At 61.2% G+C, this 57671-nt stretch carries 48 protein-coding genes (1 of these 48 cut by a window edge); 27 read left to right on the plus strand and 21 right to left on the minus strand.

Translation table 11 applies throughout. The features are described from left to right. The first annotated feature begins 90 nt into the window (after positions 1-90). Entirely contained in the window at positions 91-1896 is a 1806-nt protein-coding gene (locus AB4N80_RS01690; RefSeq protein ID WP_460090560.1) for a DEAD/DEAH box helicase, read from the plus strand. Between the two features lie 334 nt (positions 1897-2230). Beyond that, positions 2231-4609 carry an SIR2 family protein gene (locus tag AB4N80_RS01695; RefSeq protein ID WP_460080397.1) on the plus strand — a complete coding sequence of 793 codons (2379 nt, stop codon included), beginning with the start codon at positions 2231-2233 and terminating at the stop codon, positions 4607-4609. A 252-nt stretch (positions 4610-4861) separates the two neighbouring features. Here the strand turns inward: AB4N80_RS01695 and AB4N80_RS01700 are convergent, their stop codons facing one another. Further along, a complete protein-coding gene (locus AB4N80_RS01700) occupies positions 4862-5614 on the minus strand; it encodes a hypothetical protein (protein ID WP_460080400.1) in 753 nt (250 codons plus the stop codon). A 599-nt stretch (positions 5615-6213) separates the two neighbouring features. On the opposite strand from AB4N80_RS01700, the gene AB4N80_RS01705 reads away from it, so the two are divergent. Both AB4N80_RS01705 and AB4N80_RS01710 read left to right on the plus strand, forming a co-directional pair. After that, complete coding sequence (locus tag AB4N80_RS01705; RefSeq protein ID WP_460080402.1) at positions 6214-6663, plus strand: antitoxin Xre/MbcA/ParS toxin-binding domain-containing protein; 450 nt, start codon at positions 6214-6216, stop codon at positions 6661-6663. A gap of 74 nt (positions 6664-6737) precedes the next feature. Then, positions 6738-6917: a hypothetical protein gene (locus AB4N80_RS01710; RefSeq protein ID WP_460080405.1), complete on the plus strand. Its 180-nt coding sequence runs from the start codon at positions 6738-6740 to the stop codon at positions 6915-6917. 431 nt (positions 6918-7348) lie between these two features. On the opposite strand, the gene AB4N80_RS01715 is transcribed toward AB4N80_RS01710, so the two are convergent. Beyond that, positions 7349-8278 (minus strand): LysR family transcriptional regulator, encoded by a 930-nt coding sequence (locus AB4N80_RS01715; protein ID WP_305482546.1) that lies wholly within the window; start codon positions 8276-8278, stop codon positions 7349-7351. A 114-nt stretch (positions 8279-8392) separates the two neighbouring features. On the opposite strand from AB4N80_RS01715, the gene AB4N80_RS01720 reads away from it, so the two are divergent. Together AB4N80_RS01720 and AB4N80_RS01725 are read left to right on the plus strand one after the other, a co-directional pair. Next, on the plus strand, positions 8393-9406 hold the full coding sequence (locus tag AB4N80_RS01720) for a zinc-binding alcohol dehydrogenase family protein (protein ID WP_122567212.1): 1014 nt from the start codon (positions 8393-8395) through the stop codon (positions 9404-9406). Positions 9407-9649: 243 nt separating this feature from the next. After that, the gene (locus AB4N80_RS01725) at positions 9650-9820 is read left to right on the plus strand and encodes a hypothetical protein (protein ID WP_163006800.1); all 171 of its coding nucleotides are present in this window, start codon (positions 9650-9652) and stop codon (positions 9818-9820) included. A gap of 1 nt (position 9821) precedes the next feature. On the opposite strand, the gene AB4N80_RS01730 is transcribed toward AB4N80_RS01725, so the two are convergent. Both AB4N80_RS01730 and AB4N80_RS01735 read right to left on the minus strand, forming a co-directional pair. Beyond that, the gene (locus tag AB4N80_RS01730) at positions 9822-11024 is read right to left on the minus strand and encodes a multidrug effflux MFS transporter (RefSeq protein WP_122567213.1); all 1203 of its coding nucleotides are present in this window, start codon (positions 11022-11024) and stop codon (positions 9822-9824) included. A gap of 95 nt (positions 11025-11119) precedes the next feature. Further along, the gene (locus AB4N80_RS01735; RefSeq protein WP_122567214.1) at positions 11120-11317 is read right to left on the minus strand and encodes a heavy-metal-associated domain-containing protein; all 198 of its coding nucleotides are present in this window, start codon (positions 11315-11317) and stop codon (positions 11120-11122) included. Positions 11318-11465: 148 nt separating this feature from the next. Between AB4N80_RS01735 and AB4N80_RS01740 the strand changes: the two genes are divergently transcribed. The 3 genes from AB4N80_RS01740 to cueR all read left to right on the plus strand — a co-directional run bounded on the left by AB4N80_RS01740 (position 11466) and on the right by cueR (position 14867). Continuing rightward, positions 11466-11849: a hypothetical protein gene (locus AB4N80_RS01740; protein WP_122567215.1), complete on the plus strand. Its 384-nt coding sequence runs from the start codon at positions 11466-11468 to the stop codon at positions 11847-11849. A 226-nt stretch (positions 11850-12075) separates the two neighbouring features. Beyond that, positions 12076-14469, plus strand: a complete 2394-nt coding sequence (locus tag AB4N80_RS01745) for a heavy metal translocating P-type ATPase (protein ID WP_122567216.1) — start codon at positions 12076-12078, stop codon at positions 14467-14469. Beyond that, a complete protein-coding gene (gene cueR / locus AB4N80_RS01750; protein ID WP_122567217.1) occupies positions 14466-14867 on the plus strand; it encodes a Cu(I)-responsive transcriptional regulator in 402 nt (133 codons plus the stop codon). The genes AB4N80_RS01745 and cueR overlap by 4 nt, the downstream gene beginning before the upstream one ends. Positions 14868-15956: 1089 nt before the next feature. Here the strand turns inward: cueR and AB4N80_RS01755 are convergent. Together AB4N80_RS01755 and AB4N80_RS01760 are read right to left on the minus strand one after the other, a co-directional pair. Beyond that, positions 15957-16850, minus strand: coding sequence for a PA4780 family RIO1-like protein kinase (locus AB4N80_RS01755; RefSeq protein ID WP_014336406.1), 894 nt, complete (start codon positions 16848-16850; stop codon positions 15957-15959). A 239-nt stretch (positions 16851-17089) separates the two neighbouring features. Continuing rightward, positions 17090-17881 carry an AraC family transcriptional regulator gene (locus AB4N80_RS01760; RefSeq protein ID WP_122567218.1) on the minus strand — a complete coding sequence of 264 codons (792 nt, stop codon included), beginning with the start codon at positions 17879-17881 and terminating at the stop codon, positions 17090-17092. A gap of 79 nt (positions 17882-17960) precedes the next feature. On the opposite strand from AB4N80_RS01760, the gene AB4N80_RS01765 reads away from it, so the two are divergent. Beyond that, positions 17961-18989, plus strand: a complete 1029-nt coding sequence (locus AB4N80_RS01765) for a bile acid:sodium symporter family protein (protein WP_122567219.1) — start codon at positions 17961-17963, stop codon at positions 18987-18989. Here AB4N80_RS01765 and AB4N80_RS01770 read toward each other — a convergent pair. Continuing rightward, complete coding sequence (locus tag AB4N80_RS01770) at positions 18976-20253, minus strand: acetyl-CoA C-acetyltransferase (RefSeq protein ID WP_122567220.1); 1278 nt, start codon at positions 20251-20253, stop codon at positions 18976-18978. The genes AB4N80_RS01765 and AB4N80_RS01770 overlap by 14 nt on opposite strands. A 257-nt stretch (positions 20254-20510) precedes the next feature. On the opposite strand from AB4N80_RS01770, the gene AB4N80_RS01775 reads away from it, so the two are divergent. Both AB4N80_RS01775 and AB4N80_RS01780 read left to right on the plus strand, forming a co-directional pair. After that, complete coding sequence (locus tag AB4N80_RS01775; protein ID WP_122567221.1) at positions 20511-21863, plus strand: 3-oxoacyl-ACP reductase; 1353 nt, start codon at positions 20511-20513, stop codon at positions 21861-21863. 2 nt (positions 21864-21865) lie between these two features. Beyond that, the gene (locus AB4N80_RS01780; RefSeq protein WP_122567222.1) at positions 21866-22720 is read left to right on the plus strand and encodes a MaoC family dehydratase; all 855 of its coding nucleotides are present in this window, start codon (positions 21866-21868) and stop codon (positions 22718-22720) included. Between the two features lie 542 nt (positions 22721-23262). Here AB4N80_RS01780 and AB4N80_RS01785 read toward each other — a convergent pair. From AB4N80_RS01785 to AB4N80_RS01800, 4 genes are read right to left on the minus strand one after another with little or no spacing between them, the layout of a single operon-like run. Continuing rightward, complete coding sequence (locus AB4N80_RS01785; protein ID WP_122567223.1) at positions 23263-23817, minus strand: DUF4136 domain-containing protein; 555 nt, start codon at positions 23815-23817, stop codon at positions 23263-23265. Positions 23818-23837: 20 nt separating this feature from the next. Next, the gene (locus AB4N80_RS01790) at positions 23838-24455 is read right to left on the minus strand and encodes a DUF4136 domain-containing protein (protein ID WP_122567224.1); all 618 of its coding nucleotides are present in this window, start codon (positions 24453-24455) and stop codon (positions 23838-23840) included. Positions 24456-24467: 12 nt separating this feature from the next. Then, entirely contained in the window at positions 24468-25217 is a 750-nt protein-coding gene (locus AB4N80_RS01795; protein ID WP_122567225.1) for a methyltransferase, read from the minus strand. Further along, the gene (locus AB4N80_RS01800; RefSeq protein WP_092205098.1) at positions 25214-25519 is read right to left on the minus strand and encodes a MazG-like family protein; all 306 of its coding nucleotides are present in this window, start codon (positions 25517-25519) and stop codon (positions 25214-25216) included. Before AB4N80_RS01800 ends, AB4N80_RS01795 begins: the two co-directional genes overlap by 4 nt. A 164-nt stretch (positions 25520-25683) precedes the next feature. Between AB4N80_RS01800 and AB4N80_RS01805 the strand changes: the two genes are divergently transcribed. Continuing rightward, positions 25684-25977: a hypothetical protein gene (locus AB4N80_RS01805; protein WP_003197447.1), complete on the plus strand. Its 294-nt coding sequence runs from the start codon at positions 25684-25686 to the stop codon at positions 25975-25977. 230 nt (positions 25978-26207) lie between these two features. Then, complete coding sequence (locus AB4N80_RS01810) at positions 26208-27557, plus strand: MATE family efflux transporter (protein WP_122567226.1); 1350 nt, start codon at positions 26208-26210, stop codon at positions 27555-27557. A gap of 3 nt (positions 27558-27560) precedes the next feature. Here AB4N80_RS01810 and AB4N80_RS01815 read toward each other — a convergent pair whose 3' ends face one another. The 6 genes from AB4N80_RS01815 to AB4N80_RS01840 all read right to left on the minus strand — a co-directional run bounded on the left by AB4N80_RS01815 (position 27561) and on the right by AB4N80_RS01840 (position 34357). Then, positions 27561-28355 (minus strand): DUF4123 domain-containing protein, encoded by a 795-nt coding sequence (locus AB4N80_RS01815; protein WP_122567227.1) that lies wholly within the window; start codon positions 28353-28355, stop codon positions 27561-27563. Then, entirely contained in the window at positions 28352-29659 is a 1308-nt protein-coding gene (locus AB4N80_RS01820) for a type VI secretion system Vgr family protein (RefSeq protein ID WP_122567228.1), read from the minus strand. The genes AB4N80_RS01815 and AB4N80_RS01820 overlap by 4 nt, the downstream gene beginning before the upstream one ends. A gap of 403 nt (positions 29660-30062) precedes the next feature. Continuing rightward, positions 30063-31976: an arginine decarboxylase gene (gene speA / locus AB4N80_RS01825; RefSeq protein WP_122567229.1), complete on the minus strand. Its 1914-nt coding sequence runs from the start codon at positions 31974-31976 to the stop codon at positions 30063-30065. A 211-nt stretch (positions 31977-32187) separates the two neighbouring features. Beyond that, positions 32188-32559: a translation initiation factor Sui1 gene (locus AB4N80_RS01830; protein ID WP_058543875.1), complete on the minus strand. Its 372-nt coding sequence runs from the start codon at positions 32557-32559 to the stop codon at positions 32188-32190. A gap of 169 nt (positions 32560-32728) precedes the next feature. After that, the gene (locus AB4N80_RS01835) at positions 32729-33286 is read right to left on the minus strand and encodes an NUDIX hydrolase (RefSeq protein ID WP_122567230.1); all 558 of its coding nucleotides are present in this window, start codon (positions 33284-33286) and stop codon (positions 32729-32731) included. A 3-nt stretch (positions 33287-33289) separates the two neighbouring features. After that, positions 33290-34357 (minus strand): DUF2333 family protein, encoded by a 1068-nt coding sequence (locus AB4N80_RS01840; protein ID WP_460080423.1) that lies wholly within the window; start codon positions 34355-34357, stop codon positions 33290-33292. 284 nt (positions 34358-34641) lie between these two features. Between AB4N80_RS01840 and AB4N80_RS01845 the strand changes: the two genes are divergently transcribed. The 12 genes from AB4N80_RS01845 to AB4N80_RS01900 all read left to right on the plus strand — a co-directional run bounded on the left by AB4N80_RS01845 (position 34642) and on the right by AB4N80_RS01900 (position 51084). Further along, on the plus strand, positions 34642-36312 hold the full coding sequence (locus tag AB4N80_RS01845) for a GGDEF domain-containing response regulator (protein ID WP_192263661.1): 1671 nt from the start codon (positions 34642-34644) through the stop codon (positions 36310-36312). 1105 nt (positions 36313-37417) lie between these two features. After that, positions 37418-38311, plus strand: coding sequence for a methyl-accepting chemotaxis protein (locus tag AB4N80_RS01850; RefSeq protein WP_460083197.1), 894 nt, complete (start codon positions 37418-37420; stop codon positions 38309-38311). 495 nt (positions 38312-38806) lie between these two features. Beyond that, on the plus strand, positions 38807-39259 hold the full coding sequence (gene aroQ, locus AB4N80_RS01855) for a type II 3-dehydroquinate dehydratase (protein ID WP_122567234.1): 453 nt from the start codon (positions 38807-38809) through the stop codon (positions 39257-39259). 48 nt (positions 39260-39307) lie between these two features. Continuing rightward, positions 39308-39772, plus strand: coding sequence for an acetyl-CoA carboxylase biotin carboxyl carrier protein (accB, locus tag AB4N80_RS01860; RefSeq protein ID WP_053118072.1), 465 nt, complete (start codon positions 39308-39310; stop codon positions 39770-39772). 17 nt (positions 39773-39789) lie between these two features. After that, the gene (accC, locus tag AB4N80_RS01865; protein ID WP_122567235.1) at positions 39790-41145 is read left to right on the plus strand and encodes an acetyl-CoA carboxylase biotin carboxylase subunit; all 1356 of its coding nucleotides are present in this window, start codon (positions 39790-39792) and stop codon (positions 41143-41145) included. 294 nt (positions 41146-41439) lie between these two features. Continuing rightward, a complete protein-coding gene (gene prmA, locus AB4N80_RS01870) occupies positions 41440-42318 on the plus strand; it encodes a 50S ribosomal protein L11 methyltransferase (RefSeq protein WP_013692161.1) in 879 nt (292 codons plus the stop codon). A 30-nt stretch (positions 42319-42348) separates the two neighbouring features. Then, complete coding sequence (locus tag AB4N80_RS01875; RefSeq protein WP_354338530.1) at positions 42349-43572, plus strand: DUF3426 domain-containing protein; 1224 nt, start codon at positions 42349-42351, stop codon at positions 43570-43572. A gap of 185 nt (positions 43573-43757) precedes the next feature. Further along, a complete protein-coding gene (dusB, locus tag AB4N80_RS01880; protein ID WP_058544597.1) occupies positions 43758-44765 on the plus strand; it encodes a tRNA dihydrouridine synthase DusB in 1008 nt (335 codons plus the stop codon). Further along, a complete protein-coding gene (fis, locus tag AB4N80_RS01885; protein ID WP_003186237.1) occupies positions 44762-45082 on the plus strand; it encodes a DNA-binding transcriptional regulator Fis in 321 nt (106 codons plus the stop codon). Before dusB ends, fis begins: the two co-directional genes overlap by 4 nt. An 83-nt stretch (positions 45083-45165) precedes the next feature. Then, on the plus strand, positions 45166-46773 hold the full coding sequence (gene purH, locus AB4N80_RS01890; RefSeq protein WP_122567238.1) for a bifunctional phosphoribosylaminoimidazolecarboxamide formyltransferase/IMP cyclohydrolase: 1608 nt from the start codon (positions 45166-45168) through the stop codon (positions 46771-46773). Positions 46774-46911: 138 nt separating this feature from the next. After that, positions 46912-48207 (plus strand): phosphoribosylamine--glycine ligase, encoded by a 1296-nt coding sequence (gene purD, locus AB4N80_RS01895; RefSeq protein ID WP_122567239.1) that lies wholly within the window; start codon positions 46912-46914, stop codon positions 48205-48207. Positions 48208-48306: 99 nt separating this feature from the next. Further along, positions 48307-51084, plus strand: a complete 2778-nt coding sequence (locus AB4N80_RS01900) for a hybrid sensor histidine kinase/response regulator (protein ID WP_460080432.1) — start codon at positions 48307-48309, stop codon at positions 51082-51084. Positions 51085-51111: 27 nt separating this feature from the next. Here AB4N80_RS01900 and AB4N80_RS01905 read toward each other — a convergent pair whose 3' ends face one another. From AB4N80_RS01905 to AB4N80_RS01915, 3 genes are all read right to left on the minus strand, one after another. Further along, on the minus strand, positions 51112-51789 hold the full coding sequence (locus AB4N80_RS01905; protein WP_460080434.1) for a hypothetical protein: 678 nt from the start codon (positions 51787-51789) through the stop codon (positions 51112-51114). Next, positions 51786-52493, minus strand: coding sequence for a hypothetical protein (locus tag AB4N80_RS01910; protein ID WP_122567242.1), 708 nt, complete (start codon positions 52491-52493; stop codon positions 51786-51788). Before AB4N80_RS01910 ends, AB4N80_RS01905 begins: the two co-directional genes overlap by 4 nt. A 64-nt stretch (positions 52494-52557) precedes the next feature. Further along, positions 52558-53367, minus strand: a complete 810-nt coding sequence (locus AB4N80_RS01915) for a hypothetical protein (protein ID WP_122567243.1) — start codon at positions 53365-53367, stop codon at positions 52558-52560. 234 nt (positions 53368-53601) lie between these two features. Here AB4N80_RS01915 and AB4N80_RS01920 point away from each other — a divergent pair, with 234 nt between their 5' ends. After that, complete coding sequence (locus tag AB4N80_RS01920) at positions 53602-54198, plus strand: MarC family protein (RefSeq protein WP_003186248.1); 597 nt, start codon at positions 53602-53604, stop codon at positions 54196-54198. A 12-nt stretch (positions 54199-54210) separates the two neighbouring features. On the opposite strand, the gene AB4N80_RS01925 is transcribed toward AB4N80_RS01920, so the two are convergent. Beyond that, a protein-coding gene (locus AB4N80_RS01925) for a TcdA/TcdB pore-forming domain-containing protein (protein ID WP_460080438.1) crosses the window boundary here: on the minus strand, positions 54211-57671 show its final stretch. It continues 3595 nt past the right edge of the window; 3461 of the gene's 7056 nt are visible here — the last part of the coding sequence; its start codon lies beyond the right edge, outside the window — the gene reads right to left on this strand; its stop codon occupies positions 54211-54213.

Consider the following 57671-nt stretch of genomic DNA (forward strand, 5'->3'; position numbering starts at 1 on the left):
TGGTTCTTGAGAGCGCCATTTTGGGCGTATCTTGTATGATCAGCTCGGTCGTTGTGACATAGCTCTCTCAACCCTAACGGAAGGACGCTTATGACAAACCCATTCCAGGACCGCGAGCCACACATCGAGAACAACGAACGTATCCGCGCCCCCCAGAAGGGTGTTTTCCTCGCCCTGAACGAGGTTTTCGGGGCGGGTGGCGAAGAGCGTGAGTTCGCGGTGATAGTGCCGGTCGGATGTGGCAAGTCCGGGAGCATCACGATATCACCCTTTGCCTTCCGCTCGCGACGGACGCTGGTGGTCGCGCCAGGCGTGGCCATCGCTCAGCAGTTGGCCAATGATTTCGACCCGTCCAATTCCAATATGTTCTACCAGAAGTGTGCGGTGCTCGCCGGCGCGCCCTATCCTGAACCTGTCGAAATCCGAGGAACGACGACCAACCGGGCAGACTTGGACGAGGCGCACGTCGTCATTACTAATATTCAGCAACTCCAGGGCGGCGAATCGAACCGCTGGCTGCGTCAACTGCCAGCCGACTACTTCGACCTGATTCTGGTCGACGAAGGCCATCATGGCGTAGCCGAGAGCTGGCAGGCCCTCAAGGCTCAGTTCCCAGAAGCGCGTATTGTCAACTTCAGCGCGACGCCGATGCGCGCCGATGGCCAGCTTATGGAGGGGCGCGTTATCTACACGTACCCTATCTTCGAAGCGATTCGCCAAGGCTACGTAAAGCGCCTCAAGGCCGTGCAACTGAACCCGCGCACCCTTCGTTACGTGCGCCGTGAGGACGGCCAAGAGATCGAGGTGGGGCTTGCCGAGGTGCGCAGGCTAGGCGAGGAGGACGCCGATTTCCGCCGCAGTATTGTAACTTCCACCGAAACGCTGAACACTATCGTGGACGCTTCTATCCGAGAGCTGCGCCGGCTACGTGAGGAAACCGGCGATGCCCGACTCAAGATCATCGCCTCGGCCCTTAACTACGAGCACTGCCGACAGGTCGTAGAAGCCTACGTCGCGCGGGGACTTCGCGCCGGCTACGTGCATTCGCGAGAAAACGCACCGGCGAACCAGAGAGTGATGCAGCGGCTGGAAAGCCACGAGCTCGACGTAATCGTCCAAGTGCGAAAGCTCGGAGAAGGGTTTGACCATCCGTACCTGTCTGTTGCCGCCGTGCTCAGCGTCTTCAGCAACCTTTCCCCGTTCGTTCAGTTCGTCGGCCGCATCATGCGCGTCATTCGGCAGAACGCTCCCGGCCACGTCCTCAACCAGGGCGTCGTCGTGTTCCATGCTGGCGCGAACATCGCCAATCGCTGGGCTGACTTCCAAGAATTCAGCGAAGCCGACCGCGACTATTTCGACCAATTGTTGCCGGTGGAGGAAGTCGATCCTGATCATGCCCCCGTCGAGCGTGAGGTCGTGCCGGTTCCTCATGATTTGGACGGTCTTGAGGTTCGCGGCCAGTCCGATGTGCACGTCGAGGAAATTCCACTTCTGCTAGACGATGAGGCTCTGGCTGCTCTGCGCGTGCTCAAGGAGCGCGGCTATAGCACGGACGACGTTGCGGCTGCTTACCAGACTCTTCAGCCACTGCCGACAACCCGCGTACGCGAGCGGCAGGCAATGCGTGACGGTCTTCCTATTCGAGTTCGAACGGCAGCTGGACGGATCCTCGGCGAGCGGAACATTAGCCCGAATGGCCACGAGCTTGACACGCGACGTCTCGGTAGAACGAACATGGTCGTGATGATTGCTGCCATCAATAGTCAGGTAAATACCCTCGTCGGTATGGGAGCGAGGCAACGGCACGATTTCACGCGCGAGATGCACGAGCGGATTGACCAAGGATTCGACGGCATCCTCGCGGCAGCAGTAACGGAGGTGTTCGGTGGCAATTAAATCGCTCGTTACCCACGTCGAAATAGACACCGCTGGCAGGGCCCATAACTGTCAAGCCAGTGCCAAGCACCGTATCGAGAAGGGCGATGTGCGCCTGAAGGTCAAAAACGGCAGGAGTTGGGATCACTACTGCGTGGACTGTGCGAAGAAAATAATTGGACGGGACATAGAGAAGCTCAAGGCGATTCAAGATATGCGGCCTCCGGCGTAGCTGTCTAATCATGGCACGTTGGCTGGTTCCGACTGGCAGCCATAGAACTATGGATGACTGAATCCATTCTTGATGGTTTCAGTTGTCCGCTACTTGGCAAACTGTCTCGTAAATGGAGGAATGATGACGCATGATACTGACGTAATTAAAGAGTTCGATCCCGAATCCTCTATTCTGTTCCTGGGCTCCGGGTTCAGCCTCGGCGCTAGCAACATCGCGAATAGTACTCCGCCCAACGGCAGGGGATTGCGGCGCCACTTTATCGATCAACTCAACCTTCCGGCGGATACGGACTACGATCTGCAAGTCCTCAGCGAGGAGTTTGCCGAACATGACTCTGGGAAGCTTCGTGACGAGCTCTATAGGATTTTTCGGCTGACCGAGCTAACGGCTGGACAAACGGCGGTGCTGAATGAGCCGTGGCGACGCATTTATTCGACCAACTACGATGACGCGGTCGAATTGCATAGGTTAAAAAATAAAACGCCACCGAATGCCTACGATGTCTCGGAGCCAGTTCCGAACAAGTTGCCCCACGGCGCAGTAGTGCACCTCCACGGCAGCATCCGACTGATCACGTCAGATAATGTGATGAAGAGCCTAGTTCTCGGCGAAGGCTCTTACGTGAACCAGCATGTCGTCCGCTCGCGCTGGTACGATCAATTTCAGCGCGATTTGGCTTTCGCAAGTACCCTGTATATCGTTGGATACAGTCTCGCCGATTATCATATTGCCGGGCTACTGATGGCCAACCCTAAGCTTGCCGAGCGAACTATCTTCATTCAAGGGCCCTACGTCGACGAAACGTTCCTGCGACGCACTGCACAGTACGGACGCACGATGTTTATAGGCACTGACGGCTTCGCCGAGATTCTTGCGCACGTTCCACGCTCAGTTGCCCCCTCGCTGGATAATCTGCGTTCTTTCCGCTCGCTTTCACCCGTGCGCGATAAGAAGGCAGTCGCTCGTCCTACCGCTACCGAGGTCTTCGATCTTCTCGTCTATGGCGATTTCGATCCTAGTCGCCTTGCCCGCTCGCAACCCAGTGAGGAGTACGCGGTTGCTCGGGCGGATTCGGTGCGCGCGGCGGCGGATGGTGTTGAGAGCAAGGCATCGCTCGTTGTAGATGGTCGCCTTGGTAACGGCAAATCGATTTTTCTTCATCTACTTGCGTTCGAGCTTTCGTCGAGAGGCTGGACTTGTCTACAGCTTCAGCTCGGTCATCCAGATCTTCAGCGCGAGGTTGCGGCACTTGCCGAGGTCGATCGATTGGTCGTGTTTGTCGACCAATATTCGGCCGCGCAAGACAGTTTGCGCGGCCTTCGTGAGGCTCTTCCACGGGCTAAGCTAGTGGTGGAGGTGCGGACGGGTACGTTCGAGGTCCGCTTTCACGAGTTCGTAAATCTTCTGCCCAAGCCGTTTGACCGGGTAAGCCTTAACGGCCTTACACGATCCGAAATGGCCGCATTTGGCCGGTTGTGCGAGAGTGCGGGACTTCGTGCGCCTGATCTCGATCACCGTGGCGACCTACGCGACCTTTTGCTTGATCTTTTCGAAAATGCCGCAGTCCGCGACCGCGTGAAGGAGGCCCTAGCCCCCCTCTTTGAAAATAGGGACACTCGGCGAATTTTGACTATGACTATGTTGATCGCCACGCATCAAGGCTCGATCAGTGCATCATTCGTGAGAAACGTAGTCGGTGCTGATCCGTTTATGGCGCTCAAACCGCTGGAGGATCTGTCGCATGAAATTTTCGAGACATCAGCTGACGGTTTCAGGGCTCGATCTTCTATCTTTTCCTCGTTTGTGATCGCAGCGTTCATTGCTCCAGAAGAGATCGCTGACGCTGTGGTAGAGGTGACGCTGGCTGCGGCGCAACGGCGAAGCGAGCGACCGTATCGAATTCTCATGTCGAACATGATGGCGTATTCGAGCTTGCGGAGAACCTTGCGCGGCAAGGGAGATCTGGATGCCGTCATCGCCAGCATCTATGAACGTCTACGATACGACGAGCGGGTCAATAGTGAGCCGCTCTTTTGGCTTCAGTATGCGATCGCGATGGCGGAAAAACCTCGACTCGATGCGGCCGACGAATTCATCGCCACGGCCTACAGAAAGGCCGAAGAGCTTCCCGGTTTTCAAACCTACCAGATTGATACTCAGGCTTTCCGCATCGCTCTGATGCGCGCGTTGCAGCAGAGCGCGGGTCAGGCGATCTTTAACATTGATGCGGTTCTTTCTGGGATCGAGCGAATCGATGCCATGCTCGGTGATGGGAGCCGCCGGTCCTACGCTGTGAAAGTGCTTGAACATGTTCAGCCATTTGTGACGGCACGGCTTGGTGATTTGGCAAATGGCGAGCGCACCGCTTTGCAGTTCTGGCTTTTAAAGGTGGAAAAGTCGCTCTCTTTGCTGCCAGATGACTTCAAGGCAGCAGCTGGTTCTGAGGTAGTCCGCAAGAGCGTCGAGGCGGCTGCAAAGATGTTTATCGACCAACGTTAATTTTATGTGTGTCCGGTAAGCCTCGAGTTTTTCTACCAACTTGCGCCGGAAGCTCTTTATCGTACCGCCCCCGAAAAGGGGGCAGATTTTTAAAGAGATCAGTCTGCTTTGGGCCGAAAAGGGACATTCGGGAGCGGCAGCTATCGGCCAAAAGCCGCCCTTCGTAGTAGCCGAAAATCGGCGAAAAGAGAACGGTCTCACAGTCAGTGGAAGACCGCCTTAGGACTTGATAGTCTCCGCGAAACTGACGCCCTATTTACTTCCAGAATCCGAGATCAAAGCGCAGTAGATTTCGCTCTTGCTGAAAATGAAAACGTGGGAAAAATTGCCCAACGATGGCTCTAAATCACGAAGCACTGCTTCGTAATCTGATTTTTTATCAATCTGAGGCGGTTGTAATCCAAAATAAAACTGACGAAATCGGTCCTCGTCGGTATAAACAAGTAAAGCGGTTTTGTCTGGATAAGCAATTTTTGCTTTTTTCTTCAGAATTATTTTTAACTGCTCAATCTTTCTATCATGCTTCTCTTGGGCTGTCTCGCTGACCATAATTGCAACGCCAGGATTCCTCGAAAGTTCTTTAAGTTGGTCAGCATCTTCTTTACCCTGAAGCGTAGTGACTTCGAGATAACATATATCCGACTGATTTGATCCCTCTCCCGTGTATTTAACTGTTGCATCGTGCTGCTGATTACCGTCGATCCACTGGATGACGACATTTTTTGGAGATGTGAAGTACAGTTTCGCGAAGTGAGCGATGGGGTACAGCTCATCGTGTACGTCTCGCAGCAGACCTATCCTCTGTGGGTGTTGCGGCTGCGCTGACGTGTCCCAAGTGAGTGTATCGAACAGCGCCTGAATTGCGGCCGCATGATTATGGTACCCATCAGCCGTCGTAGGCTGTCCCGCGGCTTTTTCGATAATCAATCTGTCCTCATTCCAATCAAGCGACAAAGGCTCGTGGACCGTTACTAACAATGATTGTGGATCGCTCGGTTCTTTCATGTAGCTCTTAACTCCCTGTTTGATTGATTGCGTACCCATTTCGGAACAGCTGTGACGTCGCGCTAGCATGATTATGCAGGTGCCCACAGGTAGACGTTACAGTGGCACACTGAACTGCCACATACTAGCCGAGGCGTTTGCCTGTGTATGGGCCCGATGCTGACCCTACCCTTTGATCTCACAGGGTAGGCATCTGCCTTGTCTGAGAAGGCGCGATGGGGCGAACGCCATCATCTACGAAAGACTGCTTTCGACCCATTGCAGCCCTTCGTTCCATAGCTAGTCCAGGCGATATCGATTAAGTAGGGCGCATCTAACCTACAACGTCAATTCGTCGAATGCGTACGAAGGCATCAATGGGGTACGGAGTTGTCATAAAGCTTAAATTCCCCTTCGCCACGCGAGCGCGTCCATCGAAGCTATCTACCGTCTATTGTGCCATGTCGTATGCGAGTACTTAGGGCACACCAAACCTACAACCCAACGGGGAGCGTCACCTGGAAACAACGCCATTTCGACGGATCTACTCCATCAGACTTCACACGACTCGAAATTTGCCACATGCTGATCTGCGGAACGTCCTGGGTGGGAGGTGGGCTATGTTTGCTGAAGCCATGCGCGGGGATGGATACCGCTCCTATCGGATCAGGCTAGAAAACCTACTCGGAATTCCCTGTGAGGCTTCTGATCAAGACATCCATAAAATGATCGAGTCCGGCTTTCCGTGTTTCAGGCTTAAAGAGCTCTGCAACCGTTACGAAATGAGAAAGTCCGAACCCAACCAGATCATGGCGCGTCGCGTCTCGAGGGCCAGATTGGCCCGCAGTCAACGGCTTACCATAAGTGAGAGCGATCAGCTGTTCAGATATGTGCACATCACGGCCATGGCAGAGGTAATTTTCGGGGACGAAACTAAAGCCAGACGATGGCTATCGAAGTCAAAAAATCGGTTTGCCGGAAAAAATCCGTTAGAGATGCTTTCTACCCTAGCCGGCACTAGAGCGGTTGAGGTGATGTTGATTCAAGTGGCCGAACCATTTGCCTTGTGAACAACCGTGCTGCAGCGTGTGGTGATGCGTTTCCCCCAAGCCTCTCCTACCGATTAGACATCAAGAGATTTATCATGAAGGGCAAACGTAAGGCCAAAACAACCAAGTGGCTGATGAAAGGTCAATTCGAGATTGAGGCTAGGCTCATGCTGCGAGAAAGACCCCGTAATGCTTCGAACCATTTCCTTGATGCTTCAGCTAAGTTTGGAGTCGAGCATGAGCCGGTAGGTCTGCTAGCCGGTAAATTGCCTTGAGTTATCTAATACTCTCCAATGCGCGCCGATTACCGGTGTACAAACGCTACTGAGAAATGATTACAACGGTTTCGCAGAGAGACCTGTTGTGCCTTGTATTGTTCGCATTATTTTCCAAAAAATCGCATTTTTTTCGAAAACCTACAAATCTGGCAGTTAGTGGGCGTACAGGCGAAGAGGAATAGGTGAAGGAGAATTTCAAAAAAAATAACAAAAATAGTTACTAATAATAACTCGCTGAATTAATAGGAAAAAATGGAGCTAACGGTTAGCTAGGCTCCAGAAACCATGTATTCACTCCCTGTTGAATCATTCGTCTACTGCTCTGGCGCAGGCGGTCGCTAGTATAAGCGCGACTATCGAGCTTTCCTGTCCTCCGGAAACCTTTGGAGGCGATTGTTCATGAGGGAAAATTCTCTATTTGCGCGCGACTAATGGCCGGGCCCCGTCGGGAGTGGAAATCGAGCCGTCAACTCAGCACAGCGGGCCTGGAGCATGTCCCGCAAAAGATTGATGGGTTTGCTCAATTGCGCCCGGTGGGCACACAGCAAATTGAGGGGCGCGCGTTCGCATTGCAGGTGCGGCAAGAGGATTTTCAAACGCCCGGCCAGCACATCGGTGGACACATCCAGCCACGATTTGTAGGCAATCCCGGCCCCCGCCACCGCCCAGCGGCGTACCACATCGGCGTCATCACTGAAACGGTCGCCACTGACGGTGAGGCTCACCTCCCGTTTGCCGTCATGAAAACCCCATCGGTCATGGACCCGGCTGCCCAGCATGTACAACAGGCAGTTGTGCTGGGCCAGTTGTTCCAACTGATGGGGTTCGCCCTGGCGCGCCAGATAATCCGGCGATGCACACAGCACCCGACGGTTGTCCGGGGCGACGGGCAAGGCCACCAGGCTCGAATCTTCCGGCTCGCCATAACGAAGGGCGATGTCAACCGGCTGCTTGAACAGGTCGGCCATGCGATCGCCCAGCAGCAGCCGCACCGTCAGCCCCGGGTGCTCGCGCTGGAACGCATCCAGCCAGGGCAACAGCAAGTTGCGTCCCAGGTCCGACGGCGCGGACAACTGCAACACCCCGCTGACCTGATCCTGGCCGCTGGTCAACAACCGCCGCCCTTCGTCAAGGCTGCTCAACGCGGCCCGGGCATATTCGAGAAAACCCTCGCCTTCCGCTGTCAGGCGCAGGCTACGGGTGGAGCGGGCCAACAGCCGCGCGCCAAGGTGCAGCTCGATCCGTTTCAATGCGGCACTGGCCACCGCCGCCGACAGGTCCATGACCCTGGCCGCGGCCGACAGACTGCCCAAGTCCGCCGCCCGGACAAACAATTGCAAGTCATCGAAGCGCAGCATCACCCCTCCATTATCAAAAAAGCATTGAAAGAGCCTGTTGTTTTAGCCGGTTTTATCTCGGCGATAAATAGCTAAACATGGCCTTCATCGAAACTCACCTCACGGAGCCGCTTCATGAAAGCCATCGCCTACTACCACTCATTGCCCATCACCGACCCGCAATCGCTCCAAGACATCGAGCTGCCGGAGCCGGTCGCCGGTCCCCGGGACCTGCTGGTGGAGGTCAAGGCCATTTCGGTCAACCCGGTGGACACCAAGGTCCGCCAGAACGTCCAGCCCGAAGCTGGCGTTGCCAAGGTGCTGGGCTGGGACGTGGCCGGCGTGGTCAAGGCGGTAGGCAGCGAGGTCACGCTGTTCAAGGCCGGGGACAAGGTGTTCTACGCCGGTTCCATCGCCCGGGCCGGTGGCAACAGCGAATTGCACGTGGTGGATGAGCGCATTGTCGGCCACATGCCCAAGACCCTCGGTTTCGCCGACGCGGCGGCGCTGCCGCTGACGGCCATCACCGCCTGGGAATTGTTGTTCGAGCGCCTGCACATCCAGGAAGGCCAGGACGACCAGGGCCAGAGCCTGTTGATCGTCGGCGCCGCGGGTGGCGTGGGCTCGATCCTGACGCAACTGGCCAGCCAACTCACCGGGCTGAAGGTGATTGGCACCGCGTCCCGTGCGCAAACCCAGGAATGGGTGCGCAGCCTGGGTGCCGACCTGGTGATCGACCACAGCCGCCCCTTGAGCGACGTATTGAAAGAAGCAGGCCAGCCCCAGGTGACTCACGTCGCCAGCCTGACCCAGACCGACCAGCATCTGGATCAGTTGGTCGAAGCCCTCGCGCCCCAGGGCAAACTGGCGCTGATCGACGATCCCAAGGCGCTGGACGTGACCAAGCTCAAACGCAAGAGCCTGTCGTTGCATTGGGAGTTCATGTACACCCGCTCGCTGTTCGAAACGGCTGACATGCTTGAACAACACAAACTGCTCAACCGTGTGGCTGCCCTGATCGACGCCGGCACGCTGAAGACCACGGTGGGCGAACATTTCGGCACCATCAACGCCGAGAACCTGCGCCGGGCCCATGCCTTGCTGGAAAGCGGCAAGGCCAAGGGCAAGATTGTGCTTGAAAGCTTCTGACTGCACTGGGCAGTAGCCCTGCAAACAATCCTGTGGGAGCGAGCTTGCTCGCGATGGGGCCAGGTCAGGCAACATTGATGTCGGCGGGTCCACCGCTATCGCGAGCAAGCTCGCTCCCACAGGTGTTGCATCAACCTGGAACTGCACCGTCAGTCCGAGAATTGATCCTTGTCACAATTGCGATCGCATTCGGGTCTACACTCGAGGCCTTTGCAACGTAATCTTTTCGTGAGGAGGTCAGCAATGAAGATCCTGATAAAAGAAGTGGCAAAATCCCAATGGCAAGTGCGTCTTGACCAGCACGTCGTCACCTTTCGTACCGAGGCCGAAGCCCAGGCTTTCGCCACGACCTTGCAAGCGCGGATCCACGCCCCCCATCATTTCCCCGAACAGCAGCAGCGCGCGGCCGGCTGAGTCAGCCCTCGCGACTGGCCTGGGCCAATGCCCGGGCATTTTGCAGGCGACGGGTAAGCATGGCGGCACACACCACCAATAACCCGCAGAGACTGATGACCAAGGCCATCGGCACTGCGGTGCCGTCATGCAACGCGGCGACCAGCGCGGCGGCGCCCGCCGCGACCGAAAACTGCAGGCATCCGAGCATGGCCGAAGCACTGCCGGCCCGTGCGCCCTGCCCGTTCATGGCGCAGGCCGAGGCATTGGGAAGGATGCAACCCAGGCTGGCGATGCAGATAAACAGCGGGATCAGCAGCGGCCACAACTGCGCAGGTTGCAATGAACTGACCGCCAGCAGGCTCAGCCCGGCGCCCAGGTAGACCCACACCGCGCGGCTCAGCAGGAACGCCGGGCCGCGCTTGGACAGCAGCCGGGCGTTGACCTGGGCAACCAGGATGAACCCCGCCGCGTTGGTGCCGAACAGCCAACCGAAATGCTCGGCGGGCACGCCATAAAGCTTGATGAATACAAAAGGCGAACCGGCGATGTAGGCAAACATCCCAGCGATAGCGATGCCCCCCGTCAACGCATGACCGAGATAGACCGAATCGGTCAGTAACCGGCCGTATTGGCGCAACGCGCCCGACAAGGGTGGTCGAGGCACATGGTCCGGCAAGCTTTCCGGCAACCACAAGGCCACGGCCGTTGCCGCCAGCGCGCTGAACAGGGTCAGGGCAATGAAAATCGACTGCCAGCCGTGCAGGTTCACCAGCAACCCGCCCAACATCGGCGCGAGAATCGGCGCCAGGCCCATCACCAGCATCAACTGCGAAAACACCTTGGCCGAGCCCACCGCGTCGCATTTGTCGCTGACCACCGCCCGGGAAATCACCATCCCGGCGCATCCGCCGAGGGCCTGGACGAAGCGGGCGCCGATCAGCCATTCGAGGTTCGGCGCATAGGCGCAGGCCAGGGACGCCAGGGTGAACAGGCCGACGCCAGTCAGCAGCGGAATGCGCCGGCCGAAGCGATCCGCCACCGGCCCATAGGCCAGTTGCCCAATGGACAAACCGAGGAAATAGGCCGCCAGGGTCAACTGGATGTGTTTTTCGTCAGTCCCGAAGGCGGTGGCCATCGCCGGAAAGGCGGGCAGGTAGAAGTCGATCGCCAAGGGACCGAAAGCGCTCAAGGCGCCAAGAATCAGAATGATACGGAGGTTCATCGGGCGTCCAGCTCAGGCGTCGTTCGACAGCCCGACAGTCTAGCCGTGCCGGGCGCGCTTGAACATTCCGATAGGTCGCTAACGATTAAAAAACTTCAAGCAGGACTGACCTCATAGCCCTCCTTCTGGATGGCCGCGAGCACGGCATCGGCCGCCAATGAGCTCTGGACCCGGACGGTCTTGGCACCCAAGTCGACTTGCACATCGGCCGTCGGGTCCTTGGCCTGGACAGCCTGGGTGATGGCCTTGACGCAGTGGCCGCAGGACATTCCCTGAACATTGAATGTTTGCATGAGATGACTCCTTGGAATTGAGGTTGGCGCCAGTCTTAAGCTTGCCATCATGGCAAGGTCAAGTTCTGACAAAAACTGCCGGGCTGGCAATCGGCATCGCCCTCAGCCAAGCTGCACACATCAAGGATTTAACACCGGAGGTTCAGCCATGCGCTGGTCAGCGTTCAGCCTGTTTTGCATGCTCGGTTTTTCAGCGGTGGTGCCCCAGGCCTCGGCCGCCGGCGAAGACTACGGCGTGGTGATCATTTCCCGCGAACGCCTGGAAGTGTCGACCAATTGCGAAATTGGCATCTACATCCAGGATCAGCTCTCGGCCAGGCTGTTCCAGGAGCAAAGCACCTCGTTCAACCTGCCGCCGGGCCAGTTTTCCTTGCGCCTGAAGTTGCTGCCGGGGCAGGCGCCGGGTTGCAATCCGGGCATGCTCGCCCCAGGGTCGCAGAACATCACCCTCAAGGCCGGCGACATCTTGAAATTCCGCATCGCCATGACCCAGGAAGGCATGTTCCTCAAATCGGCCGGCCTCGGTTACTGACACACCACTTCCTCCCTGTGTGAGCGAGCTTTGTGGGAGCAAGGCTTGCCCGCGATGAAAGCACCACGGATTTCCGGATGACCGCAGCGCCTGGATCGCGAGCAAGCTTTGCTCCCACAAAACCAGCTCCCATATCAGAGATGCGTTCAAGCTTTTCGATTGGCGCTTGACCTTGCCAACATGGCAAGGTTGATCCTGTAGTCATTCACTACAGGGAGCCTGACCGATGTCCGAATCCACCACATTCGATCTACCCATTGCCGGCATGACCTGCGCCAGCTGCGCGGGGCGGGTCGAGCGGGCCTTGAGCAAAGTCGCCGGTGCCAGCGCCGTCAGCGTCAACCTGGCGACGGAACTGGCGCGTGTCCAGGCCCCCGAAGGCAGCCTGCCGGCCTTGAAGCAGGCCGTCGAGCAGGCGGGCTATAGCGTTCCCGTGCACACCCTGGAATTGAACATCGAAGGCATGACCTGCGCTTCCTGTGTCGGCCGGGTCGAACGGGCCCTGGGCAAGGTCGACGGCGTGGACAACGTCAGCGTCAACCTGGCCAACGAGCGCGCCCACCTCGAACTGCTCGGCCAGGTGGATGGGCAAACCCTGATCGATGCGGTCAAGCGCGCCGGCTATAACGCCACGGTCTGGCAGGCCGAGCAGGTCGCCGACACGCAAAGCAAGCGTCTGAACCGTGAACGCCTGGCACTGGTGCTAGCGATTCTACTGTCCGTGCCGCTGGTGCTGCCGATGCTGCTGGAACCATTCGGCGTGCATTGGATGCTCCCGGCCTGGGTGCAGTTCGCCTTGGCGACACCGGTGCAATTCATCTTCGGTGCACGTTTCTACGTCGCCGCCTTCAAGGCCCTGCGGGCCGGTGCCGGGAACATGGACCTGCTGGTGGCCCTGGGTACCAGCGCCGGCTACGGCTTGAGCGTCTATGAATGGGTGATCGCCCGTCCCGGCAGCATGCCGCACCTGTACTTCGAGGCCTCGGCCGTCGTGATCGCCCTGGTGTTGCTTGGCAAATACCTGGAAAGCCGCGCCAAACGCCAGACCGCCAGCGCCATCCGCGCCCTCGAAGCCTTGCGCCCGGAGCGGGCGATCCAAGTGATCGAGGGCCAGGAACGGGACGTTGCCATCAGCGCCCTGCGCTTGAATGACCTGGTGCTGGTCAAGCCCGGCGAACGCTTCCCGGTGGACGGCGAAGTGCTGGAAGGCCAGAGCCACGCCGACGAAGCGCTGATCAGCGGCGAAAGCCTGCCGGTGCCCAAGCAACCCGGCGACAAGGTCACCGGCGGCGCCATCAACGGCGAAGGCCGGCTGCTGGTCCGCACGCAAGCCTTGGGCACCGAAACCGTCTTGGCGCGCATCATCCGCCTGGTGGAAGACGCCCAGGCCGCCAAGGCGCCGATCCAGAAACTGGTGGATAAAGTCAGCCAGGTCTTCGTCCCGGTGGTGCTGGTACTGGCCTTGGCGACGTTGATCGGCTGGTGGCTTTACGGTGCGCCACTGGAAACGGCGCTGATCAACGCCGTTGCGGTGCTGGTGATCGCCTGCCCCTGCGCCCTGGGTCTGGCGACGCCCACGGCGATCATGGCCGGCACCGGCGTGGCTGCGCGCCACGGCATTCTGATCAAGGATGCCGAGGCCCTGGAGCGCGCCCATGAAGTCACGACCGTGGTGTTCGACAAGACCGGCACCCTGACCTCCGGCACGCCGCGCATCGCCCACTTGACCGCCCTGGACGGTGATGAAGACGCGCTGCTGAAAATGGCCGGCGCGCTGCAACGCGGCAGCGAACACCCGCTCGCCAAAGCGGTACTGGACGCCTGCACCGAGCGCGGCCTGGATGTGCCGGATGTCAGCGACAGCCAGTCCCTGGCCGGACGTGGCATTGCCGGCAGCCTCGACGGGCGCCGCCTGGCCTTGGGCAATCGCCGTCTACTGGACGAACTGGGCCTGGTCCCAGGTTCGCTAGCCGAGTCGGCACAGGCTTGGGAAACAGAAGGCCGCACGTTGTCCTGGTTGATCGAACAAGGCGCGGCGCCGCGGGTGCTGGGCCTGTTCGCATTCGGTGACACCCTCAAGCCTGGCGCTCTCGCCGCCGTACAGGCCTTGAATGAACAGCACATCGCCAGCCATCTGCTCACCGGCGACAACCAAGGCAGTGCCCGGGTCGTGGCCCACGCGCTGGAGATATCCAATGTCCATGCCGAGGTATTGCCGGCGGATAAATCCGCCATCGTCCAACAATTGAAGCGCCATTCGGTGGTGGCGATGGTCGGCGACGGCATCAACGACGCCCCGGCCCTGGCCGCCGCCGACATCGGCATTGCCATGGGCGGCGGCACCGACGTGGCGATGCATGCCGCGGGCATCACCCTCATGCGCGGCGATCCGCGACTGGTGCCGGCGGCGCTGGACATCAGCCGCAAGACCTACGCCAAGATCCGTCAGAACCTGTTCTGGGCGTTCGTCTACAACCTGATCGGCATCCCCCTGGCGGCGTTCGGTTTGCTCAACCCGGTGCTGGCCGGCGCGGCCATGGCGCTGTCAAGCGTCAGCGTGGTGAGCAATGCGCTACTGTTGAAGTTCTGGACACCCAAGCAGTTGGAGGACAAGCGATGAACATCGGCCAAGCGGCCCGCCAGAGCGGCCTGAGCGCGAAGATGATCCGTTATTACGAATCCATCGGCCTGCTCAGGGCTGCCCATCGCACCGACAGCGGCTATCGGATCTACGGCACTGATGACCTGCACACCCTGGCGTTCATCAAGCGCTCCCGCGACTTGGGGTTCTCCCTGGAAGAAGTCGGCAAACTGCTGACCCTCTGGCAAGACCGCCAACGCGCCAGCGCCGACGTCAAGGCCCTGGCCCGGCAACACATCGATGAGCTGAACCAGAAAATCCGCGAACTGGCCGAACTGCGCGACACCTTGCAGGACCTGGTAGAGCACTGCCACGGCGACCACCGCCCGGATTGCCCGATCCTCAAGGAACTGGCGTCGGGGTGTTGCAAGAGTTGATGCCCTGCGCCAATCCCCTGTGGGAGCGAGCTTGCTCGCGATAGCGGTGGTTCAGCTTGCATCGATGTTGAATGTGCCGCCGTCATCGCGAGCAAGTTCGCTCCCACAGGGGATTGGCGGTGAGGCTGAATTTTTTTGCGGTTTCAAAAAAACCGACCATTGGCCTAATGCTGTTCACTTAAGCCGTTAGCGGAGATTTGATGTTCCGTTTCGAGGCATAGTTTTTACGAGCGGGATTGTGGGGTTGGTGTGTATATCCATTTCTGCGGTAACGGCGGCTTATGGTTCCGCTCTTACGGCGGGTCACTTTTGGAAGAGCCGGGAGCCGGACCAGCCAAAAGTAACCAAAAACGCTTTGCCCCACCACTTGGCACCTCGCTTAGGCTCGGTGTGCCCGGGTTTCTCCTGCGGGAGTGAGCCTGCTCGCGAAAGCGGAGGGTCAGTTTGCGGTGATGTTGGATACCCACAAGGGTTTTGGGAGCGGCACGGTCCTGTGGCGAGGGAGCTTGCTCCCGCTGGGGCGCGCAGCGGCCCCAAAAAAGCGATGAGCGCTGCGCACTCAAGCGGGAGCAAGCTCCCTCGCCACAAAAGCTTCCTAGCCATCACGCCACGGATTGATCAACGGTAAACGCTGTGGGGGCGAGCCTGCTCGCGATAGCGGTGGTTCAGTCACATGGATGCTGGGCTTGCCGGCCTCATCGCGAGCAAGCTCGCTCCCACAGGAGAAACGCGATCACCCAGAATCAGGTCGGCTATCAGGCCGCCTCGTGGTGGACGTTGATCTCGGGCGCCCCGTTAACCACGATGCCTTCGTTCAGGCATGCCGAGCCTAAGCGAGGCACCGAGTCGTGGGGCAAAAGCGTTTTGGTTACTTTTGACTGGGCCGGCTTCCGGGCTCTTCAAAAGTGAGCCGCTGTAAAAGCGGAACCATAAGCCGCCGTTACGCAAAAAACGGATCTACACACAAAACAACCAAACACCGAGCTTTCAAAAAAATCAAAAAAACGGCGCTTCCCATTTCTGAAAGAAGCGCCGTTTTTTTCTAAGTGAACAGCATTACGGCCATTGGCCGGGTTTCTGCTCAACCGATCATTGCATCCACGGCGGCGGTGGTTCTTCGGTCTTGCCGGGTGGGGCATCGTCGGCAGCGCGGACGGCCTGGCGGCGTTCTTCATCCAGACGGGCCGCCTCGATTTCACGCATGATCCCACCGACATCCGCCAGCTCTTCCGGCTCGTCGAACTCGCCGGTCAGCACGCTGGCCGGGTGCAAGGTGCCGGCTTCATACAGCGCCCACATTTCCTTCGCGTACTTGGTGCGCTTGAGTTCCGGGGCGAACCGGCCGAAGTAGGACGCCATGTTGCCCACGTCCCGCTCCAGCATGCTGAAGGCATGGTTGTTACCCGCCGCATCCACGGCTTGCGGCAGGTCGATGATCACCGGCCCCGTCGGCGTCAGCAGGACGTTGAACTCCGATAGGTCACCGTGCACCAGGCCAGTACATAACATCAGCACGATCTGGGAAATCAGATAGGCGTGATATTCACGGGCCTGGTCCGGCTCCAGTACCACATCGTTCAGGCGCGGCGCCGCATCGCCGTACTCGTCGGCCACCAACTCCATCAGCAGCACGCCTTCAAGGAAGTCGTACGGCTTGGGCACGCGCACACCCGCGCTCGCCAGGCGGAACAGCGCCGCCACTTCGGCATTCTGCCAAGCGTCCTCGGTTTCCTTGCGGCCGAACTTCGAGCCCTTGGCCATGGCCCGGGCCTGACGGCTATTGCGGACCTTGCGGCCTTCCTGATACTCGGCCGCCTGACGAAAACTTCGCTTGTTCGCCTCCTTGTAGACCTTCGCGCAACGTAGCTCGTTGCCGCAGCGCACCACATAAACAGCTGCTTCTTTACCACTCATGAGTGGGCGCAGCACCTCGTCGACCAGACCGTCCTCGATCAGGGGTTCAATGCGTTTTGGAGTCTTCATCAGCTTTTATTGTGGGTCCTTTATTACCAAACACGCGAATGACAGTCGTTATACGGCAATCCTTCCTCCACGGGGAGGGGTTGCCGACCTATGAACCTGTGATGCACACAATGTGCCGGATCAATCGACCGCGCCGAATCATAGCCGAGACCGGACCTGGCGTTGGCAACTGAATGCCCAGGTATTTGCGACAAAGGCTGACAGTCACGTTTACCGCCGTCGTAGGCCAGTGCCGCGGCTCAATGCTTGAACAACTCCCCCGGGGTATACCCAAACATCCCCTTGAACGCGGCAATGAATGCGGACGTTGAATCATACCCACAGGACAACGCGGCGCTGGTGACGCTATCGCCCTTCTCCAACGAGCCCAGGGACGACAACAAGCGCATGCGCTGACGCCAGGCCCGAAAACTCAGGCCGGTCTCGCGCTGGAACAGGCGCATCAGGGTTTTTTCCGAGGTGCCCAGACGTTCAGACCAGGCTTGCAAGGTGACGTTCTGTTCGGGCTGTTCGATCAATTCGTTACACAGCGCCAGCAAGCGGGCATGGCGCGGCAGCGGCAGGGAGAATCCTACCTCCGGTAACGTCGCCAACTGATCCAGCAGCACCTGCACCAGCCGTTCTTCCTGGGTATCGCCCTGGGGATAATCAACCGGAAGCTGACAGAACACCTTGATCAACTCACGGGCCAGCGGCGTGACTTCCAGCACCCGACAACGCTCGTCGGCCCAGGGGCAGGCGTGGCGGTGGACATACAGGCTGCGCATTTCCGCCCGGGTGGAGGTCACCACCTGATGTTCCAGGTCGGCCGGGATCCAGATGCCCCGTTGTGGCGGGGCGAAGAAACTGCCGGCGGCGGTGTGTACGCCGAGAACGCCGCTGATGGCGTAGGAAAATTGCACCCAGTCATGACGATGGGCTTGGGTCCAGGAGCCGGCGCTCAAGCTTTCGACACGGGCGTACAACGGCCTAGGCAATTGCGTCAGGTCAGGGATACGGCGTTCCAGCTGCTGGTGTCCGTTAGGCGGCATTGATTGGCCTTATGTCGCAAGACGACTGATGAGGACGACGTTAGGCTAAGTCGACTTTTCTTACAACATGCGGTGCCCTATGCATATCTTCAGACACCTCAAACGCGTGGTGACCGACTGGTTCCTGTGCGGCATGGTGCTCGCCACGCTGCTGGCGTATTTCTTTCCCACCTTTGGTGCCAAGGGCGGTGCCATGCATGCCGAATGGGTGGTCAACATCGGCATCTTCGTGGTGTTCTTCCTGCACGGGGTCAACCTGTCCGGCGAGCAGATCCGCCACGGCCTGAAGAACATCCGGCTGCACGTGATGGTGCAGGCGTTCACCTTTGGCGTATTTCCGTTGCTCTGGCTGCTCAGCAACTGGCTGCTGGGCAGCCACGTGCCGGCGCTGCTGATGCTGGGGTTCTTCTACCTGTGCGCCCTGCCCTCGACAATTTCGTCCTCGGTGGCCCTGACCGGCAGTGCAAAAGGCAACGTGCCGGCGGCGATTCTCAACGCGAGCCTGTCCAGCGTACTGGGGATTTTCCTGACCCCGTTGCTGGTCAGTTTCGTGGTCGGCAGCGGCGCGGGTGGCATCGACCTGGGTTCAACCTTGCTCGACCTGTGCATGATGTTGCTGCTGCCACTGGTGCTGGGACAGTTCCTGCGGCGCTGGCTGGCCGGTTTTTTCGGTCGGTACAAACGCTACACCAGCATCATCGACAAACTGGTGATCCTGCTGCTGGTCTACGCGGCCTTCTGCAACTCGATGGTGTCCGGCATCTGGGGCCAGCAAGGTAACGGCGTGTTGCTTAGCGCAGTGGTGGGCAGTGCCGTGCTGCTGGCAATCATCCTGTGGGCGACCACCCGCACCGCCCGCGTCCTGAAATTCAGCAGTGCCGATGAAGTCGCCGCGGTGTTCTGCGCCAGCAAGAAATCCCTCGCCGCCGGAGTGCCGATGGCCGCATTGATTTTCGGCAACCACCCGGGCCTGGGGCTGATTTTGCTGCCGATCATGATCTATCACCCGTTGCAGTTGATCGTCTGTTCGATCCTGGCCGAGCGCTACGCCAGCCGGCACAAAGAACTGGCGTCCCGCCAGGATGGCGCGCTGCTCAACGCTCGATAATCGCCGTCACGCCCTGGCCGGCGGCGGCGCAGATGGAAATCAACCCGCGGCCTCGCCCGGCGGCATCGAGCAACTTGGCGAGGTTGGCGACAATGCGCCCGCCCGTGGCGGCAAACGGATGCCCGGCGGCCAGGGAACTGCCCTTCACATTCAGCCTGCTGCGGTCGATGGACCCCAGTGGTGCATCGAGGCCCAGACGGGTCTTGCAATACTCCGGGTCTTCCCAGGCCTTCAGCGTGCACAGCACTTGGGCGGCGAACGCTTCGTGGATCTCGAAGTAATCGAAGTCCTGCAAGGTCAGGCCGTTGCGCGCCAGCAAGCGCGGCACGGCATAGACCGGAGCCATCAGCAGCCCTTCGGCGCCATTGACGAAGTCCACCGCCGCCGTTTCACCGTCGCGCAGGTACGCCAGGATCGGCAGGCCCCGGGCCGTGGCCCACTCTTCGCTGCCCAGCAGCACCAACGAAGCACCGTCGGTCAGTGGCGTGGAGTTGCCCGCAGTCATCGTGCCCTTGGCACTTTTTTCGAAGGCTGGTTTGAGGGAGGCGAGTTTTTCCAGGGTCAGGTCCGGGCGCAGGTTGTTGTCCCGGGTCAGGCCGAGAAACGGTGTCATCAAGTCGTTCTGCCAACCTTCGGCGTAGGACGCGGCCATTTTCTGATGGCTTTCCAGGGCCAACTGGTCTTGGGCCTCCCGGGGGATCTGCCAAGTCTGGGCCATCAATTCACAGTGCTCGCCCATGCTCAGGCCGGTGCGCGGTTCGTTGATGCGCGGCAGATCCGGCATCAGGTGCTGGGGGCGCAATTGCAGGAAGGTCTTGATTTTATCGGCGGTGGTCTTGGCGCGATTGGCTTGTAGCAGGATCTTGCGCAGTCCTTCATTGACGGCGATCGGCGCGTCCGACGTGGTATCGACGCCGCCGGCAATACCGCTGTCGATCTGCCCCAGGGCGATTTTGTTGGCCACCAGCAGCACCGTCTCCAGTCCCGTGCCGCAGGCCTGCTGTACGTCATAGGCCGGCGTCATCGGTGACAACCGCGAACCGAGCACGCATTCGCGGGTCAGGTTCATATCCCGGGAGTGCTTGAGCACCGCACCGGCCGCCACTTCGCCGATGTGCAAGCCATGCAGGTTGTAGCGTTCGATCAGCCCCTCGAGGGCAGCCGTCAACATCGCCTTGTTGCTGGCGGTGGCATAGAGCCCGTTGGAGCGGGCGAAAGGAATGCGGTTACCACCGATGATCGCGACGCGGCGTAGTTGTGTCATGAAAAACTCCCTGTGCAGGTCTAGTGCCCTATGAAAACTCAACCGAACCCTGTGGGAGCAAAGCTTGCTCGCGATGAACGATGACGCGACCTACCCTGAAAACGCGGTGTCTGCATCGCGAGCAAGCTTTGCTCCCACAAGGATTCGGTGCCTTGGAGAAAGCGCTTGCGCTCAAGCTTAGGCTTTATCTGGCCGATCGAACGACTGATTGCCAATCATGGTCCACACTTGGAACCTCATCAGCCGGAGTGTGTTCCATGTCTGACCGTTATATCGACTTCGCCAATTCGCCCATCGGCCGGCGCATGGTCGGGTCCCTCGGCCTGCCCTCGCCGGTACGCCTGGAACGCTGGCAGGCCGGGCGGCTGCGGCCGATCGAAGGCGCACTGCTGCTGGGCGGCGGGCCGTTGACCGAACAGATCGGCACGTTTGCCAAGCGCCTGACCGACAGCATTTTCATCTACGGCGGCGAACCGACCGTGGCCACCGAGTGGATCCCCGGCCACGGCCCGAAAATCAAGGCAGTGGTGTACGACGCCAGCCATTTGGTGCAGGCCGACCAACTCAAGCAGCTGCGGGAATTTTTCCAGCCGCTGATGAAAAACCTCGACCACAGCGCCCATGTCGTCCTCCTCGGGCGCGCGCCGGAAAGTCTTGCCGATCCCTTCGCCGCCAGTGCCCAGCGGGCGTTGGAGGGTTTCAGCCGTTCCCTGGCTAAAGAGTTGCGCCACGGCGGGACGCTGCAACTGTTGTATGTCGGCGATGGTGCCGAAGCCCAGTTGGAAGGTGCCCTGCGGTTTTTCCTGTCCCCCAAGAGCGCCTTCATTTCCGGGCAGGTCATTCGCCTCAACGCCTGTGACACCCAGGTCCATGACTGGACCCGACCGCTCACGGGGCTCAAGGCACTGGTCACGGGCGCAGCCCGCGGAATCGGCGCGTCTATCGCCGAAACCCTGGCCCGCGATGGCGCCGACGTGATCCTGCTGGACGTCCCCCAGGCCAAGACCGACCTCGACGCCCTGGCGGCACGCTTGAGCGGGCGCAGCATCACGCTGGATATCTGCGCCGAAGAGGCCGCCGCCCAGTTGATCGAGCACTTGCCCGACGGCGTCGACATCGTGGTGCACAACGCCGGCATCACTCGGGACAAGACCCTGGCCAACATGACCCCGGAATTCTGGGACGCCGTGCTGGCCGTCAACCTCAACGCCCCGCAAGTGCTGACCAAGGCCCTGCTCGACAGCGGCACCCTGCGCGACAATGGCCGGGTCGTCCTGCTGGCGTCCATCAGCGGCATTGCCGGCAACCGTGGGCAGACCAACTATGCGGCGAGCAAGGCAGGGTTGATCGGCCTGGCCCAGGCCTGGGCGCCGCTGCTGCAACCTCGGGGCATCAGCATCAACGCCGTGGCGCCGGGCTTCATTGAAACCCGCATGACCGCCGAGATCCCCTTCGCCTTGCGCGAGGCCGGGCGGCGCATGAGTTCCCTGGGCCAGGGCGGCTTGCCTCAAGATGTCGCTGAAGCCGTGGCCTGGCTCGCGCAACCGGGCACGGGTGCCGTAACCGGGCAGGCCCTGCGGGTATGCGGGCAAAGCCTTTTGGGAGCATGACCATGACGATCCAATGGCATGAGGTCAGCAGCCCGCCATCCATGTCCGGGCTCTATTCGAAAGCGGCGACGCGGCGCAAGGTCACCGGAACGACCTTGCCCGAGGAAGGCCTGCGCCAGGTGCTTCAGGTCGACCCGCAACGCCTGGCGGCCTATCGCAAAGTGTGCGGTTTCGTTGATAACGGACTGCTGCCGCCGACCTATCCCCACGTCTTGGCGTTTGCCCTGCAGATGCAATTGCTCACGAGTCGGGACTTTCCCTTTCCGCTATTGGGGCTGATCCACTTGAGCAACCGCATTCGCGTACTGCGACCCATGGGCGGGGTCGGTCAGGTGCGGGCCAGCGTCCATGTCGAGAATCTGCAAGCCCACCCCAAAGGCGCAGTATTCGACCTGGTGACCGGCCTCGATGATCAATTGGGGCCGTTGTGGGAGGCCCGGAGCCAGATGCTGTGCAAAGGCGTCCAGCTTGACGGCGCGCTTGTAGAGGACTCACCGCAGGCCAGCCTGCCCTTGGTTGAGGTGGCGCGCTGGACCGCACCGGCGGACATCGGCCGGCAATACGCCAAGGTTTCCGGCGACTACAACCCGATTCACCTGAGCGGCATCAGTGCCCGGCTGTTCGGCTTCCCCACCGCCATCGCCCATGGCCTGTGGAACAAGGCCAGGACCCTGGCGGCGCTCGATGGCCATCTGCCCGAGGCCAACATCGAGATCGACGTGACCTTCAAGAAACCGGTGCGCCTGCCCAGCGAAGTCACCCTGCTGTCCAGTGCGGCGGGTTCCAGTGGGCAACTGCAACTGGTGGGGGCCGGGGCGTTGGAGCATATGGTGGGCGAGTGGCGGCCGGTGACCTGAACAGGTCGATGGTATTCACAGTTTGTTCCGGGGTGTTCATAGATCCGAGGTCCACCGCCAATCCCCCTGTGGGAGCGGGCTTGCTCGCGAAAGCGGTGGGTCAGCTTGCATGGGTGTTGAATGGGCTGCCGTCTTCGCGAGCAAGCCCGCTCCCACAGTTTGTTCGGGGGGTGTTCATAGATCCGGTGTCCACCGCCAATCCCCTGTGGGAGCGAGCTTGCTCGCGAAAGCGGTGGGTCAGCTTGCATGGATGTTGAATGGGCTGCCGTCTTCGCGAGCAAGCCCGCTCCCACAGTTTGTTCGGGGGGTGTTCATAGATCCGGTGTCCACCGCCAATCCCCCTGTGGGAGCGGGCTTGCTCGCGAAAGCGGCGGGTCAGCTTGCCTCAAGGTTGAATGAGCCGCCGTCATCGCGAGCAAGCTCGCTCCCACAGATTTGTTCCGGGGTGTTCATAGATCCGGTGTCCATCACCACTCCCTGTGGGAGCGAGCTTGCTCGCGATTGCGGCGGATCAGCTTGCACCCATCCTGAATACGCTGCGGTCAGCGCGGTGGGTAGTTGGACAGAATCCGCCCCACCGTCTCGCGCACGGCCGTGTTGCGGTCGGTCGGGTTGGGGGAGTTGCTGAGCATTCGTTCATCACTACCACGCCACACCAGCTTGCCGTCCTTGCCGTCGAGCAGGTCGATCTGCACAGTGGCGACTTTGTAGCTGATGTTGCGGGTTTCGTTGTACATCGGCCCACCCCAGTAGCCATTCCAAGGCCCACCCCAACCGCCGCCATAGTTGGTCGTGACCTGCTGCTGGCGGTCCTCGACGATCAAATAAGCCTGGACCAGCACATCGCCGCGCCCGTCCGCCGCAGGGCGCAGGCCGCGCTGGTCGAGTTGATCAGCCACCGCCTGGCGGATCCGCTGTTCGGTCAGGTCGCTCTTGATGCGTGGGTCATCGGGGCGATATTGCAGCGCCGGGTCTTTCCAACTCCAACTGCGATACGCCGCGAAATCACGGCTGGCGTCGAAGTCATGATTGACTGGGTTTGAGGCACAGGCCCCCAGCAACAGGGTGAAGGCCAGTAGAGCAAGACGGCGAAACATGGTTTTTCTCCGTTGCGTAATCAACTTGGAGGATACGTCGACATGGCTTTTTCCACCGCTTCGCGAATGGCATCGGTGCGCTCGCTCTGGCTGCCCCGCTGACCGGTCTCGGCGCTGGCGCTCCACACCGGCTGACCGGTGCGGGCATCGAACAGGTCTACCCGAACCACAACGACCTGCTCCTGATACGTGCGCACCATCGGCATCGGATGGTACACGCCATAACCCGGACCGTAGCGGTCATAACGGTTATAGCCGCCGTAGTAACCGGCATCATAGTCGTCCCGGACCTGACGCACGCGAGTCTCCAGGCGCAGGTCGGCGCTGACGAACAGGTCGGCGGGCCGGTTGTCATGCAGGGGCCGTAGGCCGCGCTGGTCGAGAGCATTGCTCACCGCTTCGGCCACCTGGGCCGAATCCGCCCAGGCAGTGCCCGGTGGCAGGCGCCCGTCGCGCCAGGCCCAACTGCGATAGCGCCCGTAATCACGGGGCGGCGCAGGGTAGGCGCTGCGGTCGAATACCGTGGCGGCCTCGGGGGGCGCCGGCGGCAACGGATTGGAGGTGGCGACATAGGGGTTGCTGCCCTGGCAGGCCACCAGCCCCAGGCACAGCACCAACAACCCTGAACGACCTTTCATTTCGCTCTCCGCTTACACCGGACGGCAGATCCAGTGCAGATAACGTCCCAACCCGGCAAACGCCGGATGGCGACGGTGAGCCAGCTCCATTTCCAGTAATTGCGCAAGTTCCACGCGGCCCTGGAACTCCACCGGCATGTAGTCATGGAAAACCCGCACACCACTCTGGCTTTCGACCTGCCACAGGCCTTCAAGTTGCGCCGCCAATTCTCGCGGATCAAGGGGTTGTTGCGGCGTCAGGCTCTGCTTTTCACCGGCCATGTCGTTTTTGCGCAACTTGCGGAAATGCCCCTTGAGCAGATTGCGATAGACCAGCGCGTCACGGTTGTAGAACGCCAGGGACAACCAGCCGCCAGGCGCCGTAAGTTGATGTAGCACCGGCAGGATCGCGTGAGGCTCGGCCAGCCACTCCAGCACCGCGTGACACAGCACCAGGTCGTAAGGTTCGGTCAGTTGGCCGAGCAGGTCCTGCCACGGCGCCTGGATGAACGTGGCCTGCTGGCCGGCCTCGGCAAAACGCTGGCGGGCGCCTTCGAGCATGGGTTCGGCCGGCTCGGCCAGGGTCACCTGGTGGCCGCGCTCGGCCAGCCACAACGACATGTGGCCCAGGCCTGCGCCGATGTCCAGCACGCGCAATGGACGTTGCGCCAAGGTTTCCAGCAGATCGGCCTGAAGCACCGCCAAGCGGATCGCACCCTTGGCCCCGCCGTAGATTTTTTCCGCGAAGCGCGTGGCGAGCAGATCGAAATGACGGTCGCTCATTGGCCGAACCGCCGTTCGCTGTCGGCCAGTTTGCTGCGCACCACGGCGTCCATGTCCAGGCCCAGCTCGCTGCAAAGCAGCAACAGGTACAACACGATGTCACCGACTTCCTGCCCGGCGTGGGCCAGCTTGTCCGCCGGCAACTGGCGGGACTGGTCCTCGGTCAGCCACTGGAAAATCTCCACCAGCTCGGCCATTTCCACACTGGCGGCCATGGCAAGGTTTTTCGGGCTGTGAAACTGCCGCCAGTCGTTATGGTCACGAATGGCATGCAGGCGTTCGGTCAGTTCAACAAGGTTCATCGGGTTCTCCTGAATGCGCATAGCTTCAGGGGGATGACCGGGGAAGGCAAGAGTCTCGGTACGAAGCGACGGTTTGCCCCATAATCGAACCAACTCGGTCGCCACAGCTCCTACAATCAGGAGCCAACGGCTCAGCTCGGATTCCCTCCCATCAGGATGCACATATGCAGGTAGAAAGCTTTTTCGAATGGCTCGGCCAGGCGCTCGGTTCGGTAATCCGGTTCATCGTCGACCTGCTCAGCGGCCTCTTCAACACCCTGGCCAACGCCGGCGGCAACTTCGTCGATGGGCTATCGCGCACCTTGGGCATGGACACATCGATCATCAGCATCATCGCGCTGATCCTCGGGCTGATGCTGCTGTACTCGGCGATCCGCGCCTTTATGCGGGCCTCGATCGTCATGGGCATCATCTGGCTGGTGCTGGGGTTGTGGTTGTTGAGCTGGATCATTCACTAAGGCTGGGATCGATACTGCGCCAGCCCCCTTGTGGCAAGGATGCTCTGTGGGAGCAAGGCTTGCCCGCGATGAATATGACGCGGTTTCCCAGGGAACCGAGGCGCCTGGATCGCGAGCAAGCTTTGCTCCCGCTGAATGGGGATAAATCCCCTCGCCACAAGGAGTCCAAGATCCCCTGGAGAACGATCAGACCATAACCCGCTACAATCGCGCTCCATCAAGGAGCCCCCATGTCCAACCTGATCACCGACTGGCGCGACCGCCTGACCCATCGCCGGGTCTGGGCGCTGGCGGCGCCGATGATTCTTTCGAACATTTCCGTGCCGCTGGTGGCGCTGGTGGACAGCACGGTCATCGGCCATTTGCCCCATGCCCATCAGTTGGGCGCAGTGGCGGTCGGGGCGAGTTTGTATACGGTGCTGGCGTGGGCCATGGGTTTCTTGCGCATGGGCACCACCGGGTTCGCCGCCCAGGCTGCCGGGCGGGGTGACGGGGCGGCGTTGCGGCAAGTGTTGTTGCAAGGACTGTTGTTGGCGATGGGGCTGGCGCTGCTGCTCGGTGCCGTCGGCGTGCCGTTGAGTGGCGTGGCGTTGCACTTCATGCAGCCGTCCGCCGAGCTCAACCAACTGACCCGCGACTTCTTCCACACCCGGCTCTTTGGCTTGCCGGCGGCGCTGGCCAGCTATGCGCTGGTGGGCTGGTTCCTCGGCGCCCAGAATGCCCGAGCGCCGTTGGCGATCCTGCTGGTGACCAACCTGGTCAACATCGCCCTGAACCTGTGGTTCGTGATCGGCCTGGACTGGGGCGTGACCGGTTCGGCCCGGGCGTCGGTGATTGCCGAGTGGACCGGTGCGCTGGTCGGCCTGGCCCTGGCTCGCAAGACACTGCGGGCCTGGCCCGGGCAGATGGCCTGGGCGGCCCTGGGCGTGTGGCAGAACTGGCGCCCGCTGCTGGCGGTGAACCGGGACATATTCATTCGCAGCCTGGCACTGCAAGCGGTGTTTTTCCTGATCACGGTGCAAGGTGCGCGCCTGGGGGACGCAACCGTGGCGGCCAATGCCTTGCTGCTCAACGGCCTGTTGCTGACCGCCCATGCCCTGGACGGCTTGGCCCATGCTGTGGAAGCGCTGTGCGGCCATGCCATCGGCGCCCGCGACCGCCTGGCCTTGCGTCGTTCGCTGGTGGTGGCCAGCGGTTGGTCGCTGATTGCAAGCCTCGGCTTTGCCCTGCTGTTCCTGCTCGCCGGCCACTTGTTCATCGACATGCAAACCGATATCCCCGACGTGCGCGCCACCGCTTACGACTACCTGCCCTACCTGGCGACCTTGCCGCTGATCGCGGTCTGGAGCTATTTGCTCGACGGCCTGTTCATCGGTGCCACCCGCGCCCGGGAAATGCGCAACGGCATGGTCTTGACCCTACTGCTGGTGGCCCCAATCGCCTGGATGCTGCTGGGTTTGGGCAACCATGGACTGTGGATCACCTTCCTACTGTTCATGGCCCTGCGCAGCCTGACCCTCGGTGCGTTTGCCTGGCACTTGCAGCGGCGCGACCGTTGGCTCAGCGCGCCACCTCAATAACCGTCAATCCAGGCGGCCCTGCCAACGCCGCCGCAGGCGATCGAGACGCTCGCGCGGCGAACCACCCTCCGGCCCCGGGATGGGTCGGGCATCGGGGTATTGCAGGCGCAGCCACAGCCAGTCGTCGAGCACCGTGCGTTCGGTAAACCCCAGCGCCAGCCCTTGCTGCAAATCCTCCCAGAGCCGACGGTAGTCACGCCCGGTGGAACTGGACCATTGCCACGCGTGGCGCTCCAACAGGCATCGTTGCAACTGGCCCTGCTGTCGATCGCTGAGGCCGTGCTCCTTCTCCAGCGCCGCCACCGGCACTCCCGGGTTGGACAATTGTTGCCAGCCCTGGCTGCCGATTGCACGGTCGGCCCATGTGCCACCGAACCAGCGCAACAGACTGATCGGACCCAGCCAACAACTGAGCTCATGGGAATCGCAACCGTCAAAGAAATAGCTGGCGGTGTGCGGGTTGTAGTAGTTCAACAGGGCTTTGTGATGCAGGCCCAGCGTCACTGTCAGCATGCGCCGCAGATGCGCGAGCACTTGCACGGTGGGCTTTGGGCTGGTCAACAACAACCCCGGCCAGGCGCGCGGGTCCAGGTGACAAAGACTGACCAGCGCTGGCGATTGGCGCAGTTCCACCAACAGCGGACCGTGCTCGCGAAGCCCATGCAACTCGGTGCCTTCGAACAGGGCAAAGCGCCGGGCCTCGGCGAACTGCGAGTGCACCCGCCGCACCGCCTCAGGTGCACTCGGTACGTCCAGCAGCAACCACTGCGGCGTTGGTCCAGGCACGGCCGCGCTCATCGAGCCACGCCCGCGCCGCGGCCCATGAGCATACGGCAGGTGCACATCGGTTGGGCGCAGGGGCTGAACGGTCCGCCTTCGGGCAACAGGCACAACAAGACCAGCGGCTGGGCCTCTCGCATCGCCGACAACAGCACCGGATCGACCACCGACGACCCGAGTGTTTCGTCTGGGGATGACTCATCGGCAATCTCGGCCGAGGCAGGTTCGCTCAGAAATGCACTGACCAGCGGCCGATCCGGATCGCCTTCGATAAAGCTCACCAGCACCTCGGTACCGTCACCCAGCGCGCCCACCCCGCCAGCAGCCAGTTCGGGCGCCAAGGGCAGCCAGCAATGACTGGGGCTGGAACCTTCGCCCTGATAGACCCAGTCAAACTCCACCGCCACGCGCCCCGCTCCCAGCTCCGGCGGCTCGTCCACCGCCACGACCCAGCCGCGCTGCCGGCTCACCATGCGTGGTTTGGCCGGGACGTTGTCCGGCACGAACAACACGCCCCGGGGAATGGCCTTGAAATGGTTGCCATACACACCCGCCTGGGCGTGATGCTCGACCTTCGTCAACAACCAGCGCCGGTTCCAGTTGGCAAACGGATGGTCCGTCAGCATCAGCACCTGGCCACCCCGCAAGTTCGTCAGCTCGCTGCGCCCCTGGGCGACCTGCTGCCCCGAGACATCGGTGTGCACGCTGAAGGTCCGCACTGCGGCAGTCGGCCCGTCGTCCACGTAGACCGCCTTACCGGCGGGGGGAAAACTGTGGGGATTGTCGGCGAACACCAGGCAATGCCCGTCCCGGGTGTGTTCGAAATGAAAGTGGATACCCGCCTGGGCACATACGCGCTGGAGGAACCGTAGGTCCGATTCCCGATACTGGGTACAGAAATCCTGCGGTGGATAATCGCCGCTCAGGTCCAGGCACAGGCGGCGGCCCCTGATGCCATGGGCCTTTAGCACCTGGCGAATGATCTGCGGCACCGAGCGGGCACTGAACACCCGCTGGCTGAAGCGCTGCGCCAGGCAAGCCAGCTTCGGCCCGATACGCACCCGGCAACCGGCGCCGTGACGGTGCTGGACCAACTCATGGAGCTGCCCATGAATACCCCGGCCTGGGGTCCCGAAACTCAACCAGACGCTGCGGTACAGCAGGCTCGCCAAGTCCAGGCTCGCATCATGCAACAAGAGCTCCACTTCATAGACGAAGGGTTCGCTGATGGCTTCGCTACCCGTGAAGGCCACGACGTCAACGGGCTCGGGCAGACCGGCTATCTCCAGACGGAATGCTGGCTCGCAGGCTGGATCGGACATCGGCGTTTCTCTACAGGAGGGGCGGTCGGGGATTCTCGCCGACCGCCATGGCCTAGTAGAGGGGCGAAGTACAGGTTAGGAAAGGGACTACACGAAATAAGGACATCACCGATTAAATGCACCGGTGTGAGGAAACATCTGCGACGTAAAACAAAAATGCCCTCCGGGACTGTCCGAAAAAACCCGCAACATGCGGTTTGTTTTCTGACAGCCCCGGCGGGCAGTGTTGATCAGTTAAAAGGGTGAGCCCCGCTGTAATTTTGTGGCGAGGGGATTTATCCCCGTTGGGCTGCGCAGCGGCCCTAAATGCCGACAACTCGGTAAATCAGACAGATTGAGTTGACTGCTTAGGGGCTGCTGCGCAACCCAGCGGGGATAAATCCCCTCGCCACAAACTTCCCCATCAAGAAGACAGGTAAGACGAACGCGTCAGCCCCAGGCGCAGCGCATCGAGGAACTGGGTGCGCTCGGCGGCGCTGATGCGGGCGCTGGCGCACTTGTCGCGGTAGTGCGTCATCAACTCCTCCGGCGACAAGTGCACGTAGCGCAGCATGTCTTCGATGGTGTCGTGGGTTTCGATACCCGCGTGGTACACGCTGCCGTCGGCGTTCTGGTAGATGTTCACCGAGTCGGTATCGCCGAACAGGTTGTGCATGTCACCGAGGATTTCCTGGTAGGCGCCCACCAGGAAGATGCCTAGCAGGTAGTCTTCACCCGGATTGAGCGCGTGCACCGGCAGGCTGGTCTCGATGCTCTGCTCGTCGACGTACTGCTTGATCTTGCCGTCGGAGTCGCAGGTCAGGTCTTGCAGCACAGCGCGGCGCAGCGGCTCTTCGTCCAGGCGATGCAACGGCAGGATCGGCAGCACCTGGCCGATGGCCCAGGTGTCCGGCAGGCTCTGGAACACCGAGAAGTTGCAGATGTATTTGTCGGCCAGCTTGTCGTTGAGCTCATCCAGCACCTGGCGGTGCGAGCGCTGGCGGGCCTTCAACGAGTTGTGCAGGCGACGGCACACGGCAAAGTAGCACTGCTCGGCCAAGGCTTTTTCCGCCAGGGTCAGCTTGCCGTCGGCATATTGGGTCGCCACGTCGCTCATGTAGTGCGTGGCGCGCCAGTAGGTCTCGGTGACCATCTCGATATCGGTCGGGCCCAGCAGGTCAACCAGCCATTGCACGGTTTCCGGCAATTCCTGCTTGTTGTCGATCACCGGCACGTCGTCGTTGTGTTTCTCGACGTCGGTCACCTGCACTACCAGCATCGCGTGGTGGGCGGTCAGCGAGCGGCCGCTTTCCGAGAAGATGTGCGGGTGCGGCAAGCTCTGGGCATCGCAGAACTCCTTGAGCATGCCGACCACGACACCGGCGTAATCATCCATGTCGTAGTTGATCGAACTGGCATTGCGCGAGTGCGTACCGTCGTAGTCCACGCCGAGGCCACCGCCGACGTCGATGTGATCCACCGGCAGGCCGAGGTTGCGCAGCTCACCGTAGTAACGGATCGCTTCCTTGAAGCCGTGCTGATAGTCCGCCAGGTTGGCGATCTGCGACCCCATGTGGAAGTGCAGCAGGCGAATGCCCTGGTCCAGGCCAGCAGCGCGGAAGCGCTCGACCACCGACAACAGTTGCGCGGCCGACAAGCCGAACTTGGACTTCTCGCCACCGGTATCAGCCCACTTGCTCGACGCCAGGGACGACAAGCGCACGCGCAGGCCCACCTGTGGCTTGACCTTGAGCACTGCGGCCTCTTCGATCACCAGTTCGACTTCGGACTCTTTCTCGATGACGATGAAGACGTTGTGACCGAGCTTCTGGCCCATCAACGCCAGGCGGATGAATTCGCGGTCCTTGTAGCCGTTGCAGACGATGGTCCCGCCCTTCGGTGCCAGGGCCAGCACTGCCAGCAACTCCGGCTTGGAACCGGCTTCCAGGCCGATGGAGACGTTCTGGGTGGCGATGATGTTCTCGATCACCGCTTCCTGTTGGTTGACCTTGATCGGGTACAGCGCGGTGTACTTGCTCTGGTATTCCAGGCGCGCGATGTTGCTGTCGAACGCGCCGGTCAGTTGGCGCACGCGGTCTTGCAGGATGTCGGGAAAACGCACCAGCAAGGGCAACGAGAGGCCACTCTGGCGCAACTGGTCGACTTGCTCAAACAGGTCGATGGGCGAACTGCCCGGGCCGTTCGGACGGACTTCGACGCGACCGGCTTCATTGATCGCGAAATAACCGGCCCCCCAATGGCGAATCCCGTAAACGCTGCGGCTGTCCGCAACTGTCCATTGGCTGCCATCGTCTTTGCGTGTGCGTCGTACGGACATCGAAGTCCCCTATAAAGAAGTCAAAATGCACCATCCGGTCGGAGGCTGGGGCAGTCTAGAGAGTGAAAATGACGAATTGCCTGTTAGCAAGGTAGACCCTGCTCCCAGCGATGAGTTTAGAAGCCCGTTCAGAACAGGCTCTGTGAAAACCATGCGGGCGACCTCGAACGCAGGGTTCGGGTCCAGCCGAGGGTGGTTTTCACAGAAGCTGCTAGCCGCCGGATTTCTTTGCCTTGAAGCCGTGCTTGACCAGTTCCGCCAACAGCAGCTCGACGTGATCGCCCTGGATCTCGATGATGCCGTCTTTCAACGCGCCACCGGTGCCACAGCGCTTCTTCAACGTGGTGGCCAGTTCCTTGAGCGCGTCTTCGGCCAACGGCACGCCGGTGATCGTGGTCACCGTCTTGCCGCCGCGACCTTTGCTTTCACGGCGCACACGGGCGATGCCGTCACCTTCCGGGATGGCGGTCTGTTTGCAGATGCAGGCATCCACCGGTTGACGGCAATCAGGGCAATGACGACCGGCGTCGGTAGAAAATACCAGGCCGCCCAGGGCGGCGAAGGATGCGGCTTTTTTGGCCACCGGCAATCCTCTTGGGAGGACAAAGACTGGTCGAGGGGAGAACGTGCCTCGACCGCGAAACCCCACTCAGGCAGGGGCAGCGCTACTGGACCGCAGCGGCGGTTCAGCTTGAAAAGTCGCGCAGTGTAACGGCAAAAAGCCGACTTGCTAAGGGCCAATCAGCGCCAATTTATAGCTTCTTTGCGACGTCGCCACCGTGGACGCGCAAATAGCGTTCAAGTGCCGCCAGGGAGTCCGGGCAGTAAGGCATGCGCTGGATTTCATCGAGCACCTGTTCAAGCGGCAGGAAATGCGCTTCGAGGACTTCTTCAGGTTGCAAGACCAACGGGCCGTCCCACACCGCCGAAAACGCCGAGCACCACAGGCGACTACCGGGGTCTTCGAAATAAAAATGGTCGTGGGCGGTCAGCTCCACGCCGCTCACGCCCAGTTCCTCAGCCAGCTCACGGGCGGCCGACTCGGCGTAGGTCTCGTCGGCCTGGACCATGCCACCCGCCGCCACGTCCCAGAAACCCGGGTAGATGGCTTTGCTCAGGGTGCGCCGGTGAACGCACAGTTCACCGGCCGAATTGAACAGCATGATGTAGGTGCCGCGTCCGATCAGGCCGCGCTCGCGCAACTCCGAACGCACCAGGCTGCCGAGCAGGTTGTCGTGCTCGTCGACCCACGCGATCAGCTCGGCATCCGAGGCCACTCGGTGAGCGACCTCCCGGGGGCTTTCGCTCATGGATCAGCCTTGGTTCAGCAGTTGCCGCAAGTCGATGACCGCTGCGTTGGCCCGAGAAATGTAGTTGGCCATGACCAGCGAGTGGTTCGCCAACACACCGAAGCCGCTGCCGTTGAGGATCATCGGGCTCCAGACCGGTTCCTGGGACGCTTCCAGCTCACGAATGATCTGCCGCACGCTGACCGTGGCGTTCTTTTTCGCCAGCACATCGGCGAAGTCCACCTCGATGGCGCGCAGCAGGTGCGACAACGCCCAGGCCTGGCCGCGGGCTTCATAGAACACGTTGTCGATCTGCAGCCACGGGGTCTCGACCACCTCTTCGTCCACCTGCGGTACCTGGCCCGGCGCCGGGACTTCGGTTTTCAGCGAGGTGTTGAGCTTGACCCGGCCAACGCTGGCCGACAGGCGCTGGGACAACGAACCCAAGCGCGTGCCGACGTCCCCCAGCCAGTTGTTCAGGTTGTCGGCGCGGGCGTAGAACAGTGCGCTTTTCTGGCTCGGGTCGGACAGCCGCGCCTGGTAGCGGCTCAGGGAATTGATGCCTTCCTGGTATTCGGATTCGCTGGAAGGCAGCACCCAACTGCGGTTGTCAAAGTTGAAACGCGGCTCGGCCTTGGCCAGGTCGGCATCCTCGGCGGACTGGGACTGGGAACGGGCGAAGTCCTTGCGCAGGGCGCGGCTCAGGTCGCGGACTTGCACCAGCACGCCGTACTCCCAGCTCGGCATGTTGTCCATCCACAGGCCCGGCGGGAAGCGGTCGTTGGAAATGTAGCCACCCTGCTTGGTCAGCAAGGTTCCGGCCACGGTCTTGAGCGTCTCGACGGTGGTGTAGCCCACCACCATTTGCCGGCTATCCTTCTCGGCCGCGGCCTGGGCGTTCTGCTGCACGGGGAACAACGCGGGCTCCTGGCTCCAGTACCAGCCGAGGGCGATGGTCACCAGCAGGTAAAGACCAATCAGCGTGGCCAGTGCGCGGCTGAAAAAAAGCCCACCCAGGTAGCTGCGGGTGTCCGATTTCGGCTCGGCGGCACGTTCAGGCGCGCTGCCCGCGCGGTTTTTCCAGTCCAGCATGGCGATATCCCTTCAATCACTTGAGTTCTCGGTTCGACCACAACCCTACGCCATCGTGCCTGATTTGAAACGCGATAATGCGGCGCCAATCATGCCGGGCGCGACAGGGCAATCGAACAGCACTATAAAGGAAGCGTTGCCATCGGCCTACGAGACTGTCCAGTCACAAACTGAATTGGGCGACTGGACAGAATATTGACGTATGACACTCATGCGGAGGAAAAGAGGTGCTAGCATAGAGCCACCAGTCGATCTCAGCATGCACCCTAACTAGTAGTCAGGATATGACCGAGCCAGAAGACCCCAGCCGTGAGCGCCTCAAGCACCACTTTGCCCAGCGGGTAATTCATCAGGCTCGTCAGATCCTGGAGATTTGGCAGCGCCTGCAACGCAGTGAGTGGTCAAGCACCGACCTGTCGGAGCTCAGCGAGGCCAATCTGCGCCTGCTGCGCTTCGCCGAGCGCTTCGAACAGCCCGAGCATTCCCTGCTGGCCCAAGGCATCAGCCAGTCGCTGCAAGCGGTGGACGCCAATCGCGGGCGCCTGAGCAGCCACCTGATCACCGAAATCAACCGCCTGATGCAGCGCTTGTCGCGCACCGGCCTGCGCCATGGCGACCAGCTCGAACAAACTTTCCTGCCGCCGCTGCGCAAACCCATCTACGTGATGCTGCAGGACCATGACCGCGCCGAACGCCTGGCCAAGCAATTGGAGTTCTTCGGCCTCAGCGCCCAGGCGCTGGACAGTGTCGCGGCGTTCCGGGCCTCGATGGTTGAGCGCCTACCGGCGGCGATTGTCATGGACGTGGACTTCAGCGGCCCGGGCACCGGCCTGAAACTGGCCGCCGAAGCCCAGGAAGGCCTGGAACAACCGTTGCCGCTGCTGTTCTTCAGCTTGCTGGAAACCGACACCCCGACACGCCTGGCCGCGGTACGCGCCGGCGGACAGGAATTCCTCACCGGCACTCTCGAAGCCTCGAGCCTGCTGGAAAAGATCGAAGTGCTGACCTGCGTCGCCCAGTACGACCCCTACAAAGTGCTGATCATCGATGACTCCCGCGCCCAGGCCTTGCACACCGAACGCCTGCTCAACAGCGCCGGCATCATCACCCGCACGCTGATCGAGCCGATCCAGGCCATGGCCGAGCTGGCGGATTTCCAGCCCGACCTGATCATCCTCGACATGTACATGCCAGCCTGCACCGGCACGGAGCTGGCCAAAGTGATCCGTCACAATGACCGCTACGTCAGCGTGCCGATCATCTACCTGTCTGCCGAAGACGACCTGGACAAGCAACTCGACGCCATGAGCGAAGGTGGCGACGACTTTCTGACCAAACCGATCAAGCCCCGGCACTTGATCACCACCGTGCGCAACCGTGCCGCCCGGGCGCGCAACCTCAAGGCGCGGATGGTGCGCGACAGCCTCACCGGCCTGTACAACCACACCCATATCCTGCAACTGCTCGAGGATTGCAGCTTCCGCGCCCGTCGCGAAGGCAAGCCCCTGAGCTTTGCCATGCTCGACATCGACCACTTCAAACGGGTCAATGACAGCCACGGCCATCCCATGGGCGACCGGGTGATCAAGAGCCTGGCGCTGTTTCTCAAGCAACGCCTGCGCAAGACCGACTTCATCGGCCGTTACGGCGGCGAAGAGTTCGCCATCGTCATGCCCGACACCGACATCGACGCCGCCTGCAAGGTGCTGGACGAGATTCGCCAGCGCTTTGCTGAAATCCACTACCCGGCCCAGCCCCATGATTTGTGGTGCACCTTTAGCGCTGGCGTGGTGGAGATGAGCGATGATTCCGACAGCCTGATGATGGCCAGTCAGGCGGACGAAGCGCTGTACCGCGCCAAGCACGCCGGGCGCAACCGGGTACAGAGCGCCCGCCAATCAAAGCAAAGTGCCACCTTTTCATCGGAATCGACTGATTCAGTCATAAACCTGTAACTCAAGCGCAATAAATTCAGGCACTTACGATTCTGCCCCTGGTAGACCTTTGATGCGCCTGAAGCTGCTGACCAATCTCAACACCCTCCTTTTAGTCGCCGTGTGCCTGGGCCTTGGGGCTACCCTGTGGTGGTCGCAGATCGCCCTGGAACGGCCTTACTTGCTGATGGAGCGCTACCTGGGCCTGTCGCGGCAGTTCCAGGGCGACGTGGCGCGCAACGTCGAGGACTACCTGGCCAGCGGCGACGCCTTGCGCCTGAGCGCGGCTACCCAGGCCTTGGAGACCCTGCAGAAAGATCTCGACCAGTTTCCCCCGGAGCTGGCCAAGACCCTGCGTCCGAGCCTGTCCAACCTTGAGGGCTTCAGCAAGACCGATCTGCTGGCCGCCGGCAAGCTGGCCGGTGATCCACAGGCCTTGTTGCTGCAGGCCGAACGCGAACTGAGCGCCAGCCTCGACCAACTGGCCCAATACGCCAACGGCGCCCCGGCCTACCTGCCACCGTTGTTTGCCGCTTCGCAGCACCTGGGCCGGTTGTCCCTCACGCGGGACAAACTGGTCAGCAGTGGCCGTAGCGAATTGGCCGCCGATGTCGAACGGGAACTGGCGAGCATCCGTGTCGAAGCCGAACGCCTCGACAGCCTGCCACTGCTGGGCGTCACCGTCAGCAGCGAATCAGGCAGCGATGATTTCGCCGCGCTGATGGGCCTGGAAACCCAGGAAAAAACCGTCGCCGAAGACGCCGGCATCGCTCTCAAGCGCGAACTCAACAGCCTGCTCGGCCGTTATCCGGCGGAATTGACCCGCACCCGCGAACTGATCCAGAAACGCACCGAACTGAGCAATGCAACGCACCTGAAAATCGCCGATGTGCAAACGGCGATCGATACCCTGGAACCGGCGGTCCGGGCTCAGCATGGGCAGATCCAGGGAGAGGTTCGCATGATCCAGGGCGTGATGATCGGCCTGATCCTGCTGATCGCGCTGCTGATCGACACCTTGCAGCGGCGCCTGGCCCGGACCTTGACGCACCTGGCTCCAGCCCTGTCGACCTGGGCCGAGGGGGATTTCAGCCGGGACATCCACGTGGGCGCCAGCAACCGCGAAATGCAGGACATCGGGGCTTCGCTCAATCGCCTGCGCGCTTACCTGGTGGACCTGGTGGGCACCATTCGGGTGAACGCCGAACAGGTCGCCGGCAGCAGCCGGGCGCTGGCGGAGCTGAGCGGCGAGCTGCACAGCGGGGCCGAGCATCAGGCCGGCGACACGGCGCTGATCCGTGATTCCCTTAGCGAACTGGAGGCGACGATCCAGCAAGTGGCCGGCGATGCCAGCCAGGCCGCCGACGCCAGCCGCAGCGCCGGGCAAGCGGTGGAGCAAGGGCAGAAAGTCATCGGTTTGAGCCTCACGGGCCTGCATGCGCTGGTGGGGGAAGTGCAAGGCAACGCGCAGATGATCGAACAACTGGCTGAGGAATCCGCAACCATCGGGGGCGTGCTGACGGTGATTCGCTCGATTGCCGACCAGACCAACCTGCTGGCTCTCAACGCGGCCATCGAAGCGGCTCGCGCCGGGGAAATGGGCCGGGGCTTTGCGGTGGTGGCCGAGGAAGTCCGCTCCCTGGCCCAGCGCACGGCCGGCGCCACCGCCGAAATCCAGACGCTGATCGCCCGCCTGCAACTGGCCGCACGCCAGTCGGTGGACGGCATGCGCGCCCAGGTCGAACACGCCGAAGCCACCGCCAACCAGGCGCAAGCGGCCGACGGCGCGCTGGATGAGATCGTCGGCGCCATCCAGACCATCTCCGACACGGCAGTACGCATCGCCGACGTCACCGCCCAACAAAGCGGTGCCGTCAGCGAAATCCGCGATCACAGCGAGCGCATTCACCAACTGGGCGGGGACAACCTGCTGCGCATCGGCCAGGGCCGGGAACAGGGCGACAATCTCCTGGTACTCGGCGGGCGTTTGCACACCGCCGTGCAAGCGTTTCGGGTCTAGCGCCAAAGACTGGATGAATCGTTGTGGCGAGGGAGCTTGCTCCCTCGCCACAGGGTCGATTCCGAAAGAAGTGAACACTCATCGTCAGCCGCCATCTTCTGTGGGAGCGAGCTTGCTCGCGATAGCGGTGGGTCAGCTTGCATCGATGTTGAATGTGCCGCCGTCATCGCGAGCAAGCTCGCTCCCACATTGATTCGGGGGACCCGGGAATGGATGCTCACCGCCGATCCCCTGTGGGAGCGAGCTTGCTCGCGATAGCGGTGGGTCAGTTTGCATCGATATTGAATGTGCCGCCGTCATCGCGAGCAAGCTCGCTCCCACAAGGTCTCGTGCAGGTTGTCCGAACGCGGGTGACCGAATCCGGGGGCATGGTCACAAATTTCGCGCAAACATCGGTCATCGTGCTGGCTATTGCCGAGAACTGGACAGTCATTAAGGCTTTGCGGCATAGTCGCCGGGTTCTGATACCTGCTCACAGATAACAAGGAACAGCAGATGGCGACCCTATTGGTCCTGCACGGACCCAACCTGAACCTGCTGGGCACCCGTGAACCGGGCGTCTACGGCGCCGTGACACTGGCCCAGATCAACCAGGACCTGGAACAGCGGGCCCGCAACGCCGGCCATCATTTGCTCTACCTGCAAAGCAACGCCGAATATGAATTGATCGACCGCATCCATGCCGCGCGTGGCGAAGGCGTGGATTTCATTTTGATCAATCCAGCAGCTTTTACACATACAAGTGTCGCATTACGTGACGCGCTGCTGGCGGTGAGCATCCCATTCATCGAAGTGCACTTGTCCAACGTGCACAAACGCGAACCTTTCCGCCATCACTCCTACTTCTCCGATGTAGCAGTGGGAGTGATCTGCGGCCTTGGCGCCAGCGGTTACCGACTGGCCCTGGAGGCCGCCCTAGAACAGCTTGAAAGACAGGCACCCGCTTGAACAACAAGCGTTAAACGCCCCTGACCGACCCTTGGGAGTTGATGATTCATGGATATCCGTAAAGTTAAGAAATTGATCGAATTGCTGGAAGAGTCCGGCATCGACGAGCTTGAGATCAAGGAAGGCGAAGAGTCCGTACGCATCAGCCGCCACAGCAAGACCCCGGCCCAGCAGTTCTATGCACCGGCCCCGATGCAAGCTCCGGCCGCCGCGCCTGCTCCAGCAGCAGCCCCGGTTGCCGCCGCAGCGCCAGCCGCACCGGCAGCACCAACGTTGAACGGCACAGTCGCTCGTTCGCCAATGGTGGGCACGTTCTATCGCAAGTCTTCGCCCTCCTCGCCGTCCTTCGTTGAAGTCGGCCAGACCGTGAAGAAAGGCGACACCCTGTGCATCGTCGAAGCCATGAAGATGATGAACCACATCGAAGCTGAAACCAGCGGTGTGATCGAATCCATCCTCGTCGAAGACGGCCAGCCGGTTGAGTACGACCAACCGCTGTTCACCATCGTTTGAACCGCGGGGAGCCTTTGATGACTGCGAAGTTGGAAAAAGTCCTGATCGCTAACCGCGGTGAGATTGCCCTGCGGATTCTGCGTGCCTGCAAAGAGATGGGCATCAAGACCGTCGCCGTTTACTCCAAGGCCGACAAAGAACTGATGCACCTGGGCCTGGCGGACGAATCCGTCTGCATCGGTCCGGCGTCGGCTGCGCACTCCTACCTGCATATCCCGGCGATCATCGCTGCTGCCGAAGTGACCGGCGCCACCGCCATTCACCCGGGCTACGGTTTCCTGGCGGAAAACGCCGACTTCGCCGAACAGGTGGAAAACTCCGGTTTTGCCTTCATTGGCCCGAAAGCCGACACCATTCGCCTGATGGGCGACAAGGTTTCGGCCAAGCACGCCATGATCGCTGCTGGCGTACCGACCGTTCCGGGTTCCGACGGCCCACTGCCTGAAGATGAAGAAACCGCTTTGCGCATCGGTCGCGAAGTCGGTTATCCGGTGATCATCAAGGCCGCTGGCGGCGGCGGTGGTCGCGGCATGCGTGTGGTACACAAGGAAGAAGACCTGATTTCCTCGGCGAAACTGACCCGCTCCGAAGCAGGCGCGGCGTTCGGCAACCCGATGGTCTATCTGGAAAAATTCCTGACCAACCCACGTCACGTCGAAGTCCAGGTGCTGTCCGACGGCCAGGGCCAGGCCATCCACCTGGGCGACCGCGATTGCTCGCTGCAACGTCGTCACCAGAAGGTCCTCGAAGAAGCGCCGGCACCGGGCATCGACGAGCAGGCTCGCCAGGAAGTCCTGGCGCGTTGCGTCAAGGCCTGTATCGACATCGGCTATCGCGGCGCCGGTACCTTCGAGTTCCTGTACGAGAACGGTCGTTTCTACTTCATCGAAATGAACACCCGTGTTCAGGTGGAGCACCCGGTTTCGGAAATGGTCACCGGTATCGACATCGTCAAGGAGATGCTCAGCATCGCCGCCGGCAACAAGTTGTCGTTCACCCAGGATGACGTGGTCATCCGCGGTCACTCGCTGGAATGCCGGATCAATGCCGAAGACCCGAAAACCTTCATGCCTAGCCCAGGCACGGTCAAGCATTTCCATGCCCCGGGCGGCAATGGCGTTCGCGTCGACTCGCACCTGTACAGCGGTTATGCCGTTCCGCCGAACTACGATTCGCTGATCGGCAAGCTGATCACCTACGGGGCGACCCGTGAAGAAGCCATGGCGCGCATGCGCAATGCGCTGGACGAAATCGTGGTAGACGGGATCAAGACCAACATCCCGCTGCACCGCGACCTCGTTCGTGACGAAGGTTTCTGCAAAGGCGGCGTCAACATCCACTACTTGGAACACAAGCTGGCCGGTCAACACTGACGGTTTTTGCTCCAGACCAACAAAGCCGCTTTCGAGCGGCTTTGTTGTACCTGTATCCCGCACAAATCCCCCTGTGGGAGCGGGCTTGCTCGCGAATGCAATCTGCCAGTGACATTGATGTTGACTGACCCAACGCTTTCGCGAGCAAGCCCGCTCCCACAAGTACAGCGTCATCCAAGAAGCGAGCGGTAGACATAAGGTCACACCACTCCCACAAAACCCATGCGCTCGCGTAAACTGGCGCGCTTCTCGCAGCCATCGGCTGCACACTCTATTTTTTCAAAGGTGCCCGCCATGCCTTGGCTGCAAGTACGCCTGGCCATCAGCCCGGAACAAGCCGAAACCTACGAAGACGCGTTTCTTGAAGTAGGCGCTGTATCGGTAACCTTCATGGACGCCGAAGACCAGCCGATCTTCGAGCCGGAGCTCAATACCACCCCGCTGTGGTCCCACACCCACCTGCTGGCCCTGTTTGAAGGCGGCACCGAGGCGGCCAGCGTACTGGCCCATCTCGAGCTGCTGACCGGCAGCCCGCTGCCCGAGCATCACAGCGAAGTGATCGAGGACCAGGATTGGGAACGCAGCTGGATGGACAACTTCCAGCCGATGCGTTTCGGCCAGCGCCTGTGGATCGTTCCGAGCTGGCATGCCGCGCCAGAGCCGGACGCGGTCAACCTGCTGCTGGACCCGGGCCTGGCGTTCGGCACCGGCACCCACCCGACCACCGCGCTGTGCCTGGAATGGCTCGATGGCCAGGACCTGAAGGGTTGCAACGTACTCGATTTCGGCTGTGGCTCGGGGATCCTGGCGATTGCCGCGCTCCTGCTGGGCGCCCGGGAAGCAGTTGGCACCGACATCGATGTCCAGGCCCTGGAAGCCTCCCGCGACAACGCCGGGCGCAACAACATCGCCGAAGCCCTGTTCCCGCTGTACTTGCCCCAGGACCTGCCACAGGTCCAGGCCGACGTGCTGGTGGCCAACATCCTGGCCGGCCCGCTGGTGTCCCTGGCGCCGCAGCTGTCGAGCCTGGTCAAGCCGGGCGGACGCCTGGCGCTGTCGGGCATCCTCGCCGAACAGGGTGAAGAAGTCGCTGCCGCTTATGCCGCGGACTTTGACCTGGACCCGATCGCCAATCGCGATGGCTGGGTGCGCATCACCGGACGTCGGCGCTAGAATGATCGCCTGTATTCACCGGATTGCCGCATGACTGACAGCTTCGTCACCCAGTGCCCGCATTGCCACACCCGTTTTCGCGTCAGCCATGCTCAATTGAGCGTGGCCCGCGGGGTGGTTCGTTGCGGCTCGTGCCTGCAAGTGTTCAATGCCGCCCGACAGTTGCTGGAACAACGCACAGCCAAGCAAACGGCGGCTGTCGCGCCACCCGCCAAGCCGGCCGCCGACGCCCCGCCCCGGGCGATCAGCCAGAAACAATGGAGCGCCGCCGAGCTGGATCTGGATGACTTGGACAAGGAACTGGCGCGCCTGGAGCGACGTGATAATCGCGCCCCGGGCAATGCCGGCCGGCGTCGGGAAGACAACCTGAGCGCGCAACGCGATTCGCACTCCAGCGACCAGCAAGCCTGGCCCGACAGCCTGTACAGCGAAACCTCGAGCGAACACGTCGAAACCGTCCTCGATACCCCCTTCGAACCGTTCGAGCCCCACGAGCCGGCCCGACCACCGCGTACCGAACCGTCCCTGTCCCTGGCCCTCGAACCGCTGGAACCGGACGACGAACCGGCCGCCCCGCTCCACCTCGCGCTGGACAACGAGCCCGACGAACACCTCGAGCGGCTGTCCGCTACCGTTGACCACGACGATGAGCCCGAGCGACCGCTGCCACTGCGCAAGTCACGGGAACGCCAGGAGCCGGGGATACGCGCCGAGGCCCTCCACGACCTGGACGACGACCCGCTGCAACTGGATTGGCGCAAGCGCCGCTCACCCTGGGGCCGACGCCTGTTGTGGGCCCTGCTGATACTGCTCGCCGCCGCTGCCCTGGGCGGCCAGTACATCGCCTACCATTTCGAAGAACTGGCCCGCCAGGACCAGTACCGGCCGTGGTTCCTGCAAATCTGCCCGACCATCGGCTGCGACGTACCGTCCAAGGTCGACATCGCCAAGATCAAAAGCAGCAACCTGGTGGTGCGCAGCCATCCGGAGTTCAGCGGCGCCCTGATAGTGGACGCGATCATCTACAACCGTGCGCCCTTCTCCCAACCTTTTCCGTTGCTGGAGCTGCGCTTTGCCGATCTCAACGGGCACCTGATCGCCAGCCGTCGCTTCAAGCCCGGGGAATACCTGGGCGGCGATCTCGAGGGCCGCGGCGAAATGCCGCCACAGACGCCCATCCACATCGCGCTGGATATCCTCGACCCCGGGCCCAAGGCGGTGAACTACAGCCTGAGCTTTCATTCCCCCGAGTGAAAGCGGCCAAGGTCGGCCAATTGACGGCAGCTTTCTGACTGACCCCAGCCAGACCAAACCGCTGGCGATAACAAAATAGCTGTTCAGATTTTATCCAATTCGATCTTTATCCAGTCATCGAGAGCGGGTATCATGCCAACCCTTTTTCGAAGTCTCATGATCCGGCCCCACTTCAGGGAAGTCCTATGTCGGCGGTACGCATCGGCCCATATACATTGCAGAACGGCCTGGTTCTCGCCCCTATGGCGGGCGTCACCGACCAGCCCTTTCGTCAGCTTTGCAAACGTTTGGGCGCAGGCTTGGTGGTGTCGGAAATGGTCACCAGCGACATGAGTTTGTGGAACACCCGCAAATCGCGTCTGCGCATGATCCACGAAGGTGATCCCGAGCCCCGCTCGGTACAGATCGCCGGTGGCGACGCACAGATGCTGGCGGAGGCGGCCCGGGCGAATGTCGAGTTGGGGGCGCAGATCATCGACATCAACATGGGCTGCCCGGCGAAAAAGGTCTGCAACAAGGCCGCCGGCTCGGCACTGTTGAAAGATGAAGCGCTGGTCACCGAGATCCTGCAGGCCGTAGTGGCCGCGGTCGATGTGCCGGTGACCCTGAAGATCCGCACCGGGTGGGACCGGGAGAACAAGAATGGCCTGGTGGTGGCGAAGATCGCCGAACAGGCGGGCATCACGGCGTTGGCGGTCCATGGCCGCACCCGTGCCGACCTGTACACCGGCGAAGCCGAGTACGACACCATCGCCGCGATCAAGCAGGCGGTGTCGATTCCGGTGTTTGCCAACGGCGACGTTGACTCGCCCGAGAAGGCCCGGTACGTGCTGGACGCCACCGGTGCCGATGGCCTGTTGATCGGTCGGGCCGCCCAGGGGCGGCCATGGATTTTTCGTGAGATCGAACACTATCTGCGCACCGGCGAAAAGCTCGCTGCGCCACAGTTGTCCGAGGTGGAACGTATTCTGCTAGAGCATCTGGCCGCGCTACATGCCTTCTACGGAGAGGTCATGGGCGTACGCATCGCTCGCAAGCATGTGGGCTGGTATCTCGCAACCCTGCCGGGCGCCAGGGAGTTTCGCGCCCGTTTCAATCGTTTGGATGGTACGCAAGCACAATGCGCCGACGTTCAGGCGTTCTTCGCTGAGCGTTACAAGAGCCTGACAGGGGACGAAGGGGTGGCCGCATGACGATGATGACCGAGACTTTAGTGAGTGGAACAACACCCGTGAGCGACAACGTGAATTTGAAACAGCACCTCAACACGCCCAGCGAAGAAGGTCAGACCCTTCGCGGGAGTGTCGAGAAGGCGCTGCACAATTATTTCGCCCACCTTGAGGGCGCTGCCGTCACGGATGTGTACAACCTGGTGCTTTCCGAAGTCGAGGCACCGCTGCTCGAAAGCGTGATGAACTACGTCAAGGGCAACCAGACCAAGGCCAGTGAGCTGCTGGGCCTGAACCGCGGCACCCTGCGCAAGAAACTCAAGCAGTACGATCTGCTGTAAGCATTCAATCAAACCAGAAAGGCGCCCGCATAAAAAACGGTCGCCTTTTTTGCTGACTTCCCTTGCTTTTGATGGAAATTGAAATGACCGACCAGACCACCCGCCTGCCGATCCGCCGCGCCTTGATCAGCGTTTCCGACAAGACCGGGATCCTCGAATTCGCCCGCGAGCTGCAACAGCTGGGCGTCGAGATTCTCTCCACCGGCGGGACCTTCAAGCTGCTGCAGGACAACGGCGTTGCCGCAGTGGAAGTCGCGGACTACACCGGTTTTGCGGAAATGATGGACGGTCGGGTCAAGACCCTGCACCCGAAAATCCACGGTGGGATCCTGGGCCGTCGCGGCATCGACGACGCCATCATGAACGAACACGGCATCAAGCCGATCGACCTGGTGGCGGTCAACCTCTACCCGTTCGAAGCCACCATCAACAAGCCAGGTTGCGACCTGCCGACCGCCATCGAGAACATCGACATCGGCGGCCCGACCATGGTCCGCTCGGCGGCCAAGAACCATAAAGACGTGGCCATCGTGGTCAACGCCAGCGACTACGCCAGCGTGCTGGAAAACCTCAAGGCCGGCGGCCTGACCTACGCCCAGCGTTTCGACCTGATGCTCAAGGCTTTCGAACACACCGCCGCCTACGACGGCATGATCGCCAACTACATGGGCACTGTGAACCAGGCTGCTGAAACCCTGTCGACCGAAGGCCGCAGCGAGTTCCCGCGCACCTTCAACACCCAGTTCGTCAAGGCCCAGGAAATGCGCTACGGCGAGAACCCGCACCAGAGCGCAGCGTTCTACGTGGAAGCCAAGCCTGCCGAAGTCGGCATCGCCACCGCCACCCAACTGCAAGGCAAGGAACTGTCGTTCAACAATGTGGCCGACACCGACGCCGCGCTGGAATGCGTCAAGAGCTTCGTCAAGCCCGCCTGCGTGATCGTCAAGCACGCCAACCCGTGCGGCGTGGCCGTGAGCCCGGACGCCGAGGGCGGCATCCGCCAGGCCTACGAACTGGCCTACGCAACCGACACCGAGTCGGCCTTCGGCGGCATCATCGCCTTCAACCGTGAGCTGGACGCCGAGACCGCCAAGGCCATCGTCGAGCGCCAGTTCGTCGAAGTGATCATCGCCCCTTCGGTCAGTGAAAAAGCCCGCGCCATCGTGGCTGCCAAGGCCAACGTGCGCCTGCTGGCCTGCGGCCAATGGTCGGCCGATCGTGCGCCGGCCTGGGATTACAAGCGCGTCAACGGCGGCCTGCTGGTCCAGAGCCGTGACATCGGCATGATCGGCAGCGAAGACCTCAAGGTCGTGACCCAGCGTGCCCCGAGCGAGCAGGAAATCAACGACCTGATCTTCGCCTGGAAAGTCGCCAAGTACGTCAAGTCCAACGCCATCGTCTACGCCAAGAACCGCCAGACCATCGGTGTCGGCGCCGGCCAGATGAGCCGCGTGAACTCGGCCCGCATCGCCGCCATCAAGGCTGAACACGCCGGCTTGCAGGTACAGGGCGCGGTCATGGCCTCCGATGCGTTCTTCCCGTTCCGCGACGGCATCGACAACGCGGCCAAGGTCGGCATCACCGCCGTGATCCAACCGGGTGGTTCGATGCGTGACAGCGAAGTGATCGCCGCTGCCGATGAAGCCGGCATCGCCATGGTCTTCACCGGCATGCGCCACTTCCGTCACTAATATCGCTCAATGTGGAAGCTGGGTTTGTGTGGGAGCAAGCCTTGCTCCCACACAAGCCCAGCTCCCACACAAGCTCACTCCCACAGAAAAGCATCTGTGCGATGCTCAACAGAATCAGCGTCATCCGAGGTTTTTGAAATGAATGTTTTGATCATTGGCAGCGGTGGCCGCGAACACGCCCTGGCCTGGAAAGTGGCCCAGGATCCCCGTGTGCAGAAGGTTTTCGTGGCACCGGGCAATGCCGGCACCGCCATCGAAGCCAAGTGCGAAAACGTCGCCATCGACGTGCTGGCCCTGGAACAACTGGCCGACTTCGCCGAGAAGAACGTCTCGCTGACCATCGTCGGCCCGGAAGTACCGCTGGTCGCCGGCGTGGTCGACCTGTTCCGCTCCCGTGGCCTGGACTGCTTCGGCCCGACCGCCGGTGCCGCACAGCTGGAAGGCTCGAAAGCGTTCACCAAGGACTTCCTGGCGCGTCACAAGATCCCGACCGCCGACTACCAGAACTTCACAGAAATCGAGCCGGCCCTGGCGTACCTGCGCGAGAAAGGCGCACCGATCGTGATCAAGGCCGACGGCCTGGCCGCCGGTAAAGGCGTGATCGTTGCCATGACCCTGGCCGAGGCCGAAGACGCCGTGCGCGACATGCTCGCCGGCAATGCCTTCGGTGACGCCGGTTCCCGCGTGGTGATCGAAGAGTTCCTCGACGGCGAGGAAGCCAGCTTTATCGTCATGGTCGATGGCAAGAACGTCCTGCCGATGGCCACCAGCCAGGACCACAAGCGTGTCGGCGATGGCGACAGCGGGCCGAACACCGGCGGCATGGGCGCCTACTCCCCAGCCCCGGTGGTGACCGCCCAGGTGCACCAGCGCGTCATGGACCAGGTGATCTGGCCGACCGTGCGCGGCATGGCCGCGGAAGGCAACGTCTACACCGGCTTCCTCTACGCAGGCCTGATGATCGACAAGGCTGGTAACCCAAAAGTCATCGAATTCAACTGCCGTTTCGGCGATCCTGAGACCCAGCCGGTGATGCTGCGCCTGCAATCGAGCCTGGTCCTGCTGGTCGAGGCCGCGCTGGCCCAGGCCCTGGACAAGGTCGAAGCCCAATGGGATCCGCGCCCAAGCGTCGGTGTCGTATTGGCGGCCGGCGGTTACCCGGGCGACTACGCCAAAGGTAGCGCAATCCAGGGCCTGGACGCCGCGGCCCGGCTGGAAGGCAAAGTCTTCCATGCAGGCACCGCGTTGAAGGATGGGCAAGTGGTCACCGCCGGCGGTCGTGTGCTCTGCGCCACCGCCATGGGCGCCAGTGTCGACGAAGCTCAGCAGCAAGCCTACAAGCTTGCCGCCGAGATCGACTGGGAAGGTTGTTTCTACCGCAAGGACATTGGCTACCGTGCCATTGCCCGTGAGCGTGGCGAAAATCTGGAATAACCCAGCCATTCAGCCAGGCAAGGGTCTGCGGCCCTTGCCTGACTGTTCCGGCGCCGCGCATAGTTATAATCTGGCATCAACCTACGAAGGGATTTCGCCGTGCGCTGGCTCAGGATTGCCATAGGCTTTACCGTCACCCTGCTGACGCTGCTCTGCATGCTCCCGGCCCAGGCCGCGCCAGGCAGTGGTTGGGCGGTATTGCTCGACGAACAGGGCGACCTGACGCTGAGTGATATCCGCTCTGCCCGCTACACCAATCAATTCAGCCCCATCGACCTGGACCGCCTCAAGGCCGCCGAGCCCGGCGGTGCATTGTGGCTGCGTTTTCGCCTGGCCCCGGACAGGCACGAACAAATCCTGCGCATCTTCGCCCCCGACCTGTCACGCCTGAACCTCTATGTACTGGACGGCGATACCCTGGTCGAGCAACAAGTCAGCGGCAATGCCACGCCGCATACCGAACCGGCAGTGCCCAGCAGCGACTTCATGTTGCCGCTGCCGCGCAGCGATAAATCGCTGGACGTCTACCTGCGACTGGCCTCGCGCCACGAACTGCGCCCCTACGTCACCCTGCAATCGGCCGTCGCGGCGGCAGCCGATCAGAACCAGACGCTGATCTACGGGCTGCTGTTCGGCTGCATCGCCATGCTGATCCTGCACAACCTCACCCGCTACGCCTATACCCGTTCACGCAGTTGCCTGTGGCTGGCCGCCTGTGAAGGGCTGTTGATGCTCAGCCTGGCGCTGTTGCTGAACCTGGCTGGGCCCTGGCTGCCCGACTGGCCGTCGGTGCAGACGCCCGGGGCCTACCTGGCGCTGCTGCTGACGGCGCCCTGCGGCCTGATGTTCGCCTACCGCTTCTTCGCGCCCCTGGGGCCGCACCCGTTGAACCGACTGCTGCTGGGGGACATTGTGTTCGTCATGCTGTGCAGCCTGCTGCTGTTGTTCGTCAACACGCTGCCACTCAATATCATGACCTACGCCCTGGTGGCCCTGGCCGGCCTGAGCATGCTGTTCGTCAGCGCCTGGCACTGGCAAAAGGGCTACCGCCCGGCCCGGCTGTTCGTCGCAGCCATGGTGGTCTTCAACCTGGGCACGCTGATCATTCTTCCGGCACTGCAAGGGCTCACGGAAGTCCCGCCCCAGGGCTTGATCATTACCTTGCTGATCTTCATCTGTATCAGTGGCCTGTTGATGAGTGTCGCCCTGGGCGAGCGCCAGCGCTCGATCAACGAAAGCCGGTTCAGCATCAGCCGCGACCTGGCGGCGAGTAATGCCGAGATCAATGCCAAGGCCGAGTTCCTGGCCAAGATCAGCCACGAGATCCGCACCCCGATGAACGGCGTGCTGGGCATGACCGAGCTGCTGCTGGGCACGCCGTTGTCGGTCAAGCAGCGCGACTACGTGCAGACGATCCACAGCGCCGGCAATGAACTGCTGACCCTGATCAACGAGATCCTCGACATTTCCCGGCTCGAATCCGGGCAGATCGAACTGGACGACGTGCAGTTCGACCTCAATGCCCTGATCGAGGATTGCCTGAGCATCTTCCGCGCCAAGGCCGAACAGCAGAATGTCGAGCTGATCAGTTTCATCCAGCCCCAGGTGCCGCGGGTGATCAGCGGTGACCCGACGCGGCTGCGCCAGGCACTGATGAGCCTGCTGGAAAACGCCCTGAAGAAGACCGACGAGGGCGAAGTGCTGATCGTCGTGGCCCTCGACGAGCGCAGCCATCAGCCACGCCTGCGCATCGCCGTGCAGGACAGCGGGACGCCGATGGACGCCGAAGAGCGCGACACGCTGATGCACGCCGAGCTGCACAGCAAGAATTTCCTCTCGGCCACGCGCCTGGGGGGCAACCTGGGGCTGGTCATCGCTCGTCAGTTGATCATCTTGATGCACGGGGAATTCGGTATCAAAAGCGGCAACAACCAGGGCAGTACCTTGTGGCTGACCTTGCCGCTGGACCCAGATCGCCTCGAACACCCGACGTCCGACCTCGATGGCCCGCTGCAAGGGGCACGGGTGCTGATCGTCGATGACAACGACACCTGCCGCAAAGTGCTGGTGCAACAGTGCAGTGCCTGGGGCCTGAACGTCAGTGCGGTGCCCTCGGGCAAGGAAGCCCTGGCGCTGCTGCGGACCAAGGCGCATCTGCGGGATTATTTCGACGTGGTGTTGCTGGACCAGAACATGCCCGGCATGACCGGCATGCAACTGGCGGCCAAGATCAAGGAAGACCCGAGCCTGAACCACGACATCCTGTTGATCATGCTCACCGGCATCAGCAACGCGCCGAGCAAGATCGTGGCGCGCAACAGCGGGGTCAAGCGCATCCTCGCCAAACCGGTGGCCGGCTATACCCTCAAGACCACCCTGGCGGACGAGTTGAACCAGCGTAACCGGGGCCAGGCGACGAACGTGCAGGTAAACGCCGGCCCGCCTATCGCGGTGAAGGTGCCGAGCGATTTCCGCATCCTGGTGGCCGAGGACAACAGCATTTCCACCAAGGTCATCCGCGGCATGCTCGGCAAGCTCAACCTGCAACCCGACACCGCCAGCAACGGCGAGGAAGCCCTCAAGGCCATGAAGGAGCAGCGCTACGACCTGGTCTTGATGGACTGCGAAATGCCGATCCTCGACGGGTTTTCCGCCACCCAGCAGCTGCGAGCCTGGGAAATGGGTAACCAGCGCACCCGCACCCCCGTGGTGGCGCTCACCGCGCACATCCTGGCCGAGCATAAGGAGCGCGCCCGCCAGGCCGGGATGGACGGGCACATGGCCAAGCCGGTGGAGCTGTCGCAACTGCGAGAGCTGATCGAACACTGGGTGGCCCAGCGCGATCAGCAGAACAAGACCGCGGCGCATTCGTCCTAGCGACGTGCGCTGACGTCCGAAGCCTGTTCAACATTTCAACGCATGAATATTGCGGGTGGTTTCGGCAATAACCGCAGCCAGGACTTTTTCCCGGAATGTTGCGTAATGCAGCGTGTTGAACGTCACGACCGCCATTTCTTCAACGCTGGTCTGCACAACCTGTTCGATCGGCCAAAAGAGAAAGGTCGAGACTGTTTTACGAAGGCTGAATTGCTTGTGGTAAAGAGCGACTTCTATTCGCCCAGGCGATTTCGGCAGGCAGGAAGTTATCTGGAAGAACGCCGAGTCATGCTGCAGGCTTGCCCGCTCGAATACCTCAAGGGCTTTTGGATTTCGCTCCAGGGCGCCAATCGACTCAGTCGCCGGCCGCGCAAAGCGTTCATCGAAGGCCTGGGATAGTTGCCGGGAAATACTCTCGGCCATTGACCCCTCGCCCGCCTGCCCAGGCCTGAGAGAACGCGCCGAATCCCATCCCAGGTACCTGAGCGTGTTCCTGTAGTAGCTGAACCAGCTGCCCACCAAACCGTCCTGATAAGCCGACCTCGTTGCCATCTGCGCGTACAGGTTACTCAGGCAGATGTCTTCGCGATCCTGAGGGGACAGTCGCTGGTCAAACGACAAAAGGCTTGAACCCACGACGGCAGCCGTCGTGGCATCGCGGCTGTGAAACAAGCGCTCGCCAGCCTGCAGGCGCTCAATATTCATAGCGCGCCCTCCCGTTCAACGTTGCCGGAAATATCAAAGACATGCTTCGTCGGCTTATCCCCAAGCTTTTGCACAATCGCACCGCGAAGAGGGTCGTAAAGCTCTTTCGATAAGTTGACCTGGAAGCATCTGGACTGAAGATTACCCACCACATTGGCGACAGACAGGCACTGCCCAAGCGGGTTGGAAATAGCCGATTGCGTGGTCTCATAGCTCAGGGAAACGCTGCTCAGCAAGGGGCCTTGCCCGGCCAGGATCACTTGCAGGCAGACCCTGCCAACGGCCTCTGACGATGGCACGACCTCCTTGCGCTTGCAGGTCTGGTCGCGCAACTGCTCGATGGCCGGCAGGGTATCGGGCAATTGCGCGACACGGTTCAACAGGCGAGTGACTTCATCGGCGACCGTGCGATCAACATACTCTCCCAGTCGATGCCCTAACCAATGCGCCGCAGTGACGTTGGATTGCTCATCGAGTGTGAAGTTGTTCCACGCCACAGCCTTTTGCAACCAGCCGTTCTTCAAGACGTCACGGTACTCGTCATACCATATTTGCGTCTGGGCATAAGCCGGATACTTTTTATTGGCGACCAACTGCGCAAACAATACCGAATCCAATACATCGCTTTTTTCCTGCCCTGTCATATCCCGCGGCAAGACCAAAACAACACCGGCGTTAATAAAAACCGAATAACGATCATTCATTGCAATCACCTCATTCTTTTCAGGGTTGGCGACTACGTTGTAGTCGCCAGGTGGCTATACAAGATCAGAGTTCGTACGCTTCGATTTTTTTCTGTGCGCGATCGCCGAGTTTCTGGATAATAGATTCGCGGGTTTTGTTAATAATGGCCGGCACCATGGTCATATGACTTTCACCGCGATACAGATCGACCGAACTGCTGTCCCAATTAACAAACAGGACTTGAGTCTGGTTCGTGCGCTTGATGAAACGCACGGCCCCCAGCGCCATGATGACTTCACCATGGGGTGTCTCGTGACAGGCAGCGACACCAAACCCTCCCGTGCCAGACTCCTGGATGTTCTGGTCGAACACCCGAAGCGGCCTGTCACGGGTTTGCAAGGCCGCGATGGCATCAGTGGCGACCTTGAGCATCAGCAGTGACGTAGGCCCGGGAACCGCGGCTGCCGTCATCGCCGACCCCAGGATCTTCAGCACCAGTTGATCCATCGTGAAACTTTTGCCCGAGGCGGCAACCGAGTCGTAGTACATCTGCAGGATCGCCCAGCCGCAAGTCTGCATCACCTCCAGGAAAAGTTCATACCACTCCTTGCCTTGGTCATCCCGTGGGAATTGCTTGCTAGCCACCAACGACGCAAACAGATAAGAGTGCTGGATATCCGCCTGGCTTTGTTCGGACATTCCCGAAACAAAGGCCAGGATACCGTCCCCCACCACTGAAGCACGATCCGGTTTTTCCGGATAGCCCGCCATCTCGGCAGAACGGATAACATTAATACGTGGCGAGAATTCAAACTGTTCCGGCGCAATATCATAAGCATTCAAGCGCTCAAGGCGATCAGCCAGGGTTAAAACAGAACCATATTTAGCGTTCATAATACTTCCTTGTTTAATCAAGATCCTCCATGGATCCGAGACACAAACTTACGCAACCGATTTCACAACAACAAGCGCGCAACTGTAACCGTAAATAATCGACCTCAACTACTTACCCTTACATGTAATGAAGTGGCGTCTCCCTGTACTTGCATCTCTCCCTTGCCACGAGCCGACAGACACCCCGACGCCTGATAGACTCCACGTCAAATTCATTCGTCGCGAGCCTCAACCATGCTCCATGTGCTGTTCAGCGTTTACCTGAAGATGCTGGTGCTCTACAGCCCCTTCTTCGTTCTGTCCTGCTTTATCGGCCTGACTCGCGGCTATTCACGCAAGGAACAACGCCGCCTGGCCTGGAAGGTCGCAACGGCGACGCTGGTCTCCAGCGTGTTGCTGTATCTGTTCGGACGGGTGATTTTCAGCGTGTTCGGCATCACCGTGGATGCGTTCCGTATCGGCGCCGGCAGCGTGCTGTTCATTTCGGCCCTGGGCATGGCTCAGGGCAAGTCGGCCGTGCAGACCGACAACGTGCAGCAGGACGTGACCATCGTCCCGCTGACCATTCCCTTGACCGTCGGCCCCGGCACTATCGGCGCCCTGCTGGTGATGGGCGTGAGCCAGCCGCACTGGGACGACAAACTCATGGCCATCATCAGCATCGCCCTGGCGAGCTTCACCGTCGGCGTCGTGCTTTACCTGTCCAGCCGCATCGAACGGATCCTCGGCGACCAGGGCCTGCAGATCGTCAGCCGCCTGATGGGGCTGTTTGTCTGCGCCCTGGCGGCGCAGATCATTTTTACCGGGGTGAAGGGCTACCTGGTGCCGTAAAAGGGAGGCGGCTTATTCTGCAAGCGACGCTGGTGCCAGCAGCTCTTTCAGGGTTGCACTGCCAGTCGCACCCAGACCCTTTAACCGCGCCACGAACGTCGATACCGGGCGCGATTGCGCAGCGTTGAAGCCCAGGCCTATTTCACCGCGCAAGACCGGATCGACGGAACACACATCACGCAGGATCAAGCAGCGTTCACTGTCCGGATCGACAATGACCAGGTGCGCCTGGACGATCTCGAACAGGAGTTTTCCAGGCTCATCGAATGCCCAGATCAACGTGCTCGCCGTGGCGGGTGTTTCACCCAAGGCAGGACGACAGTCGACAATGACCGACTCCAGCTTCAGCCACACCGCCTTCGTCAAATGGCAGGTCTCCACGCCCTGGCCCATGCGCAGGATCAACCGGTTGACCTCATCGGGAATCAGCGGCAAGAGATCGCGGCCGATCTTCTCCCCCTCGACCACCAGCACCTGAGCGTTGCGCTGGACGTAATCGAACGGCCCGATGCTGCGCTTGTCCGGATAGATCAGCACCCGTCCAGCCTGGTGCTCGTGCAGCAGCACGTTCACCTGGGCTTGAGTGCCTAGCAAGGTAAAGTCCTCGGGCAAGTTCTTGCCGGTGACCCGCAGCAGCCGGGCACTTTGCACGTCGTACCATTGCAGGCTTCCGGGCTCGGACTCCACCGAGACGAACTCGGTATGTTGCGCCGCGTCCAGCAATCGCTGGAGGGCTTCGACCAAGTGATCGCCTTGGGCGCTCACCCAGGCGTGGTTGACCCCGGTGATGGTCGCCGTTTCCTGATGACGCAGCGCCAACGACACACCGTCCACGCTGATGCCACGCAATCCAGTGCCTTCGGGGGTGACGTCGGCGAACCGCCAGCCCGTCCACTCGCGCTGATAAGCTGGCAGGCTGGCGCCCGGCAACAGTTGCGAGCCGGCGCCGAATACCTGATCGAGTTGCTGCGGATCGAAGAATGCCTGGTTCATGACTTCACCACTCGACCGATCGAACAGCCAGACCGACTGATTGTCCGGCGTCACGCCGAGCAAGCGCACTTCCTTGTCGAACCCCGGATCGCACAACAACAATCGGTGCTTCACGTACCAGGCACAGAGGTTGCCGTCACCGGCGGCATTGCGCAGGCCGGCAATGGCGAAATCCTTGTCCGGGTAACCCGTGGCCAGCGGCTCCAGCGCCTGCCACCATCGGGCACGGTCCTTGAGCCAGTGCTCACTCACGCCGGCAAACTGCAACGTCCCTTGCGCCGCCAGGTTGAAAAACAGCCCGTTTTCATCGAGCGCCACGTAGCCCCCTTCGACAGCCAGGATCTGCTTGAGTCCGTCGGGCTGCACCCAGCGATGCGTCCATTGCGCCTTGCCGTCCTTCACGCTGCGTTGCAGCCGGCAGAGCGTTTGGTTGGGGGTGACGCGCTGGTAGACGAAGAACACATCGCTGTCATCGGCCATCGGCAAGAGCATCAGGCCGTCCAGGTGCTTGATCGAATCGTCCCAGCCACGGGCATGATGCTTGGCCGGTTGTGCAAGGATCAGCTGACGATCACGACGGCGGACCCACGCCATGTCTCGGACATCGGGCGCAATCGCCCAGCAGATCGAAACATACGGCGCCGGCTGCCAATCGACGGTGGTGAGCCCATTGTCCGAAGGCCCGGAGGGCAGTCGCAAAAAGTTGCCGAGCACGGACGACCATTCAGCCAGGGTATCGTTGGCCAACAGCAGCGCTTGCAACTGCGGCGCCGTATCGTAGGTGACGGAACTCAACCACAATTGCCCGTCATGAATCAGGTAGCGGTATTGCCGGACGGTTTTATTCTCGACGAGGTATTCCTGCACCACATGAATCACGCCCTGGGCGTCCGCCTCGACGCTGCGAATGGTGCTTTGACCATCCTGGATGAGTAACAGGTAACGGCGCTTGAGCAGGCCCGTGGCGCAGTCCGTTTGCCAGATCTGCAATTGCTCCGGGTCGTGGAAATACGCGGAGCCCTCCAGGACCACCGACAGCTGCGGTTCGCCGAGCACTTCCAAGTCGTCGCGAATGTAGAGGAAGCGGTCTTCGTGGGCGTCATACCAGGCCGTGGTGTAGCGCGGTAGCCGGGGATCCTCGAACGGGATCTGGAAACGCTGGACCGGCGTATACGGCAGCGCCAATCGGTGCTCCCGCGCCAGCTCCTTGTAGCGGTCAAGCAGCGCCTGCTCGTCGAGCCCCGCGGGCGCCGTCTGCTCGACCAGGTCCAGTTGCTGTTTGCCTTGGGTGACGCTGAACAACTGCTCGGCCGTGCGGATCAGCACTTCCTGGCGGCCGACACGGGTGACATGGACGCTGCCGATGTACAGCTCGCCGGAAGGCTCAACCCGGATATCACGCTCCTTGGCCCAGGTTGCCTGCAACACCCAGCGGCAATACGTCTGGTTCGGAGCGACAAGCCGTATGTCGGCCCCGGGATTGAGCATCACGGTACAGCGCCCGCCCGCGCCCCTGAGCCAATAGAACACCTTTCCTTGCCAGGCATCCGGCAGGACGGGAACCACCAGTGTGCGCTCCAGCGCATCCAGGTTCACCTTGATGACCGTATCGCCATACACCGGGCTCAGGCGATTGAGGATGTAGTCGGAAGGAAACGAATAGAACGAGAACAGAAACAACCAGGTGCCGGCCGCTTGCTTTTTCTCCAGCCGCCGGGCCGTGTCGAAACCGCGATCATGGCGCCAGCGGGCGAAGGGCAGCGCCTTGTATTCATAACCGTACGTGGTTTGTGGCGTGCAGGGCAGCACGATGGGTTGGCCAGCGGGCGGCGCGAACCCGACCTGCCCGGGCAACCCTAGCTCCCGGCGAATATCGATGGTCCGCTCGTCATCAGGATCGAAGCTCGGCACACCGAAATGATCGCGCAGCGGGTACAGCTTCGGGCTGTCGAGCAGCAGCGTCCCCTCGTTCAGGTCGATGCTTTTGACCAGCAGTGACGGCCGTGCCACCCATGCGGCCAGCGAGTGATCGTAGTGGTAGCCGTCACCACGGTAGGCCTGCTCCAGTTCGGAGAAAAACTGGCCGACTTGCCGTGCCTCGCGGGCGATGGTGGCAAACCCCTGGGCCAGGGCTGCGACCCCGACGGCCAATCCACCGAGCATCACCCCCACGCCGCCGAGCACCGCCGCTGCGGTCGATGCCCCGGCCAACCCCGCCCCGACGCCGCCCGCCGTCAAGGCCAGGCTGGCAGAGTCGAAGGTCAGTTGGGTGCCGAACTGCGCGGTCTCGATGCCGGTTTGCGCAGTCTTCAGTTGATAGATATCGAAGCCGACATTGGCCAGCCCCAACACCGCGCCGACGCCCTCGTTGGCCGCATGCCCCAGGGCCTGGCCGACAATCGGCGCGCACGTGCGGGCGATCAGCCGTTCTTCCGTCAGCGCGGTGCGGGCCAACTGCACCAGGCCCGCCACGTCCACGA

The organism is Pseudomonas sp. H3_A02 (genome assembly GCF_054671965.1).

Excerpts from the sequence above, each read along its gene's own strand:
- AB4N80_RS01690 (WP_460090560.1), top strand. The coding sequence starts at position 91 with ATGACAAACCCATTCCAGGACCGCGAGCCACACATCGAGAACAACGAA.
- AB4N80_RS01695 (WP_460080397.1), top strand. The coding sequence starts at position 2,231 with ATGACGCATGATACTGACGTAATTAAAGAGTTCGATCCCGAATCCTCT.
- AB4N80_RS01700 (WP_460080400.1), bottom strand. The coding sequence starts at position 5,614 with ATGAAAGAACCGAGCGATCCACAATCATTGTTAGTAACGGTCCACGAG.
- AB4N80_RS01705 (WP_460080402.1), top strand. The coding sequence starts at position 6,214 with ATGTTTGCTGAAGCCATGCGCGGGGATGGATACCGCTCCTATCGGATC.
- AB4N80_RS01710 (WP_460080405.1), top strand. The coding sequence starts at position 6,738 with ATGAAGGGCAAACGTAAGGCCAAAACAACCAAGTGGCTGATGAAAGGT.
- AB4N80_RS01715 (WP_305482546.1), bottom strand. The coding sequence starts at position 8,278 with ATGCTGCGCTTCGATGACTTGCAATTGTTTGTCCGGGCGGCGGACTTG.
- AB4N80_RS01720 (WP_122567212.1), top strand. The coding sequence starts at position 8,393 with ATGAAAGCCATCGCCTACTACCACTCATTGCCCATCACCGACCCGCAA.
- AB4N80_RS01725 (WP_163006800.1), top strand. The coding sequence starts at position 9,650 with ATGAAGATCCTGATAAAAGAAGTGGCAAAATCCCAATGGCAAGTGCGT.
- AB4N80_RS01730 (WP_122567213.1), bottom strand. The coding sequence starts at position 11,024 with ATGAACCTCCGTATCATTCTGATTCTTGGCGCCTTGAGCGCTTTCGGT.
- AB4N80_RS01735 (WP_122567214.1), bottom strand. The coding sequence starts at position 11,317 with ATGCAAACATTCAATGTTCAGGGAATGTCCTGCGGCCACTGCGTCAAG.
- AB4N80_RS01740 (WP_122567215.1), top strand. The coding sequence starts at position 11,466 with ATGCGCTGGTCAGCGTTCAGCCTGTTTTGCATGCTCGGTTTTTCAGCG.
- AB4N80_RS01745 (WP_122567216.1), top strand. The coding sequence starts at position 12,076 with ATGTCCGAATCCACCACATTCGATCTACCCATTGCCGGCATGACCTGC.
- cueR (WP_122567217.1), top strand. The coding sequence starts at position 14,466 with ATGAACATCGGCCAAGCGGCCCGCCAGAGCGGCCTGAGCGCGAAGATG.
- AB4N80_RS01755 (WP_014336406.1), bottom strand. The coding sequence starts at position 16,850 with ATGAAGACTCCAAAACGCATTGAACCCCTGATCGAGGACGGTCTGGTC.
- AB4N80_RS01760 (WP_122567218.1), bottom strand. The coding sequence starts at position 17,881 with ATGCCGCCTAACGGACACCAGCAGCTGGAACGCCGTATCCCTGACCTG.
- AB4N80_RS01765 (WP_122567219.1), top strand. The coding sequence starts at position 17,961 with ATGCATATCTTCAGACACCTCAAACGCGTGGTGACCGACTGGTTCCTG.
- AB4N80_RS01770 (WP_122567220.1), bottom strand. The coding sequence starts at position 20,253 with ATGACACAACTACGCCGCGTCGCGATCATCGGTGGTAACCGCATTCCT.
- AB4N80_RS01775 (WP_122567221.1), top strand. The coding sequence starts at position 20,511 with ATGTCTGACCGTTATATCGACTTCGCCAATTCGCCCATCGGCCGGCGC.
- AB4N80_RS01780 (WP_122567222.1), top strand. The coding sequence starts at position 21,866 with ATGACGATCCAATGGCATGAGGTCAGCAGCCCGCCATCCATGTCCGGG.
- AB4N80_RS01785 (WP_122567223.1), bottom strand. The coding sequence starts at position 23,817 with ATGTTTCGCCGTCTTGCTCTACTGGCCTTCACCCTGTTGCTGGGGGCC.
- AB4N80_RS01790 (WP_122567224.1), bottom strand. The coding sequence starts at position 24,455 with ATGAAAGGTCGTTCAGGGTTGTTGGTGCTGTGCCTGGGGCTGGTGGCC.
- AB4N80_RS01795 (WP_122567225.1), bottom strand. The coding sequence starts at position 25,217 with ATGAGCGACCGTCATTTCGATCTGCTCGCCACGCGCTTCGCGGAAAAA.
- AB4N80_RS01800 (WP_092205098.1), bottom strand. The coding sequence starts at position 25,519 with ATGAACCTTGTTGAACTGACCGAACGCCTGCATGCCATTCGTGACCAT.
- AB4N80_RS01805 (WP_003197447.1), top strand. The coding sequence starts at position 25,684 with ATGCAGGTAGAAAGCTTTTTCGAATGGCTCGGCCAGGCGCTCGGTTCG.
- AB4N80_RS01810 (WP_122567226.1), top strand. The coding sequence starts at position 26,208 with ATGTCCAACCTGATCACCGACTGGCGCGACCGCCTGACCCATCGCCGG.
- AB4N80_RS01815 (WP_122567227.1), bottom strand. The coding sequence starts at position 28,355 with ATGAGCGCGGCCGTGCCTGGACCAACGCCGCAGTGGTTGCTGCTGGAC.
- AB4N80_RS01820 (WP_122567228.1), bottom strand. The coding sequence starts at position 29,659 with ATGTCCGATCCAGCCTGCGAGCCAGCATTCCGTCTGGAGATAGCCGGT.
- speA (WP_122567229.1), bottom strand. The coding sequence starts at position 31,976 with ATGTCCGTACGACGCACACGCAAAGACGATGGCAGCCAATGGACAGTT.
- AB4N80_RS01835 (WP_122567230.1), bottom strand. The coding sequence starts at position 33,286 with ATGAGCGAAAGCCCCCGGGAGGTCGCTCACCGAGTGGCCTCGGATGCC.
- AB4N80_RS01840 (WP_460080423.1), bottom strand. The coding sequence starts at position 34,357 with ATGCTGGACTGGAAAAACCGCGCGGGCAGCGCGCCTGAACGTGCCGCC.
- AB4N80_RS01845 (WP_192263661.1), top strand. The coding sequence starts at position 34,642 with ATGACCGAGCCAGAAGACCCCAGCCGTGAGCGCCTCAAGCACCACTTT.
- AB4N80_RS01850 (WP_460083197.1), top strand. The coding sequence starts at position 37,418 with ATGCAGGACATCGGGGCTTCGCTCAATCGCCTGCGCGCTTACCTGGTG.
- aroQ (WP_122567234.1), top strand. The coding sequence starts at position 38,807 with ATGGCGACCCTATTGGTCCTGCACGGACCCAACCTGAACCTGCTGGGC.
- accB (WP_053118072.1), top strand. The coding sequence starts at position 39,308 with ATGGATATCCGTAAAGTTAAGAAATTGATCGAATTGCTGGAAGAGTCC.
- accC (WP_122567235.1), top strand. The coding sequence starts at position 39,790 with ATGACTGCGAAGTTGGAAAAAGTCCTGATCGCTAACCGCGGTGAGATT.
- prmA (WP_013692161.1), top strand. The coding sequence starts at position 41,440 with ATGCCTTGGCTGCAAGTACGCCTGGCCATCAGCCCGGAACAAGCCGAA.
- AB4N80_RS01875 (WP_354338530.1), top strand. The coding sequence starts at position 42,349 with ATGACTGACAGCTTCGTCACCCAGTGCCCGCATTGCCACACCCGTTTT.
- dusB (WP_058544597.1), top strand. The coding sequence starts at position 43,758 with ATGTCGGCGGTACGCATCGGCCCATATACATTGCAGAACGGCCTGGTT.
- fis (WP_003186237.1), top strand. The coding sequence starts at position 44,762 with ATGACGATGATGACCGAGACTTTAGTGAGTGGAACAACACCCGTGAGC.
- purH (WP_122567238.1), top strand. The coding sequence starts at position 45,166 with ATGACCGACCAGACCACCCGCCTGCCGATCCGCCGCGCCTTGATCAGC.
- purD (WP_122567239.1), top strand. The coding sequence starts at position 46,912 with ATGAATGTTTTGATCATTGGCAGCGGTGGCCGCGAACACGCCCTGGCC.
- AB4N80_RS01905 (WP_460080434.1), bottom strand. The coding sequence starts at position 51,789 with ATGAATATTGAGCGCCTGCAGGCTGGCGAGCGCTTGTTTCACAGCCGC.
- AB4N80_RS01910 (WP_122567242.1), bottom strand. The coding sequence starts at position 52,493 with ATGAATGATCGTTATTCGGTTTTTATTAACGCCGGTGTTGTTTTGGTC.
- AB4N80_RS01915 (WP_122567243.1), bottom strand. The coding sequence starts at position 53,367 with ATGAACGCTAAATATGGTTCTGTTTTAACCCTGGCTGATCGCCTTGAG.
- AB4N80_RS01920 (WP_003186248.1), top strand. The coding sequence starts at position 53,602 with ATGCTCCATGTGCTGTTCAGCGTTTACCTGAAGATGCTGGTGCTCTAC.